36 protein-coding genes (2 of these 36 cut by a window edge) are annotated in these 57,671 nt (G+C 31.0%); 30 read left to right on the top strand and 6 right to left on the bottom strand.

What is annotated here, in order from left to right; genetic code table 11:
* A protein-coding gene (locus AC2D6T_RS05715) for a hypothetical protein (RefSeq protein WP_484680780.1) crosses the window boundary here: on the top strand, positions 1-168 show its 3' portion. Its footprint begins 60 nt before the window's first position; 168 of the gene's 228 nt are visible here — the last part of the coding sequence; its start codon lies off the left edge, out of view; it ends in the stop codon at positions 166-168.
* A 16-nt stretch (positions 169-184) separates the two neighbouring features.
* On the top strand, positions 185-2,092 hold the full coding sequence (acs, locus tag AC2D6T_RS05720; RefSeq protein WP_484680781.1) for an acetate--CoA ligase: 1,908 nt from the start codon (positions 185-187) through the stop codon (positions 2,090-2,092).
* Positions 2,093-2,143: 51 nt separating this feature from the next.
* Here acs and AC2D6T_RS05725 read toward each other — a convergent pair whose 3' ends face one another.
* The gene (locus AC2D6T_RS05725) at positions 2,144-2,689 is read right to left on the bottom strand and encodes an NUDIX hydrolase (RefSeq protein ID WP_484680782.1); all 546 of its coding nucleotides are present in this window, start codon (positions 2,687-2,689) and stop codon (positions 2,144-2,146) included.
* A 70-nt stretch (positions 2,690-2,759) separates the two neighbouring features.
* Positions 2,760-3,848, bottom strand: coding sequence for a M42 family metallopeptidase (locus AC2D6T_RS05730; protein WP_484680783.1), 1,089 nt, complete (start codon positions 3,846-3,848; stop codon positions 2,760-2,762).
* A 655-nt stretch (positions 3,849-4,503) separates the two neighbouring features.
* Here AC2D6T_RS05730 and AC2D6T_RS05735 point away from each other — a divergent pair.
* From AC2D6T_RS05735 to AC2D6T_RS05780, 10 genes are all read left to right on the top strand, one after another.
* Positions 4,504-5,595 carry an esterase-like activity of phytase family protein gene (locus AC2D6T_RS05735; protein ID WP_484680784.1) on the top strand — a complete coding sequence of 364 codons (1,092 nt, stop codon included), beginning with the start codon at positions 4,504-4,506 and terminating at the stop codon, positions 5,593-5,595.
* Positions 5,596-5,631: 36 nt separating this feature from the next.
* Complete coding sequence (locus tag AC2D6T_RS05740; protein ID WP_484680785.1) at positions 5,632-6,147, top strand: DUF6913 domain-containing protein; 516 nt, start codon at positions 5,632-5,634, stop codon at positions 6,145-6,147.
* 105 nt (positions 6,148-6,252) lie between these two features.
* Complete coding sequence (dapA, locus tag AC2D6T_RS05745) at positions 6,253-7,128, top strand: 4-hydroxy-tetrahydrodipicolinate synthase (RefSeq protein WP_484680786.1); 876 nt, start codon at positions 6,253-6,255, stop codon at positions 7,126-7,128.
* 209 nt (positions 7,129-7,337) lie between these two features.
* Positions 7,338-8,207, top strand: a complete 870-nt coding sequence (locus tag AC2D6T_RS05750) for an outer membrane protein assembly factor BamD (protein ID WP_484680787.1) — start codon at positions 7,338-7,340, stop codon at positions 8,205-8,207.
* Positions 8,208-8,211: 4 nt separating this feature from the next.
* Entirely contained in the window at positions 8,212-8,532 is a 321-nt protein-coding gene (locus tag AC2D6T_RS05755) for a DNA-directed RNA polymerase subunit omega (protein WP_298949223.1), read from the top strand.
* Complete coding sequence (gene coaBC, locus AC2D6T_RS05760; protein ID WP_484680788.1) at positions 8,532-9,743, top strand: bifunctional phosphopantothenoylcysteine decarboxylase/phosphopantothenate--cysteine ligase CoaBC; 1,212 nt, start codon at positions 8,532-8,534, stop codon at positions 9,741-9,743. The genes AC2D6T_RS05755 and coaBC overlap by 1 nt, the downstream gene beginning before the upstream one ends.
* Positions 9,744-9,821: 78 nt before the next feature.
* On the top strand, positions 9,822-10,712 hold the full coding sequence (gene porD / locus AC2D6T_RS05765) for a type IX secretion system protein PorD (protein WP_484680789.1): 891 nt from the start codon (positions 9,822-9,824) through the stop codon (positions 10,710-10,712).
* Positions 10,713-10,783: 71 nt separating this feature from the next.
* A complete protein-coding gene (recN, locus tag AC2D6T_RS05770; protein WP_484680790.1) occupies positions 10,784-12,436 on the top strand; it encodes a DNA repair protein RecN in 1,653 nt (550 codons plus the stop codon).
* Positions 12,437-12,546: 110 nt separating this feature from the next.
* Positions 12,547-13,353, top strand: coding sequence for an enoyl-ACP reductase FabI (locus AC2D6T_RS05775; protein WP_347186528.1), 807 nt, complete (start codon positions 12,547-12,549; stop codon positions 13,351-13,353).
* Positions 13,354-13,530: 177 nt separating this feature from the next.
* Positions 13,531-14,487, top strand: a complete 957-nt coding sequence (locus AC2D6T_RS05780) for a glycosyltransferase family 2 protein (protein WP_484680791.1) — start codon at positions 13,531-13,533, stop codon at positions 14,485-14,487.
* Between the two features lie 154 nt (positions 14,488-14,641).
* Here the strand turns inward: AC2D6T_RS05780 and AC2D6T_RS05785 are convergent, their stop codons facing one another.
* Genes AC2D6T_RS05785 through AC2D6T_RS05800 form a run of 4 tightly spaced genes read right to left on the bottom strand, consistent with a single transcriptional unit; the run spans position 14,642 to position 23,634 of the window.
* Entirely contained in the window at positions 14,642-17,422 is a 2,781-nt protein-coding gene (locus tag AC2D6T_RS05785; RefSeq protein ID WP_484680792.1) for an alpha-amylase family glycosyl hydrolase, read from the bottom strand.
* Positions 17,423-17,481: 59 nt separating this feature from the next.
* Complete coding sequence (locus tag AC2D6T_RS05790; protein ID WP_484680793.1) at positions 17,482-18,804, bottom strand: SusF/SusE family carbohydrate-binding protein; 1,323 nt, start codon at positions 18,802-18,804, stop codon at positions 17,482-17,484.
* A gap of 11 nt (positions 18,805-18,815) precedes the next feature.
* On the bottom strand, positions 18,816-20,705 hold the full coding sequence (locus tag AC2D6T_RS05795) for a RagB/SusD family nutrient uptake outer membrane protein (protein ID WP_484680794.1): 1,890 nt from the start codon (positions 20,703-20,705) through the stop codon (positions 18,816-18,818).
* Between the two features lie 16 nt (positions 20,706-20,721).
* On the bottom strand, positions 20,722-23,634 hold the full coding sequence (locus AC2D6T_RS05800; protein WP_484680795.1) for a SusC/RagA family TonB-linked outer membrane protein: 2,913 nt from the start codon (positions 23,632-23,634) through the stop codon (positions 20,722-20,724).
* A 197-nt stretch (positions 23,635-23,831) separates the two neighbouring features.
* Between AC2D6T_RS05800 and AC2D6T_RS05805 the strand changes: the two genes are divergently transcribed.
* The 18 genes from AC2D6T_RS05805 to AC2D6T_RS05890 form a co-directional block, all read left to right on the top strand.
* The gene (locus AC2D6T_RS05805; RefSeq protein ID WP_347186347.1) at positions 23,832-24,854 is read left to right on the top strand and encodes a LacI family DNA-binding transcriptional regulator; all 1,023 of its coding nucleotides are present in this window, start codon (positions 23,832-23,834) and stop codon (positions 24,852-24,854) included.
* A gap of 147 nt (positions 24,855-25,001) precedes the next feature.
* Complete coding sequence (locus tag AC2D6T_RS05810; protein WP_298949208.1) at positions 25,002-26,351, top strand: MFS transporter; 1,350 nt, start codon at positions 25,002-25,004, stop codon at positions 26,349-26,351.
* A 9-nt stretch (positions 26,352-26,360) separates the two neighbouring features.
* Positions 26,361-27,014, top strand: a complete 654-nt coding sequence (gene pgmB / locus AC2D6T_RS05815; RefSeq protein ID WP_484680796.1) for a beta-phosphoglucomutase — start codon at positions 26,361-26,363, stop codon at positions 27,012-27,014.
* 129 nt (positions 27,015-27,143) lie between these two features.
* Entirely contained in the window at positions 27,144-29,450 is a 2,307-nt protein-coding gene (locus AC2D6T_RS05820; RefSeq protein ID WP_438988240.1) for a glycoside hydrolase family 65 protein, read from the top strand.
* A gap of 10 nt (positions 29,451-29,460) precedes the next feature.
* The gene (locus AC2D6T_RS05825) at positions 29,461-31,419 is read left to right on the top strand and encodes a glycoside hydrolase family 13 protein (RefSeq protein WP_484680797.1); all 1,959 of its coding nucleotides are present in this window, start codon (positions 29,461-29,463) and stop codon (positions 31,417-31,419) included.
* A gap of 57 nt (positions 31,420-31,476) precedes the next feature.
* On the top strand, positions 31,477-32,442 hold the full coding sequence (locus tag AC2D6T_RS05830; protein WP_438988242.1) for an alpha/beta hydrolase: 966 nt from the start codon (positions 31,477-31,479) through the stop codon (positions 32,440-32,442).
* A gap of 84 nt (positions 32,443-32,526) precedes the next feature.
* Positions 32,527-34,950 (top strand): glycoside hydrolase family 31 protein, encoded by a 2,424-nt coding sequence (locus AC2D6T_RS05835; RefSeq protein WP_484680798.1) that lies wholly within the window; start codon positions 32,527-32,529, stop codon positions 34,948-34,950.
* A 10-nt stretch (positions 34,951-34,960) separates the two neighbouring features.
* Positions 34,961-36,829, top strand: a complete 1,869-nt coding sequence (locus AC2D6T_RS05840) for an alpha-amylase family glycosyl hydrolase (protein ID WP_484680799.1) — start codon at positions 34,961-34,963, stop codon at positions 36,827-36,829.
* Between the two features lie 9 nt (positions 36,830-36,838).
* A complete protein-coding gene (locus AC2D6T_RS05845; RefSeq protein ID WP_484680800.1) occupies positions 36,839-38,227 on the top strand; it encodes an alpha-amylase family glycosyl hydrolase in 1,389 nt (462 codons plus the stop codon).
* A gap of 8 nt (positions 38,228-38,235) precedes the next feature.
* Positions 38,236-39,891 (top strand): alpha-amylase family glycosyl hydrolase, encoded by a 1,656-nt coding sequence (locus AC2D6T_RS05850; protein WP_484680801.1) that lies wholly within the window; start codon positions 38,236-38,238, stop codon positions 39,889-39,891.
* A 2-nt stretch (positions 39,892-39,893) separates the two neighbouring features.
* Complete coding sequence (locus tag AC2D6T_RS05855) at positions 39,894-42,011, top strand: glycoside hydrolase family 97 protein (RefSeq protein WP_484680911.1); 2,118 nt, start codon at positions 39,894-39,896, stop codon at positions 42,009-42,011.
* Positions 42,012-42,487: 476 nt separating this feature from the next.
* Positions 42,488-45,295 (top strand): helix-turn-helix and ligand-binding sensor domain-containing protein, encoded by a 2,808-nt coding sequence (locus AC2D6T_RS05860; protein WP_484680802.1) that lies wholly within the window; start codon positions 42,488-42,490, stop codon positions 45,293-45,295.
* A 214-nt stretch (positions 45,296-45,509) separates the two neighbouring features.
* Entirely contained in the window at positions 45,510-48,551 is a 3,042-nt protein-coding gene (locus tag AC2D6T_RS05865) for a SusC/RagA family TonB-linked outer membrane protein (RefSeq protein WP_484680803.1), read from the top strand.
* 12 nt (positions 48,552-48,563) lie between these two features.
* Positions 48,564-50,042, top strand: coding sequence for a RagB/SusD family nutrient uptake outer membrane protein (locus tag AC2D6T_RS05870; protein ID WP_484680804.1), 1,479 nt, complete (start codon positions 48,564-48,566; stop codon positions 50,040-50,042).
* An 11-nt stretch (positions 50,043-50,053) separates the two neighbouring features.
* Positions 50,054-52,099 carry a hypothetical protein gene (locus AC2D6T_RS05875; protein ID WP_484680805.1) on the top strand — a complete coding sequence of 682 codons (2,046 nt, stop codon included), beginning with the start codon at positions 50,054-50,056 and terminating at the stop codon, positions 52,097-52,099.
* Between the two features lie 10 nt (positions 52,100-52,109).
* Positions 52,110-53,024, top strand: a complete 915-nt coding sequence (locus AC2D6T_RS05880; RefSeq protein ID WP_484680806.1) for a PKD domain-containing protein — start codon at positions 52,110-52,112, stop codon at positions 53,022-53,024.
* Between the two features lie 556 nt (positions 53,025-53,580).
* On the top strand, positions 53,581-56,748 hold the full coding sequence (locus tag AC2D6T_RS05885; RefSeq protein WP_484680807.1) for a glycoside hydrolase family 2 TIM barrel-domain containing protein: 3,168 nt from the start codon (positions 53,581-53,583) through the stop codon (positions 56,746-56,748).
* 11 nt (positions 56,749-56,759) lie between these two features.
* A protein-coding gene (locus tag AC2D6T_RS05890; protein WP_298949185.1) for an Ig-like domain-containing protein crosses the window boundary here: on the top strand, positions 56,760-57,671 show its 5' portion. Its footprint extends 507 nt past the window's final position; 912 of the gene's 1,419 nt are visible here — the first part of the coding sequence; it begins with the start codon at positions 56,760-56,762; the stop codon falls past the right edge of the window.

Below are 57,671 nucleotides of genomic sequence, written 5' to 3' on the forward strand. Positions count from 1 at the left end.
ACTTTATTTATTCGATTTAAGTTTGAACATAATAATTATGCTGTTAGTCCAGGATTATCTTTAATTTTTGGATTATGTTGTGTAGCCGTTTTATGGTCATTAATTAAATTGAAAATTTTAAATCCAAATTGGTTTGGATTATTTAAAACATCAAAAAAAAATCAATAACTAAAAATTAAATAATATGAGTAATTATCATATAAAAAACTTTCCAGAATATTATCACGTTTACAGAAACTCAGTTAGAGAACCAGAAACGTTTTGGGAAGAAATAGCAGAAGAACACTTTGTATGGAGAAAAAAGTGGGATAAAGTATTAGAATGGGATTTTAGCAAACCAGAAATAAAATGGTTTGAAGGTGCTCAATTAAATATTACAGAAAACTGTATAGATAGGCATTTAGCTACAAGAGGAGATAAAACAGCCATTCTTTTTGAACCTAACAATCCAGAGGAAGAGGCGCAGCATATTACCTATAATCAACTTTCAGAAAAAGTAAATCAGTTTGCAAACGTTTTAAAAGAAAATGGTATCAAAAAAGGAGATCGTGTTTGTATTTATGTACCTATGATACCCGAATTGGCCATTGCAACTCTAGCTTGTGCAAGAATTGGAGCCATACATTCTGTAGTTTTTGCAGGTTTTTCTGCAACAGCTTTATCTACAAGAATTAACGATGCAGACTGTAAAATGGTTATCACATCAGATGGTTCTTACAGAGGGTCTAAAACCATCGATTTAAAAGGTATTGTAGATGAGGCATTAGAATCTTGTGCTTCTGTAAAAACTGTTTTGGTGGCTAAAAGAATCAATTCAGATATCAACATGAAAGTAGGACGTGACAAATGGTTACAACCGTTATTAGACAAGGCTTCTACAGTTTGTAAAGCAGAGGTTATGGAAGCAGAAGATCCCTTGTTTATTTTATATACCTCAGGTTCAACTGGTTCTCCAAAAGGAATGGTGCACACTACAGCTGGCTATATGATATATACAGCTTATACCTTTAAAAATGCATTTCAATATAGAGAAAATGATGTTTATTGGTGTACAGCAGATATTGGTTGGATTACTGGGCATTCTTACATTGTGTATGGTCCTTTAGCAAATGGAGCAACTACAGTGCTATTTGAAGGAGTACCAAGTTATCCAGATTTTGGTCGTTTTTGGGAAATTGTACAAAAGCACAAGGTCAATCAATTTTATACGGCACCTACAGCTATTAGGGCCTTGGCCAAACACGGTACAGAGTTGGTAGATAAATATGATTTATCTTCTTTAAAAGTACTAGGTTCTGTTGGAGAGCCAATAAATGAAGAAGCTTGGCACTGGTATAATGATACCATTGGAAAAAAGAAAAGTCCAATTATAGATACTTGGTGGCAAACAGAAACAGGAGGAATGATGATTACGCCAATTCCGTTTGTAACCCCAACAAAACCAACCTATGCAACATTACCATTTATTGGAATTCAACCTTGTTTGATGGATGAAAATGGACAAGAACTAAAAGGAAATCAAGTAGAAGGTCGATTGTGTATTAAATATCCTTGGCCAAGTATGGCAAGAACCATTTGGGGAAACCATCAACGTTATAAAGAAACCTATTTTTCTGCTTATGAAAACACCTATTTTACGGGTGATGGTGCTTTACGTGATGAAGTTGGTTATTACAGAATTACGGGTAGAGTAGATGATGTAATTATTGTTTCTGGTCATAATTTAGGAACTGCACCTATTGAAGACGCCATTAATGAACATCCAGCTGTGGCTGAATCTGCAATTGTTGGTTTTCCTCATGATATAAAAGGAAGTGCTTTATATGGTTATATTACTTTAAAAGATTTAGGAGAAAGTAGAGATCATACTAATTTAAGTAAAGAAATCAATCAATTAATTTCAGATAAAATTGGACCTATTGCCAAATTGGATAAAATTCAATTTACAGAAGGGTTGCCAAAAACGCGTTCAGGTAAAATTATGAGACGTATTTTACGTAAAATAGCTTCCAGTGAAATGGATAATTTAGGTGATACAAGTACCTTATTAAATCCAGAAGTGGTTCAAAAAATTATTGATAATAGACTGTAAGATCTAGAATTAAATTACTCTCTTAAAAGGAAGTCGAAATTTTTTTTTGAGTTATTTTGTTAGTTGCGTAATAATTTTTTTATAAACAGTTACATAATACTCATGAAACCTTGGAAGCAATACGTTTTCAAGGTTTTTTGTATTTTTTAAAACAGCTAAATTAAAAAGTTGAATGCCATCAACTTCTTCTACTTGCATTTTTAAGTTGGCAATAGGTTCTTTTAATTCAGCAATAAATACATGATGATGCTCATTATCTTGAATTCCGTTTGCATGTGTTACTTGATGAATTCTTGTACCGATTTTAATCAACTCATTAGCATTTAAAACCAAACCAATTTCTTCAAAAACCTCTCTTTTAGCAGCAGATAAAATAGTTTCTCCAGCAGCAATATGGCCTGCAACAGAAATATCCCACAAACCAGGAAACACTTTTTTGGTTAAAGCTCTTTTTTGGAGTAGTATTTTTTCATCTTTAGTAAACAACCAAATATGCACAGTGGCATGAAACCAACCACTTTTATGAGCTTCAGATTTTAAAGCCCTTTTTCCTGTGGATTTTCCTTCTGGAGTTAAAATGTCTATAAGTTCATCCATAGTGATAAATTAAAAATTATGAATTACGAATTTTTAAATTCGTAATTCATAATTTCAAATTCGTAATTATTTATTTAAAATAAGAAAACGTTTCTCCGTCTTTAATATTTAGCAAAGTTTCGTAAATCATTTTAATTACATTTTCTACATCATCTCTATGTACCATTTCTACTGTGGTGTGCATGTATCTTAAAGGTAAAGAAATTAAAGCAGAAGCTACGCCACCATTGCTGTAAGCAAAAGCATCTGTATCTGTACCAGTTGCTCTAGATAATGCAGAACGTTGAAAAGGAATATTTTTGCTTTCTGCAGTTTCTGTAATTAAATCGCGTAATTTTTGCTGAACAGCTGGGGCGTAAGCTACAACAGGTCCTTTACCAATTTCTAAATGACCAGCTTTCTTTTTGTTAATCATTGGTGTTGTTGTGTCGTGAGTTACATCTGTAACAATAGCCACATTTGGTTTAATGGTTTGGGTAATCATTTCTGCACCTCTTAAACCAATTTCTTCTTGTACAGAGTTGGTTATGTACAAGCCAAAAGGCAATTTCTTTTTGTTTTCTTTTAACAAACGTGCTACTTCTGCAATCATAAAACCACCCATTCTGTTGTCTAAAGCTCTACAAACAAATTTGTCTCCATTTAAAATATGAAATTCATCGGGATAGGTAATTACGCAACCTACATAAACGCCTAAAGCTTCTACTTCTTCTTTTGTTGCACAACCACAATCTATAAAAATATTGTCTGGTTTTGGTGCTTCTTCATTAGATTTGTCTCTAGTATGTATTGCTGGCCAACCAAAAACACCTTTTACAATACCGTTTTTTGTATGAATATTTACTACTTTACTAGGTGCAATTTGATGATCTGAACCCCCATTTCTGGTTACGTAAATTAAGCCATTTTCTGAAATGTAATTTACATACCATGAAATTTCATCTGCATGCCCTTCTATAACTACTTTGTATTTTGCATCTGGATTGATAACTCCAACTGCAGATCCATAAGTGTCTGTAATAAAATTATCTACATAAGGTTTTAAATAGTTCATCCAAATTTTTTGGCCTTCCCATTCGTAACCAGTCGGTGCTGGATTGTTTAAGTATTTTTCTAAAAATGAAAGAGATTTTTTATTTAAAATCGTTTTTTTTGCCATTATATAAAATTTATAATTGTTTATTTTTCTTAGTTTTAGGTAAAAATAAAACGATTTTTTTACTAATCTTCATATTTGTTCTAAAATATTGTAACAAATCCCTAGGGATACTTATTTAATTAAAGTAATCTTTCAGTTTTTTAAAATTATCAGTAGCAACTTACATGATAAAAAAACAATGTTTTAATAAATAAAAAGGTTTAACTTTAGCTTTTGATATCAATAATACCTTACTATTACAGATAGTTTTTTAATGTGTATGCAAATAAAACCACTATTCTATAAAAAAGAACTAAAATAAACTCAAAGTATTTATTTGTAATAAATAATTTAACCAAAACATATAAAAATGGCGTAAAAGCAATTGATAATTTAAGTATAGAAATAGGTACAGGTATGTTTGGTTTATTAGGACCAAATGGTGCTGGTAATCCTTACAATAAATTAATAGACACAAAATCTGATGATAATAGAAGGAAGCTTTAAAAAAAAAACTATAAAGTATTAAAAAATTAAAGGTTACATGGTTTTTTATTTATTTTGCGTTTGTCTTTTTGGGATAAAAAAGCGAAAAAAAATATTTATTTTTTAGAGGTTTAAATCACATTTAAAACAAAATACTAATACTTTTCAACAGTAAAAAGATTGTTAAATAATGAAACAAATTAAAAAAATACTAATTTTTAGTATAAGTATATTTTTTTTACTCTCCTGTAAAAAAGATAAAAACCTTTCTTTACAATATTTAGACGAGTATATTTTAAAAGAGTCAGCTTTTTTTAATAATACTTTGATTGGCGGTCTATCAGGGGTAGATTACACAAATGGTTTTTATTATTTTATTGTTGATGATGGCAATGATCCAAGGTTTTTAAAAGCAAAAATTAATATAGAAAATAATAAAATTACAAATATTAAGTTTTACAATGTTCATCATTTAAAGGATACAATAAGTACTTTTTATAAAAACAATTACTTTGATTTAGAATCTATTTTTGTTGATGAAAATACAAATGAAATCCATTTTGTTAGCGAGGGTAATATCGCATACAACAATCCAACCTTCGTTTTTAAAACAGATAGTTCAGGTTATTTTATAAAAGAATTTCCATTACCAAAAACCTTGTCTCATATACAAAACATGAAACATAATGCTACTTTAGAAGCTTCTTCTAAAAGTGCTAATAGCAAAGGGTTTTGGGTGGCTATGGAAGGTGTCTTAAAATCAGATGGAGTAGATCCTACTTTTACCGAAACAAATTCGCCAATTAGACTAACTTATTTTGATAAACAAACAGGTAAAGCTACTAAGCAATTTGCATATCAACTAGAAAAAATTACAAAGCCTGCTAAAGGAGATGTAAATTTAAACGGAGTTACAGCTATTTTAGAATATGAAGAAAATAAGTTTTTTGTGGTAGAAAGAACCTATCAAAATGGATATGATGTTTACGGAAATATTATTCGTGTTTTTAAGGCAGAAGTTACAGAAAGTACGACCAATTGTATAGCAATAGATTCTTTAAAGAACACAAAATTTATCGCTTTAAAAAAAACATTAATATTTAATTTTGAAAGTATAAAAGATAAGTTAGCCCACGGATTTATAGATAATATAGAAGGAATTACATTTGGGCCAACATTAAAAAATGGGAATAATACCTTACTGTTTGTTTCTGATAATAATTTTCAAAAATATGGCAAACAATTAAACCAGTTTATTTTGCTAGAAATGACAGATAAATAAAATAATTACTACTTTTACGACACCAGAATTTTTTTAATGAAATTTACCAAACTCAAATACAATATTCTTCAGAAAAAATTTAATAAGTCTTTATTAAACTCTATAGAAACTAGAAAAATATCACAAAAAAAAATTGTTACTGTTGGTATTATTTCTACAGAAGACATTACATCTAAAATACCAATTTTAGATATTGTAGAAGATGCTTTAGAACTTAGAAACCTAAAAATATACTCTTACAGAAAGTTTAACAAGCATAACAAATACTCATACAAACATTTTTCTGAATCCGATTTAAATTGGAAAGGAGCTTATATTCAACAGAGTTTTAAAAGCTTTTTAGAACAACCGTTCGATTTGTTAATTGGCTACTTTAACCAACCTAATTTGTATGCAGAAAATGCTGTTTTACAATCTCAAGCAACTTTTAAAGTGGGCTTTTCTAAGGTAAATTCATCTCTTTTTGATATAGAAATTTCAGAAGATATAGCCAATGTGGATCAATTTATATCCGAACTAAAAAAATACCTGCAAATTTTAAAAAAGCTATAAATTTAAACTTTCTATAAAAAGTTGTTTATTCTTTCTATTCCGTTTAAAAACCTAGTTTAAAATCAATCTTAAAATTGTAATTTTGCATTTCTAAATAAGTATATAATGCAAAAATTTATAGGCACAGGTGTTGCTTTAATTACCCCTTTTAAAGATGATTTAAGTGTAGATTTTAATGCACTAGAAAAATTAGTGAATTATAACATAGAAAATGGCACCAACTATTTAGTAATAAATGGTACAACTGCAGAAAGTGCAACCATTTCTAAACAAGAAAGACAACAAATAATTAACGCTATTGTAAAAGTAAACGCTAATAGAGTTCCTTTAGTTTTAGGTATTGGCGGTAATAATACAATGGCTGTTGTAGAAGATATAAAAAATACAGACTTAAGCAAAATAGATGGTATTTTGTCTGTAGCGCCATATTACAGTAAACCAACACAAGAAGGTTTTTATCAGCATTTTAAAGCCATTGCACAAGCAACACAAAAGCCAATCATTCTATATAATGTACCTGGCAGAACCGCAAAAAATATGGATGCAAGTACAACCATACGTTTGGCAAAAGATTTTAAAAATATAGTTGGTGTAAAAGAAGCAGGTAACAATACACAAAAATATTTAGAGCTTTTAAGAGATAAACCAGCAGATTTTTTAATAATTTCTGGTGATGATGATTTGGCTTTAGGAGTTACTTTAGCAGGTGGTTCTGGTGTAATTTCTGTAATTGGGCAAGCGTATCCAAAAGCATTTTCTAATATGATTAACTGCGGATTAGAAGGCAAAAACAAAGAAGGGTATGCAACTCATTTTAAAATGATGGAAATTATCGATTTAATTTTTGCAGAAAACAATCCAGCAGGTATAAAAACCGTTTTACAAGAAATGGGTATTTGTAAAAACACAGTTCGTTTACCATTGGTACCAGCAAGTAAAGAATTAGAAAGTAAAATAGCGGCTTTTGTAGCCCAGTTTTAAATTTTACATCAAGTTTAAGATTAACAAACTTTTAATATCTAAATTTACTTTTAACCATATTTTTTATTGATAATTGTAGAGTACAATTTAATTACAGATAAATCGTTTTTAAATTATCATAAAATCAAAGAATTACAATTATAAGTTTAGTTTCTAGTTGCTCAAAATAAATTCTTTTATTATCCATAATTAATTACTAATTTTGCCCAATGCAAAAAATTAAAAATTTAGCGTATTTATTTGTACTTAGCTTGTTGTTATTCTCTTGTGGAGAGTATCAAAAAGTATTAAATAAAGGTACTGTAGAAGAGCAATATAAAATGGCTGTAAAATTATACGAAAGCCAAAAATATTCGAAAGCATTGCGTTTATTTGAGAAAATTACCCCATCTTACAGAGGTAAACCTCAAATGGAGCGTGTTTCTTTTATGGTAGCACAATCTAATTTAAACGAAAAAAACTATACAATTGCGGGTTACTATTTTGATCGTTTTGTAAAAAACTATTCGAAAAGTTCTAAAAAAGAAGAAGCAGCATTTTTGACTGCCTACAGTTATAAATTAGCATCACCCAGGTTTAGTATAGACCCTACAGATACCAATAAAGCTTTAGAAGCATTTCAAAGTTTTATAAATAATTATCCAGATTCTGATAAAATAGAAGAAGCTAATAAATATTACAAAGAGATAAGGCAAAAACTAGAAAAAAAGTATTTCGAAATTGCCAAAACATACTACAGAACTGCAGATTACGATTTAAGAAATTACAAAGCAGCAATACAAGCGTTTGACAATTTGTTAGAAGATTATTTAGGTACAAAATACAAAGAAGAAGCTTTATATTACAGACTTAAAGCCGCACATGATTTTGTGCTAAAAAGTACAGATAGAAGAAAGACAGAGCGAGCTAAAGAAGCTGTAGACGCATACGATAAGCTAAAAATTAATTTTCCCAATTCTAAATTTATGGAAGATGCTAACGAAATGTTAGCCACTTTAGAAAAAGAGAAAGAAAAAGGAGACGTTTTTTTAAAAAAGCTTGACGAATACAATAAAAAGAACAAAGAAAACATAAAATAGTATTATGGATTATAAAGATACAAATGCAGCATTAAGTACCATTACTTACAACAAAGAAGAAATAGAGGCGCCAACTCAAAATATTTACGAAGCGATTTCTATTATTGCAAAAAGAGCTGAACAAATTAATGGAGACTTAAAGAAAGAATTGGTAGAAAAACTAGACGAATTTGCTACCTATAACGATTCTTTAGAAGAAGTTTTTGAAAACAAAGAACAAATAGAGGTATCTAAATTTTACGAAAGATTACCCAAACCAGCAGCAATTGCAGTAGAAGAGTGGTTAAATGATAAAGTTTATCATAGAACTCCTGATGCAGAGTAATGTCTGTTTTAAAAAATAAAAAAATACTTTTAGGTATTACTGCAGGAATTGCAGCATACAAAACGGCTAGTTTAGTTCGTTTATTTATAAAATTAGGCGCAGATGTTAAAGTTATAATGACACCTGCGTCTAAAGATTTTATAACACCTCTTACACTATCTACACTTTCTAAAAATCCTGTAAACTCTTCATTTTACTCTAAAGAAGACGAAAATGAATTGTGGAACAATCATGTAGAATTAGGACTTTGGGCAGATTTTATGTTAATTGCACCAGCAACAGCAAACACACTATCTAAAATGACTCATGGAACTTGCGATAATTTATTATTGGCAACCTATTTGTCTGCAAAATGTCCTGTGTATTTTGCACCAGCTATGGATTTGGATATGTATATCCATCCATCAACAAAGAAAAATTTAGATACTTTACAAAGCTTTGGTCATATTTTAATACCTGCAACTTCTGGTGAATTGGCAAGTGGTTTGGTAGGTGAAGGTAGAATGGCAGAACCTGAAGATATTGTATCATTTATAGAAAAAGATATTGTTTCTAAATTGCCTTTAAAAGGAAAAAAAATATTGCTAACAGCAGGTCCAACATACGAAGCTATTGATCCTGTTCGTTTTATTGGCAATCATTCTTCGGGTAAAATGGGATTTGCAATTGCAGAAGCAGCTGCAAATTTAGGTGCAGAAGTTTTTTTAATTTCGGGCCCAAGCAACCAACAAACAAAACATTCTTTTGTACATAGAATTAATGTGGTTTCTGCTGAACAAATGTACATAGAAGCACATAAATATTTTGATCAAGTAGATATTGCTATTTTTTCTGCAGCTGTGGCAGATTATAAACCAAAAAATGTTGTCAATCAGAAAATAAAAAAGTCTTCAGCAACGTTAGAGATTCAGTTAACACCTACAAAAGATATTTTAGCATCTTTAGGAGCTGTTAAAAAAGAGCAATTTTTAGTAGGTTTTGCATTAGAAAGCAATAACGAACTAAAAAATGCAAAAACTAAATTAGAAAGAAAAAATTTAGATGCTATTGTACTAAATTCTTTACAAGATAAAGGTGCAGGTTTTGCAACTGATACCAATAAAATTACTATTATTGATAAAAATTTTAACGAGAAATCGTTTCCATTAAAATCTAAAGTAGAAGTTGCTAAAGATATAATGAATGAAATTGTAAATAAATTACAAAAATAAATTGTCTGTTAAAGTTGTTGTAGCTAGTTTTTAGATAGTTAATCAACACAATTAAATAAACAAAGCTAATTTTATAAAATGCGTAAACTCTTATTTTTTTTTATTTTTTTGTCCGCTAGTTTGTATGTAACCTCACAAGAGCTAAATGCTTTGGTTACTGTAAATTACAATCAGGTACAAGGGTCTAATACCCAAGTTTTTAAAACATTACAAACTTCGTTAACAGAATTTGTAAACCAAACAAAATGGACTAACAAAACGGTACAGCCAGAAGAGCGAATAGATTGCGCATTTACCATTATAATAACTTCTAGAAACAACAACAATTTTACAGCAACCTTACAGGTACAATCTACAAGACCCATTTTTAATTCAACATATGCGTCGCCTATTTTAAATATTAAAGACAACGAATTTAATTTTCGTTACAACGAGTTTGATCCTTTAATTTATAATAGAAATACTTTTGATAGCAACCTAATCTCTACCATTGTTTTTTATATTCACGTAATTTTAGGCTTAGATGCAGATACTTTTGCACTTTATGGAGGAGAAAACGAATTAAAAGAAGCGCAAAATGTAATGTTACAGGCGCAACAAAGTGGACTTACCTCTTGGCAAAATGTGGTTGGAAAACAAAATCGTTTTTTATTAATAGACAATTTAATGGCGCCAAAATTAAAAGTGTTTAGAAATACTTTATACAATTATCATAGAAAAGGTTTCGATAATTTGGTAAGATCCAAAGTATCGTCTCAACAAAGTATAGAAGACAGTGTAATTGCATTAGAAGGCATTTTTAATAAAACAGTGGGTAATTATCTAATTAGAGTGTTCTTTGATGCAAAAGTAGATGAAATTGTTAATCTATACTCAGAAGAAACTCAAACCAGAAAAAAACAACGTTTGATACAAACTGTTCGTAGAATTTCTCCCAATAATAATTCTAAGTGGAGAAAAATAGATTAGATAGATATAAAAAAACATTTCTTTAGAATTCACAATTTTTCACTAATTTTATCTTCTAAAAATTAGTCAATTTGCTATCACAACTTTCTATAAATAATTACGCTTTAATCAATCATTTAAGTATTGATTTTTCTAACGGTTTATCTATCATTACTGGAGAAACTGGTGCAGGAAAATCGATTTTACTAGGCGCTTTGGGCTTGGTTTTGGGTAACAGAGCAGATTTATCGTCTCTAAAAGACACTTCTCAAAAATGTATTGTAGAAGCTAAATTGGCAATTACTAATTACAACTTACAAGATTTTTTTGAAGAAGTAGATTTAGATTACGAAGCAGAAACCATTATTAGAAGAGAAATTTTACCTTCAGGAAAATCAAGAGCTTTTGTAAATGATACACCTGTAACCTTATCAGTTTTAAACGAGTTAAGAACAAAATTGATAGATGTGCATTCGCAACATCAAACCATGCAGTTATCAGATACCTCTTTTCAGTTTGCCATTATTGATGCACTTGCACAAAATCAAGGAAAAATAGCCTCTTACAACAGTGGTTTTACACAGCTGAATGTGCTTAAAAAGGAACTAGAAGTATTAGAAAATCAGCAAAAAGAAGCCAACCAACAATATGATTACAATTTGCATCTATTTACAGAATTAGAAAAAGCAAATATTAAAAAAGAAGAACAAGACGAGTTAGAGGAAAAATTAGAGAAATTAAATAATATAGAGCACATCAAGCTCAACTTGTCTGAAGCTTTAGAAATTTCCATAAATGAAGAAATTGGCATACAAAATTTACTACACAGTCTAGAAACTAAATTAACTAAAATTGCCCCTTTTTCTAAAGAATACCAAGAGGTATTAGCAAGAATAACCTCTGTAAAAATAGAGGTTGATGATATTGTTACAGAATTAGAAAATGCCAACGAAACTGTAGAGTTTCGTCCTAACGAAGCAGAAGAAATTAACGACAGACTGCAAGTGTTATACAATTTGCAAAAAAAACATTATGTAAACTCTAATGAAGAATTGTTAGCAGTATTAGAGCAATTATCAGAAAAAGTAAGACAAGTAGAATCTGCAGAGGAAGAGATAGAAAACAAGAAAAAAGAAATACATGCGGTTGCAGAAAAGTTAGATAATATTGCCCATTTAATCAGTAATGCTAGAAAAAAGGCAATTCCACATTTAACCAAAGAATTACAAAATTTACTAGCAGATTTAGGCATGCAAAATGCACGCTTTTCAATAAAAGTAAAACCCACTATTATTTATTTTTCAAACGGAAAAGACGAATTAGAATTTCTGTTTGCAGCCAACAAAGGTGGTAATTTTGGCGAACTAAAAAAAGTAGCTTCTGGTGGAGAGTTGTCTAGAATAATGCTATCTGTAAAAAAAGTATTATCAGAAAATACACAATTACCCACCATTATTTTTGATGAGATAGATACAGGTGTTTCTGGAGAAGTTTCTAACAAAATAGCAGCTATTATGCAAAATATGAGTAAAAATATGCAAGTAATTGCCATTACTCACTTACCACAAATTGCAGCCAAAGGAAACAGCCATTATAAAGTGTATAAAGAAGAAGTAAAAGGAGTAACTACTACCAATTTAAAGCAACTAACTACAGAAGAACGTGTTGTAGAAATTGCAGAAATGTTAAGTGGAAAAGATATTTCAGACTCAGCTTTAATCCACGCAAAAGAATTATTAAACTAGAAACAAGAAAAGTGTATTAAGAAAAAGGATAGTTGTCAGTTCGAGCGCAGACGAGAACTTAATTGAAAACGATCAAAAAAAACACTACCTACTAAAAACCAACAACCACAATGTACAATTTACTAAAAGGAAAAAAAGGAATTATTTTTGGTGCTTTAAACGAGCATTCAATTGCTTGGAAAGTAGCAGAAAGAGCCCATGAAGAAGGCGCCGAATTTGTATTAACAAATGCACCTATTGCTATGAGAATGGGCGAGTTAAATGCATTGGCAGAAAAAACAAACTCGCAAATTATTCCTGCAGACGCAACATCTGTAGAAGATTTAGAAAACCTGGTAGAAAAATCTATGAATATTCTTGGAGGTAAAATCGACTTTGTTTTACACTCGATAGGTATGTCTGTAAACGTAAGAAAAGGCAAACATTACACAGATCCAAAATACGATTTTACTACCAAAGGTTGGGATGTTTCAGCAGTCTCTTTTCATAAAACGATGAATGTTTTGTACAACAAAAAAGCCATGAACAAGTGGGGAAGCATTGTGGCTTTAACTTATATGGCCGCACAACGTGTTTTTCCAGATTATAATGATATGGCAGACAATAAAGCCTATTTAGAAAGCATTGCACGTAGTTTTGGTTATTTTTTTGGGCGCGATCACAAAGTGCGTGTCAACACCATTTCGCAATCGCCAACACCAACCACAGCTGGAACTGGTGTAAAAGGTTTTGATGGTTTTATTGCCTATGCAGAAAAAATGAGTCCTTTAGGCAATGCCACAGCAGCAGATTGTGCAGATTATACCATTTCGTTATTTTCAGATTTAACCAAAAAAGTAACTCTGCAAAACCTATTTCACGATGGAGGTTTTTCTAACATGGGCGTAAGCGATGCAGTTATGAAAAAGTTTGAGTAGAAGCCATTTCCTGCTTTCGCTACTCGCTTTTTTTATTCAAAAAAGAATAAAAAAGAGCTCAAACAAACCGCTCAATCAGGGCTAAACCTGTTTGCTAGCTAATAGCATATTTTAAAGTTGATTTTTTTTTTTTTAGTAATAAAAACTTTCAACTTTCAACTTTTAAACTTTAAAATTTTGAAACTTCTTTTCAGCATCATAATACCTGTTTATAATCGTCCTAAAGAAATAGACGAGTTGTTAGAAAGTCTTACCCAACAAGATTTTCTAGACAGTTTTCAGGTGCTTGTTATTGAAGATGGTTCATCAATAACATCTAAAGAAATTGTTAAAAAATATACTTCAAAACTTACTATAAAATATTTTTTTAAAGAAAACAGTGGAGCAGGAGCAAGCCGTAATTTTGGCATGCAAAAAGCCACAGGAAACTATTTTATCATTTTAGACTCAGATGTTATTGTGCCATCTCAATATTTATCTGAAGTAAAAAAAGTGTTAGAAACTAATTTTACAGATGCTTTTGGTGGTCCAGATGCAGCTCATAACAGTTTTACAGCACTACAAAAAGCCATTAATTATTCTATGACAGCTGTATTAACCACTGGCGGCATTAGGGGTAGAAAACAAGCCGTTGGTAAATTTCAACCTAGAAGTTTTAATTTAGGATTGTCTCAAAAAGCATTCGAAAAAACACAAGGTTTTTCTAAAATGAAAAACGGAGAAGATATCGATTTAACCTTTAGATTATGGCAAAATGGTTTCGAAACACAATTGATAGAAAAAGCATTTGTGTATCATAGACGTAGAAGCACCATACCAGAGTTTTTTAAGCAAACATTTGGTTTTGGAACTGCAAGACCTATCTTAAATAAAAAGTATCCTAAAACTGCTAAAATTACTTATTGGTTTCCAAGTGTGTTTATTTTAGGCTTGGTTTTTAGTGTGTTTTTAGCCTTTTTTGGAGAGCTTATTTTACTAGCTTGCTATTATCTGTATTTCTTAGTTTTATTAGTAGGTGCAACGCTTAAATACGGGCTTATAGTAGGTTTTTTAAGTATCTTAACTACTATAACTCAATTTTTTGGTTATGGTTTGGGGTTTTTGAAAAGCCGTTTTTTTTTAGGAACTCACTAACTTTTTTTTAAATAAATGATTTTTAAATCTTTTATATACTAAGTTGGTAAAGCTATTTTTTGAGTAACCCTTAATTATTTCTTAGAAATATTTTAAGTAAATGTAAAAAAAAAGAGTTGATAAAATCAACTCTCTTTTTTAGTATAAATAAAAATTATTTAATAATTAATTTTTTAGTTTTTATTTTATTGTTAGTTGTTTTGATTCTTGCAAAATAAATCCCTTTATTTAAACCAGTAACAGAGTAGTTTTTGTTAGTATTTGTTTTAGTAAACCTTTTTACGATTTTACCAGTCAAATCAAAAACAACCACTTCATTAACAGCTTTGTTTATTTTAAAACTATTAGAAGTAGGATTGGGGTATAATTTTAAAATGTTGTTTTCTACCTCTATATCTTCGTTAGAAAGAGTTGCCGGCATATTGCCATATATTCTAAACTCACCAGGAGCTAAAGCTATTTGAGAAGTGGTATTGGTTACGTTGTAGGTTGCGTTGTTCTCTAATAAATTATACCAAGTTCCTGTCTGCTGAAAAGAGGGTGTGATACTTTGTGTTGTAACTCCAAAATTCCCTAAAATTAAAACATATTGTAAGTCAACTGCGTTCGAGTTTGTTAATTGAATTTTCTTTAAACCATTTGTATTTGAAGCATCAATAGAAAAGTTTGAAGTTTTAAAAATTTCATATTTTAATTTTAAATGAATTAGTTTAGACCAAGTATTATATACATCTTTTCTGTCTTGATCATCAAAATAATTCCATAAAATTGGTTTATTACCTGTTCGTCCATTTTGATCGATAGAAATATCATAACCCAATTCCCCAAATTGCCAAATCATTTTTGGTCCTGGAACTGTAAAATAAAAAGCAGCAGCCAATTCTTCTCTATCTAAAGCTGTGCTTATATTTTTGATATTATAATTTCCACTAGAATTACCAAATTGTAAGTTTTTATACATTAAACGCTCTTCATCATGGCTTTCCATATAACTTACATTTGCAGGCACAGACCAACCTCTGTTTTTAAAAGAAATCCAAGAAAAATCTGAATCGCTACCAAAACCCATTGTTGCTTGGTTGTATTGATGATTGTGGTTGCCCCAAACTAGAATACCTTTACCTTCATTTAACCTATAATTTACCCATTCAGTTTCTTCTGTATTTGTACCTAAATGTTCAAATATGATGTAAAAATCAGGATCAATTTCCCATTGATAATCTGCATATTCTTTTAAAACATCTACTCTATCTTGCTGATATGCGTTAGTACAAACTTCACTTCCTGTACAATTTTGAGTAAATCCTTTGGTTAAATCCCATCTAAAACCATCAATTTTATATTCTTCAATCCAATATTGAGACACTCTTTTTACATAATCTCTAACATCTTGTTTAGAGTGATTAAAATCGTTAAAAACACTGTAAGAATGTCTTGCGATAGGATTAAAAAAAGGACTATTTGTACTTGCTTGTCCACCATAACCTCCATTGTCTGTATTCCACATTCTGTAATATGGGTTTTGACCAGAAGCATGGTTAAATGCAACATCAATAATTACAGCAATTCCACGTCTATGACATTCATCAATAAACTTTTTAAATGCGGTTGTGTTACCATAATATTTGTCTAATGCCATATGAAAAGAAGGGTTATATCCCCAAGATTCATTGCCATCAAACTCCATTACAGGTAAAAATTCGATAGCATTGATACCTAAGCCTTGAAGGTAATCTAAACGTGCTTTTACAGCATCAAAACTATGTAATACATCAAAATCACGAATTAACAGTTCATAGATTACCAAATCTGTTTTAGCAGGTTTTGTGAAATTTGTATGTTGCCATACATAATCTGAATCACCAGTTCTTAACAAAGTAACTGCATGATTGGTTTTTCCTGAAGGATAATTTGGTAAATTTGGATAAGTAATATCATTTATATATTGATCATTATATTCTGATAAAACCACAGTAGAGTAAGGGTCTGCAACTCTCAAATCTGCTTCTATAATATATTGATAAGTATAATCTGTTTGTGGACTTAGATTTGTAAGTTCTATCCAAAAACGATTTTTAGAGTTGTCTTTTTTTAGCAAGTAATTATTATCAATTTCCCAATTGTTAAAATTACCAATTATATGTACAAATTCTTTTCCTGGTGCGTAAAAAACTAAAGTAGCTTTTGTGTTGTCAGAAGTGTTTAAATTAATGCCATCTTTTAAATTTGCAGGTAGTGTAGCCTCTGTAACAGTTGGTTTTACAATAGCTTGAAACGTTACACTTTTAGTTTTACCATTATTAATAGCTTCTAGAATATAAGTTGTGTTTTCTGAAACTGTTGGTGAAAAACTATAAGATGTTAAGTTTGATTTTTGGTCTATAGTGGCTCCGTTTGCTTTTAAAGTAAAGTTAGCGTTTAGAGAAGAAGTTGCATTTATAGTTAATGTTTCACCAGCATTTAAAATTGTTGTTGAGGTTGATGGTGCGTCTAATGTTAATTGAAAAGAACCTACATTAAAAATAAAATCTGCACAACTATTATCTTTCAGTTCTTGGTTACCAGATTCATTTCTAAATACCATACCCATATTGGTAATGCTTGCTGCTTCTGTATCTGTTAACGAATAATAGGTTTTTGGTATAAAAGTAATTTCCCAACGATTGTTAGATGAATTATAAGTCATTTCTCCAATTCCATCATTTTGTCCCCAATTGCCCACAACACTTGTGCTCCAAGCATCGCTTGCATTCCCCACACCAGAGTGTAAATATACTTTAGATGGATTATTTAATCCATTACAATCTGTTGCAGAGCTAGTAGCATCTAAACTAATGGTAATAGATTGGTTAATGTCAAAAGGATTTGGCGAAATGGTTACTTGACCAAAGCTTAAAGAACTAACAAATAAAATTAGAATTGTAATTTTTTTCATATAGTGTTGATTTTAAAAGACAAAGACTACCATTTGGTAGTCTTTGTCTTTTAAAAAAATTAATTTATTGTGTAAATAGGATTGTCTGGATCTGTAAAGTCTAAAACAAAAGAGTACGTTCCTGCAACTGCAATAATATTATCTCCTCCTAAATCTAAAGTTCCATCTGCGCCAGTATCACCATAATCTAAAGCCCAAGCCTCATTAGCTCTAAATTTATATTCACCATCTAAAAGAGTTACGTTGTTTAAAACCCAAACATCATCATTAGGTTGAGACCAATCTCTACTAAAAATGGCATCTGATGTAGCTCCCCAATCGTTATAAGCAGAACCTACAAGTCCCCAAATATGTTCAATAGGTTCTAGAGAATATGATAAGTCATTTAAATTAACAGTAACAATATATCTACCAGCTGTGGTTGCAATATTATCTCCTCCTAAATCTAAAGTTCCATCTGCACCAGTATCACCATAATCAGTAACCCATTCATTGTTCATTCTAAATTTCATTTCACCTTCTTCTAACTTTACAATCCCTCTAAACTGATCTGAATAAGAGTCGTAAGTTAGAGCGAAATCTGGAGTTGCACCCCAATTGTTATAAGCAGAACCTACAATACCAATTGTAAAAGGTTCCATAGTGTAAGTAAGGTTGTTTAAATTCATAAGAATTTTATAAGAACCTGCAGTTACAGCTATATTATCTCCGCCTGCATCTAAAGTTCCATCTGCACCAGTATCACCATAATCATTAGTCCAAAGGTTATTTTCTCTGAATTTTATTTCACCATCTATTAAAGTTACATAAGCAACTAAAACACCAGTATCTGAAGTTGTAAAAAATGGTAAATCTGGAGTTGCACCCCAATCATTGGCGGCAGAACCTACTACACCCCAAGTTGTAGATAAATCTAAGATACTAGAATATGGGGTTACATTGATGGTTTTTGCTTCAGAATCAATTAATAATTGTCCACCAACAAAACCTTGTAATTTTATTGATAAATCTGAAGCCATATCTGCTTCTGCCCCTACACCTAGAGCAATTGCATTTAGTTCTATAGTGGTAAATGATTTTTCTAAATCATCGCTAACATCTATACTAGTTGCTCCACTAAAATCTCCTGAAGCTAAATCTACAAGTAATTTATAAGTTGGTGCTGCACTAAAACCATAATCTGGTTCTGCCCAATGTGTATTTAAAGCAATATTGTCTTGATTTGCTTCTAAAAGTATTATAGGTGTAGTTTCTGCAACAATTAATTCTGTTGTAGAGTTTACGTTTTCATTTACTATTATTCGATCACTAATATCTTCGCAACTGGTAAAACCAATTGATACAATAATTAGAGCGAATAATGAATTTAATATTTTTTTCATGTCGTTATTTATTAGTATCCTGGATTTTGTGTTAAATTAGGATTGGTTGTTATAATATTATTTGGTAATGGAAAAATATTTCTGTAATCTTCTACACTAACACCATCTTTAGAGTCTCCTTTAAAAGGCCATAAATAAGTGTCAGATGTAAAGTAGTTATATCTAATTAAATCGGTTCTTCTTTGTCCTTCCCAATATAATTCGCGAGATCTTTCGTCTAAAACAAAATCTAACGTCAATTCTCCGCTAGTAATATTTCCGCTAGTATTTCCAAAAGCTCTTTCTCTTAATTCATTAATTTTAGTAACAGCTAAATTTAAATCGCCACTACCACCTCTAAGTGTAGCCTCAGCATAGTTTAAGTAAATTTCTGCCATTCTAATTAAAGCTAAATCTGTATCTACAAAATCTCCTGCTGCATCTGAGCCTTGGTTTCCATTAGAATCTATATTTTTAAATTTAGTAACTGCATAACCGTTTTCAAACGAAGGTATTTCTTCTATTTCTAAAGTTTGCCCGTCTTTATAGAACATTCCTCTACTATCTCCTACAAAAGGATTTATTGTGTAGGTAAATGAATTTAAATCTAAAGTGATGTAATATGTACCAGCTGTTGCAATAGGGATATTAGCTCCACCAGCTTCTAGAGAACCATCCGTATTATCATCACCATAATTATTACCCCAATCTTCATCGAATCTAAATTTCATTTCACCTGTATTTAAATTAGCATATATAGCGTAAGTATTGTTAGCGGTCTCATACATTTCCATATCTGGGCCATCCCAACTATTGGTTGTAGCATCACCTACTAATCCCCAATCTGACACAGTACCTAAATTGTTGTTTAAAGCTGTAACATCTACATCAAACTTGTTTACCAAACTTTTTGTAGTTCTTAAGCCTCCCCAGCCACCATTTACACCAAATTCTGTAGCATCCATACTACCACCAATAGCAGCGTGAACTAAAAATGTAGAACCTCCATAAGTTTGAGATCTTAAACCATCAAAATTTAAAGTAAAAATAAATTCATTTTGAGCACCATTTACATCATTATCAGCTAAAAATAACTCGTCATAAGCTGTTCCGTTTCCATTTGCATCATTTGTATTAATTGAATAGCTTGACGACATTACATTGTTTGAAAATGTTACAGCATCTGCATATCTTGGAGTACCTGTATAAACTTCTGCGTTTAAATATAATTTAGATAATAAAGCCCAAGCAGCAACTTTATCTACTCTTCCGTATTCATTAGAACCACTTGGCTTTAATTTATCTTGTATGTCTAGTAATTCAGATTCAATAAAATTAAATATTTGTGTTCTTGTTGCTTGTTTTGGTAATTCTGTTGTTACTTCTGTAACTAAAGGTACATTACCATATAAATCCATTAAATTAAAGTATGCGAATGCTCTTAAAAAGCGAGCTTCTGCAATGTATGCTTCTACTTCTGTATCTGATAAAATAGCAGCATTGTCTATAAACGAATTACAAAAAGAAACTTCTTGTGCCAATCTGTAGTACATAGCTTCTGTGAAATCATTACTGCTAGACCAGTATAAACCATGTAAATCTGGTAAACCTGCATCTCCCCAACCCACTACTGCATGATCTGTTGTTAGTTCGTTTAAATTGAATAACATTCTAGAATATTGAGAAAAACCTTCATCAATATCTGCAATATCTGCTTGACCTGCAGGGCCTTGTTGTCCTGTTAGAGCTAAACTTGCATATAATTTTGCAAGTGCACCTTGTGCTTCTGTTGCGTTAGAAAACACATCTTCTTCTGTAAAACTATCTGGATCAATTGGAGATTGATCTAAGTCGTCATGACATGAAATTACTCCTAAAGAGAATAACATGATTACAATTAAATATCTAAATTTTTGTTGCATTTTATTGTATTTTTATTTAAAAGTTAATGTTTACACCTAAAACAAAAGATCTAGGTCTTGGGTAAAAGTTATTATCAATACCTAAATTAATTTCAGGGTCTAAACCATCATAATCTGTAACTATAAGTACATTTTGTAAAGAACCATAGAATCTAAATGTTGTACTTTCTAATTTTTTTAGAGTATAACCAACTGTAATATTATCAATTTTGAAAAAAGAAGCATCTTGTACAAAATGATCACTTAAAGCTGTTTTATCACTTATAACTGTAAAACCACTATTATAGTAGTCTGAGTGTAAGTTAGATAGTATGTTGTTGTTAGTTGCATTTATTTCTACCCCTCTATTAGCAGCAATATCATTATACATATAGTTTCCAAAACTAGCTCTTGTTTGTATTGATAAATCCCAGTTTTTATAACTAACATTAGAATTTAAACCCATTAAAATGTCTGCAAAAGGGTCTTCATTGATGTATTTGTCATCATCATTTATAATATTATCAGAATTTCTATCAACAAAAACTCCTTCTAAAGGCTTGCCATTAGTGTCATATACTTGTTGAAAAACATAAAAGCTATTTGCAGTTTCCCCTTCCCTATGAACTTGAACATTATTACCAACCCCTGTTGAAATACCACCTTGTGGTTGATCTACAGATAATTTAGTAATAGTATTATCATTTAAAGAAATATTATAGTTAACAGACCATTCTAAATTTTCTGTTTTAATAGGAGAGGCGTTAATGTTAAATTCTAAACCTCTATTTTCCATATCACCAATATTGGCATTAATTCTGTTTCCAAAATTTGTAAATGGATCTACAATAGAACTAGCAATTAAGTCATTTGTTTGTTTGATATATGCGTTAATAGAACCTGTAATTCTTCTATCTAAGAAAGCATAATCTATACCAACGTTAAAAGTTTTTCCAACTTCCCAACGTAAGTTTTTGTTAATTGGTTCTGGTCTAAACGTTTGGTAAAATGCATTACCAAATTGATAATTTGCAGTATCTGTACTACCATTGTATCTTGTTAAAAATTGATAATCACCTAAACCGTTAATATTTCCTATTTCACCATAACCAACTCTTAGTTTTAATTCATTAAAGAACGAGTTTTCCATAAAATTTTCTTTATGAATATTCCAAGCTGCAGCAAATGAAGGGAAAATTCCCCAACGATCATTTGGGTTTAATTTAGAAGAAGCATCTGCTCTTAAAGTAGCTGTTAAATAATATTTACCTTTATAATCGTAATTTGCTCTACTAAAATACGATAATAAGACGTTTTTAGATTTATCTACAAATTCAAAAGTATTACCATCTTCTTTAGCTTCACTATCAAAACTGTAGTTATCATATTCAAAAGATTGATATGCATGACCCGCTACAAGTGTTAAGTTATGAGCTTCATTAAATGTTTTGTTATAGGTTAAATAAGCGTCAAACACTTTATTGTCTGATTTTTGAACAAAAGAGGTTAAAGATCCATTAAATGTAGCATCTGAAGTTGGTATTAATTCAGAAGTTATTTTTCTTCCATGACTATTAGAAGTATCGTAACCAAAATTTACGGTTGCTGTTAAATCTTCTAAACCATGAATTTTATAGTCTAGTTTTGCATTTGTAACTAATCTTCTAATTTCAGCAGTGTCATTTATTAAGTTTAATAAAGCTAGTGGGTTTGTAGGAGCTAAATTATTTTGGTTTCCTGTACCATTATCTAACCAAGCAAAGTAACCACCATATTGCGAGTTTGCATCGTATACAGATTGTGTAGGGTCAAAAGTAGTTGCACTACCGATTGCTCCTCTATCTGCAAATGTATTTTCTGTATACATTCCTTTTACATTAAAATCTATTTTTAAATGTTTATCAAAAAAGGAAGGAGATACATTTACAGAGGCAGTTGTTCGCTTTAAGTTGTCTCCTTTTAAAATCCCTTCATGTTCAGAATACCCTAAAGAAGCTCTCATTGGCATTCCATAAAGATTACCTAAAGCACTAAAGTTATGATCTTGCCCAATGGCTGTAGTATAAATTTCTTCTTGCCAATCTGTGTTAGAGTTACCTAATAACCCTATTTGGGTAGGTGTACCAATTGTATTTATCAAAGTTTTAAATTGATCAGCAGATAAAACATCTACCTTATCTCTTAATGTATAAACGGTAGTTTGTGAACTAATATTAAATTTAAACTCTCTGTCTTTACCTTTTTTTGTTGTTATTAAAATAACTCCATTTGCTGCTCTAGAACCGTAAATAGCCGTAGAAGAAGCGTCTTTTAAAACTACAAAGGTTTCAATATCATTAGGGTTGATGAAGTTTAAAGGATTTCTAGATCCACCAACACCACCATTATCTAAAGGAATACCATCTATAACATATAAAGGTTCACTCGTTAAAGACAAAGAACCAGTTCCACGAATGTTAATAGTTTGTCCGTCCCCAGGGGCACCAGATCCAGCAATTACATTAACCCCTGCCACTTTACCACTAATAAGTGATTGTGCAGATACAATAGGCCCTTTGTTAAAGTCTTTACTTGTAAGTAAATCTGTTGTACCTGTTAAATCTTCTTTTTTAACAGTACCATAACCAACTACAACAATTTCATCTAATTGTTGAGAAGACTCTTCTAACTCTACAACCAAATTAAAATTTGATGTAATTGTAACTTCTTTATTAGCATACCCTAAATACCTAAAAAGAAGAACGTCTCCTTTTTTTACATTCGGTAAATTAAAGTTACCATTAAAATCTGTTTCAGCACCTTTTTGGGTACCTTTAACTATAATACTAACACCTGGTAGAGGATCTCCCGATGTTTTTTCTTTAACGATACCTTTTGCTGTTTGTTGAGCAAACATTGCAAAAGATGAACTTAAAAGAATACCAATTAAAAATAATTTAAGTTTTTTCATGTATAAATTGTTAAATAATAACTGTAAATTTGATTTGTTTTAACGATAAATTTACATTCCACAGAGTAAATATAGAATATAATCTAGTTAATTTGGTAAAGTTTAAGTAACGAAAACGGTTTCGTGTTGATAACTTTATTCTTTAAAATTCATTAATTTAGCAAAAAAGTAAGATTTAATTTGCCTATCCATAAAAAATGAAGCAAAAAATTACCATAAAAACAATAGCGAAAGAATTAGGTGTGTCAACTTCTACAGTATCTAAGGCCTTAAAAGATAGCCATGAGATTAGTACAGAAACAAAACAGAAAATTCAAGCTTATGCAGATCTCTACAATTACAAACCCAATAGTTTAGCATTACAATTAAGAAACCAAAAGACTAGGGTTATAGGTGTAATTTTACCTAAAATTGTACATCATTTTTTCTCTACAGTGATTATGGGAATTGAGGAAGGTGCTAACAAGAAGGGATACAATATTATGGTTTGTTTTTCTAATGAATCGTATAAAAAAGAAGTAGAAACATTAAAGGTTTTATCGAATGGTAGTGTAGACGGTTTAATTGTTTCTATAGCTAGTCAAACCCTTGAAAACAAAGATTTTAATCATTTTAAAGGACTGGTTGCTGAAGAAATTCCTTTGGTATTATTCGATAGAGTCGTAGATGAAATATTGTGTGATAAAGTAGTGGTGGATGATGTTGGTGCAGGGTACAAAGCCACCCAACACTTGTTAGATAATCATAGAACAAAAATAGCATTAATAACTACACCTAATCATGTGAATGTTGGTGCTTTAAGAAGGCAAGGTTATGAAAAAGCACTGATAGAATCTTATATCAAAACAAATAAAAAATTAGTTGTTGAAATTGATGAAAATGAAGATATAAAACCACAAATAGAAAAAGTTTTTGAACAAGATATTGATGCTGTTTTTGCGGTGAATGAAATTTATGCTGCAAATGCTATGAGAATAGCTAAAGAGAAAGGTTTAGAAGTACCAAAAGATATTTCTATTATTGGTTTTACAGACGGTTTAATCTCAGAATATTCATCGCCATCAATTACAACAATTGCACAACATGGTTTTACTATGGGGAAACAAGCTGTGGATTTATTAATTGAAAGAATTGAAAATGAATCGGAACTATTTAAACCAAAAAAAATAGTTATTTCTAGCGATCTAAAACTACGAGAATCTACGAAACCGTCGTCGTAAATATTTTAGTTGAATTTTATCAAAATCATAAAATTAATTTACCTTTGTTATAATATTAAGATTTATCAATAAATTTCATTCCACACTTTGTAATAACTGATAAGTCATAAAAACTTATCGTAATATTCATTTTATAATATTCGATAAATGGAAAAGCATAAATTAAATTTTTGGCAAATCTGGAACATGAGTTTTGGATTTCTGGGAATACAAATGGGTTTCGCCCTGCAAAATGCAAACGCTAGTAGAATTCTACAAATTTTTGGCGCAGACGTACATGAACTTTCTTGGTTTTGGATTATAGCACCTTTGATGGGGTTGATTGTTCAGCCAATTATAGGTTACTATAGTGATAAAACTTGGGGAAAGTTTGGTAGAAGAAAACCTTATTTTCTTGTCGGTGCAATTTTAGCTTCTATAGGTTTGGTTTTAATGCCACAAGCAGACATGTTTATTGCTTTTTTGCCTGCTCTTTGGGTGGGTGCTGGTTTTTTAATGATTATGGACGCATCTTTTAATATTGCAATGGAGCCTTTTAGGGCTCTTGTTGGCGATAATTTAAGAACAGATCAAAGAACTTTAGGATTTAGCGTACAAACCGCTTTAATTGGTTTTGGTGCAGTTATTGGGTCTTGGTTGCCGTATGCTTTAACTAATTGGTTTGGTGTTTCTAATGCAACTTCAGAAGGTGTTGTGCCACAAAATTTAATTTGGTCTTTTATTATTGGTGCAATTATTTTAATTGTTTCAATATTAATTACGGTTACAACAACTAAAGAATATTCTCCAGAAGAGTTAGCAAATTTCGATAATGAATCTTTGGCAACAAAGGAGGAGCAAGAAAAATCCAGTTTAATGGATATTTTTGAAGATTTTAAAAAAATGCCAACAACAATGCGTCAATTAAGTTGGGTGCAGTTTTTTTCTTGGTTTGGTCTTTTTGGTATGTGGGTTTTTGCAACACCAGCAATAGCGCAACATATTTATGGTTTACCACATACAGATAGTACCAGTACAACATACCAAGATGCTGGAGATTGGGTTGGAATTCTTTTCGGAATTTATAATTTAATATCAGCATTTTATGCCTTTGCATTGCCTTACATAGCAAAGAAAATTGGCAGAAAAAAAACACATGCATTTTCTTTAATTATTGGAGGTTTAGGACTTTTATCAATCTACTTTATGCCAGATGAAAACTGGTTGATACTTTCTATGATAGGAGTTGGTATTGCATGGGCAAGTATTTTAGCAATGCCTTATGCAATTTTAGCAGGTTCTATATCTGCAAAAAAAATGGGCGTTTATATGGGAATTTTTAATTTCTTCATTGTAATGCCTCAAATCATTAATGCATTAATTGGCGGTCCGTTAGTAAAATATGCGTATGGTAATCAAGCAATTTTTGCAATAGTAATTAGTGGAATTAGTTTTTTAACAGCTGCAGCCTTAGTTTACAAAGTAAAAGATGTAGACGATGTAGTTGAAACAGTTTAAAAATAGTAAATGAAAAAAGGGTTTATATTCGATTTAGATGGTGTTATTGTAGACACTGCAAAATACCATTATTTAGCTTGGAAAAAGCTAGCAAACACATTAGGTTTTGAGTTTACCAAAGAACAAAACGAACTTTTTAAAGGTGTAAGTAGAAAACGATGTTTAGAAATTTTATTAGAAATTGGTAACAGAGAAGCAACGCAAAAAGAATTTGATACTTGGATGATCGAAAAAAATATAGATTACCTAGAGTATATAGAAAATATGGATGCATCAGAAATTTTACCAGATGTACCTAAAGTATTACAATATTTAAAAGAAAATAAGATACCAATAGCCTTGGGTTCTGCAAGTAAAAATGCCCAACCTATTTTAGAAAAAGTAGGTTTGTTTCATTATTTTGATGCTATTGTAGATGGTAATAATGTTACCAAAGCAAAACCAGACCCAGAAGTATTTTTATTAGCGGCAAAACAATTAGGGGCAGATGCTAAGAATTGTATTGTTTTTGAAGATGCTGAAGCTGGTATAGAAGCTGCGAATGTAGCAAATATGATAAGTATTGGAATTGGAGATAAAAATGTACTTTCTAAAGCACAATTTAACTTTAAAGATTTTACAGAAATCAGTACAGAATTTATTCAAAAATTAATAGAAAAATAAGTAAAGAGAAACAAGAAAAAAGAACTAAGAATTTAGAATAATTTTAAAGGTAAAGTGAAGTTAAAATAGATTTTTATTACAGCTTCATATTTCTAATTTTCCACTTTTTTCTCTTAAAAAAGTATAAAAATGAATCAAGATTATATACAACCTAATGAATGGTCAATTCTAGAAGAAGGTTTTGATACTCAAAAGGTAAAATCTTCAGAAAGTTTATTTAGTATTGGTAATGGAGCTATGGGGCAGCGTGCCAACTTTGAAGAACAATATACAGGAGAAACGTTTCAAGGAAGCTATATAGCTGGTGTTTATTATCCAGACAAAACTAGAGTTGGCTGGTGGAAAAACGGGTATCCAGAATATTTTGCAAAAGTTTTAAATGCCCCAAATTGGATAGGTATAAACGTTCAAATTAATGATGAAAATTTAGATTTACACACCTGTAAAGAAGTGTCAAAATTTAAAAGAGAACTAAACATGAAAGAAGGTTGGTTGTCTAGAAGTTTTGAGGCTGTTTTACAAAACGGAATCAAAATTAAAGTTGATACAAAACGTTTTTTAAGTTTAGAATTAGATCAAATTGGTGCTATTAGTTACAATGTAACACCTTTAAATACAGATGCAAAAATTACCTACACACCGTATTTAGATGCAGGTATAACTAACGAAGATACCAATTGGGATGACCAATTTTGGGATGTTTTAGAAGTTTCTCAAAACAAAAAACAATCTTTTATACACGCAAGAACTATGAAAACACACTTTTATACGTGTACGTTTATGCAATCTCGTGTGTTTTTAGAAGGAAATGAAATTTTAACAGATTGTAATAGCTCTAAAACGGATAAAACAGCATCTAGTTCATATCAACAAGAAGTTAAAAAAAATCAAACGTATACAGTTCATAAATTTGGTGGTTATGTAGTAGATAGAATTCATAATAAAAACGAATTAGTAGCCCTTGCAAAAGATGTTTTAGACAAAGCTGTAAGTTTTGGTTTTGATGCATTATTAGAAACACAAAAACAATCTTGGGCACAAATTTGGCATATGTCAGACATTACCATTACTGGAGATGTAAAAGCACAACAAGGTATTCGTTTTAATATTTTTCAATTAAACCAAACTTATTTAGGTACAGATGCAACCCTAAACATTGGCCCAAAAGGTTTTACAGGTGAAAAATATGGTGGAAGTACGTATTGGGATACAGAAGCGTATTGTATTCCATTTTACATGGCAACCAAAGACCAATCTGTAGCTAGAAGTTTGTTGGAGTACCGATACAATCACTTAGAAAAAGCTATAGAAAATGCCGCAAAATTAGGTTTTACAAACGGTGCAGCTTTGTATCCAATGGTTACCATGAATGGTGAAGAATGTCATAATGAATGGGAAATTACCTTTGAGGAAATTCACAGAAATGGCGCCATTGCTTTTGCCATTTATAATTATCACAGATTTACAAACGATTATACTTACATTCCAGAAAAGGGATTAGAAGTTTTAATTGGTATTGCACGTTTTTGGCATCAAAGAGTTAATTTTTCTACCGCTAAAAATAAATATGTAATGTTGGGTGTTACAGGGCCAAATGAATACGAAAATAACATCAATAATAATTTTTATACCAATTACATTGCAAAATGGTGTATAGACTACGCACTAGAAAATATAGAAATTGTAAAAACAGACCATATATCTGATTATATCAGAATCAAAGAAAAAGTGGCTTTTACAGATGATGAGTTAATGGACTGGAAAAAAGTTGCAGACAATATGTATTTTCCGTTCTCTGAAAAACACAATATTTATTTGCAACAAGATGGTTTTTTAGACAAAGAATTAATTACGGTTGCAGATTTGGATAAAAGCCAAAGGCCCATCAACCAAAAATGGAGTTGGGATAGAATTCTACGCTCACCTTATATAAAGCAAGCAGATACTTTGCAGGGTTTTTATATGTTCGAAGATCATTTTTCAACAGAAGAATTAGAACGCCATTTCGATTTTTACGAACCATTTACAGTGCACGAAAGTTCGCTTTCTCCCTGTGTTCACAGTATACAAGCTGCAAAATTAGACAGAATGGAGCAGGCTTACGAATTCTATTTGCGTACTTCTCGTTTAGATTTAGACGATTATAATCACGAAGTAGAAGAAGGCTTACACATTACCTCTATGGCAGGAACTTGGATGAGTATTGTAGAAGGTTTTGGAGGTATGAGAATATTAAATAATACACTTTCTTTTGCGCCAAAAATTCCTAAAGGTTGGAAATCTTATTCGTTTAAAGTCAATTTTAGAGGGCAAATTATTACAGTAAACGTTGCTCAAAATGGAACCGTTTTCGAAATTGATGGAAATACAGAAATTAACATTTTAGTAAATGGAAATATTATAACAATATCTCCAAATAAGTTAGTAACAGTTTAATAGAATTATTATGAAACTTTTCAGAAACATTTTGTCGTTATTATTATTCATAGCTTTATTTTTTTCATGTAAAAATGAAGAATCATTAAAAAATGTTTCTGAAGTTTCTGTTTCTAACACCACTTTAGAAAGAGTTGAGCCTCCAAACTGGTGGATAGATTTTAAAAACACCACACTGCAGTTATTAGTTAAAGATGACACTATTGGTGCTTCTAAACCAAGTATAAATTATCGAGGTGTAACTATCGATAAATTTTACACAGCAAGAAGCAAAAATTATTTATTTATTGATATAACAATTGATGAAACTGTAAAAGCTGGAAAATTTGACATCACCTTTACTTTTGATGACAATTCTAAAAAAACACATACTTATGAATTAAAATCAAGAGAAAAATCAGCAGAAGATTATATAGGATTTGACAGTTCTGATGCCATTTATTTAATTACTCCAGATCGTTTTGCGAATGCAGACGTTACTAATGATAATGGTTCTGTAAATTCAAAAACCAAGGATACAGGTACATCTGTTTATTTTTTAAAAGAAACAACAATAAATAGAGCAGATGATTATGCAAGGCACGGAGGGGATATAAAAGGAATTACAAATCATATAGATTATATTTATGATATGGGGTTTACAGCTATTTGGTCAACACCACTTTTAACCAATAATATGCCAAGATCTTCTTATCATGGGTATGCAATTACAGACTTATATGAGATAGATCCTCGTTTTGGAAATTTAGCAGATTATAGAGCGCTAGCAGATAAGTTAAGAGAAAAAGGAATGAAATTGATCATGGATCAAGTTGCTAACCATTGTGGTAGCGAACATTGGTGGATGAAAGATTTACCTTTTGAAGATTGGGTAAATTATCAACAAAACTTCTTAAAAAAAGGAGATTTAATCACATCTAATCATAGAAGAACTTCAAATCAAGATTCTTACGCTTCTAAACAAGACAAAAAAGAAATGGCAGAAGGTTGGTTTGTACCCACAATGCCAGACTTGAACCAGAAAAATCCATTTATGGCAAAATACATCATTCAAAATAGTATTTGGTGGATAGAAACTATTGGTCTAGGGGGAATTAGACAAGACACGTATCCATATCCAGATAAAGATTTTATGTCAGATTGGGCAGGAGCAATCATGAATGAATATCCTAATTTTTCCATTGTTGGAGAAGAGTGGAGTTATAACCCATTATTGGTTGGTTATTGGCAAAATGGCGCCAAAAATAAAGATGGTTACGTATCTAATTTAAAATCTACGATGGATTTTCCCATGCAAAAAGCAATGATAGATGGGATTAATGAAGTTGAATCTTGGGACACTGGTTTGGTAAAATTATACGAAGGTTTAGCTAATGATTTTCATTATGCAACCCCAAAAGATATTATGGTGTTTTTAGACAATCACGACAAAAGTAGATTGTTTACAGAGTTTAAAGAAGATGTTACACAAGCTAAAATGGCATTAAGTTATATGTTAGTTTTACCTAGAATACCCCAAATTTATTACGGAACAGAGATTTTAATGAATGATACTGCAAAACCTGGAGATCATGGATTAATTAGAACCGATTTTCCTGGAGGTTGGAATTGTGACCAAGTAAATGCATTTACAGGCAAAGGTTTATCTAAAGCTGAAAAAGAAATGCAAAACTTTACAAAAAAAATGTTGAATTATAGAAAATCTTCTAAGGCAATTCACGAAGGAAAAACAGTGCATTTTGCCCCATTTATGGGTACCTACTTTTTGTTTAGAATAAAAGATGATGAAACAGTTGTACACATCATTAATAAAAATGATAAACCAATTCGTATTGATTTAAAACGTTATGCAGAAGTTGGTTTAGAGGGAAAGACATTAAAAAACATCATCACAGGAGAAGAATTTGTTTGGGGTGATGTTATCAATTTTAAAGAAAAAGGGAGTATTGTATTAACTACAAAAAATTAACTAATCTGCAAGACCTTTTCAGTTTTTTAAAACCTGAAAGGTCTAGAAATTTTAATCATGAAAAAAATACTAACCTTATTAGCAATTATAGTTTGTATTTCTTGTCATAAAACAGCAAAAGATAAAAAGCAAGAATCATCAAAACTAGCAATAAAAGCATATCAATTATCAACAACAAATTTAGTTGCTGGAAAATTAATTCGTGTAGATAGTTTTCCATCAAAATATATCACACCAAGACCTGTAGATGTTTGGTTACCAAAAAATTACTCATCAGAAAAACAATACGCGGTTTTGTATATGCATGACGGACAAATGTTGTTTGATGCAAACACCACTTGGAACAAACAAGAATGGATGATAGATGAGGTAGCTACCCAATTAATGCAAGAAAATAAAACAAGAGATTTTATTGTGGTTGGTACCCATAATATTCCTGCAATTCGTTGGCAAGATTTATTTCCAGAAAAAGCAATGAATTATCTATCTAAAGAAGATAAAGAGGCTGTTTACGAAGAAGCAAAAAAGAACAATTTTAGCACAAACTTAAAGGGCGATGAATATTTACAGTTTTTAGTGTCTGAACTTAAACCTTATATAGACAAAACCTATTCAGTCTATTCAAACAAAGAAAACACGTTTGTAATGGGATCTTCTATGGGAGGTTTAATGTCTATGTATGCAGTTGCAGAATATCCAATTGTTTTTGCAGGAGCAGCATGTGTTTCTACACATTGGGTTGGAGGTTCGCCTTCGGAACAAAACCCTTTACCAATAGCAATTTTTGCTTATTTAAAAGAAAATGTACCAGATTCAAAATCACATAAAATGTATTTTGATTATGGAAACAAAACTTTAGATCAATTGTATCCTCAATATGCACCAAAAGTAGATTCTATTTTTTTAAAAAACGGATATACCAAAGAAAATTATAAAAACTTATTTTTTGAAGGCACCAATCATTCAGAATTATCTTGGCAAAAAAGAGTAAACATTCCCTTAACTTTTTTGCTTAAAAAATAATACAAACTGTCAGTTCGATTGAATTTATGAGGAACGAATAAATTTGTATCGAGAACTTTTAAAATCATTTAGATATATCATAATATGAAAAAAAATATAATTCCTTTCTTACTTTTTTTTCTAGCCACTTTTTCATTTGCACAAAACAAATCAAGATATTTAGAAAATGTTGAAAAAAAAGAGAATAAGGTAACAATTATTGTAAACGATGGTGAGTATCATATTACTTACTTTACCCCAGAAATTGTACAAACTACTTTTATTCCTAAAGGTCAAGATTTTAAAGAGCAATCTCATGCTGTTGTTTTAAATCCAGAAAAAATAAAATTAATAGCACAATCATTAACAAATAGAACTACTATTATTTCTGATGGTATTGGTATAGATATTACACACAAACCTTTTCAAATTTCTTATTCAGATAAAAACAATAATTTTATAACCTCAGAAAAAAAAGGCTATTTCAAATCCAAACATATTCCTTTAGAAACAGTTAAAGGCAATATTGTTGCACAACAGACAGAAAAAATAGAATTCAATTTAACAAATGATGAGGTTTTATATGGTGCAGGAGCAAGAGCTTTAGGCATGAACAGACGTGGAAATCGCTTGGCGTTATTCAACAGAGCTCATTATGGGTATGAAACTCATGCAGAGTTAATGAATTTTACAATGCCCATTGTAATATCGTCTAAAAAATACATGTTGCATTTTGACAATGCACCTGTAGGATATTTAGATTTAGATAGTAAAAAAGACAATTCTTTAACTTACGAAACCATTTCTGGGCGCAAAACCTATCAAGTTATTATTGGTGATACTTGGCAAGAATTGATAGAAAATTACACCAATTTAACTGGTAAACAACCCTTGCCTCCAAGATGGGTTTTAGGAAACTTTTCTAGTAGATTTGGATACCATTCTCAAAAAGAAACCGAAGAAACAGTGGCAAAATTTAAAAAAGAAAATATACCTGTAGATGCTGTAATTCTAGATTTGTATTGGTTTGGAAAAGATATACAAGGAACTATGGGGAATTTAGAGGTTTACAAAGATTCTTTTCCCGATATGAAAGGCATGATTTCTCGTTTAAAGGACAAAGGTGTAAAAACAGTTTTAATAACAGAACCTTTTATTTTAACCAATTCAAAAAAATGGAAAGAAGCTATTGATAATGATGTTTTAGCAAAAGATTCTGTGGGCAAACCTGCAAAATATGATTTTTATTTTGGTAACACAGGTATTGTAGATATTTACAAAAAAAAAGGAAAAAAATGGTTTTGGAATATTTACAAAGATATTTTAAACTTAGGTGTAAAAGGTCTTTGGGGCGATTTAGGCGAACCAGAAGTGCATCCAACTTGGGTACAACATGCTAGAGGCTCAGCAAACCAAGTACACAATATTTACGGTCATGATTGGGCACGTTTAATTTTTGAGGGTTACCAAAAAGAATTTGCAAACGAAAGACCATTTATTTTAATGCGTGCAGGTTATTCTGGCTCACAACGTTTTGGAATGATTCCTTGGTCTGGAGATGTAAGCAGAACTTGGGGAGGTTTGCAATCGCAACCAGAAATTGCCTTACAAATGGGTATGCAAGGTTTGGGTTATATGCATTCTGATTTAGGTGGTTTTGCTGGCGCAAATTTAAATGATAATTTGTATGTAAGATGGTTGCAATATGGCGTTTTTCAGCCCATTTACAGACCACATGCACAAGAAGATGTAGCAAGCGAACCTGTTTTTAGAAGCCAATTTGCCAAAAAACATGCCAAAAAAGCTATTGAGTTACGTTATAAAATGTTGCCTTACAATTACAATTTGGCATTTCAAAACAACCAAAAAGGAACGCCTTTAATGCGTCCAATCTTCTTTGAAGAGGAGAATGATAAGTTGATGGAAAATTCAGAAACCTATTTATGGGGAAAAGATTTTTTAGTTACCCCAATTTTAAAAGATTCTGTAAAAAAAAAAGCTATTTATTTTCCAAAAACAGCCAATTGGTTTAATTTTTATGTTGATGAAAAAATAGTAGGAGGACAAACTAAAAACGTAACAGTAAAACAAAATGCTATACCAACTTATGTAAGAGGAGGTGCTCTTATTTTAATGGTAGATGTTGTTCAAACTACAGAGAATTATAATGCCAAAAAATTAGAATTACATTATTATTTTGATGCTTCTGTAAAAGAAAGTGAAAGAGAATTTTATAATGATGATGGCCTTACGGCAAATGCTTTCGAGAAAGAACAATATGAAATCTTAGAGTTTGAAGCAGAAACTTCTAGAAAATGGCTAGAAATTGATTTTGAAGCAAGATTTGGTTTAAATTGGAAACCATCAACAAAAGAAATTACTTTGGTGGTGCATAATGTAAATTGGAAACCCAAAAAGGTTCATGTAGATGGTAAAAAACTAAAAATAAAAGTAGAAAACAATAGGTTAAAAATTCCTATAAAATGGAATTCTAAAAAAGAATTAGAAATTAAAATTAAACGAAAATAAAACAGCAATTATGAAAAAAATATACAACATTTTATCGGTATTTATTTTAGCAATTGTAATTGCTTGTTCAACAGAAAAGGTTTCAGAAATGAAAATGACGCAAGAAAGGAATAAGAAAAAAGTAGTATATCAAGTTTTTACAAGACTTTTTGGTAACACAAATACCACCAATAAACCTTGGGGATCTATTGAAGAAAATGGAGTAGGGAAGTTTAATGATTTTACAGACAAAGCCCTATCAGAAATAAAAAAAATAGGAGTTACACATATTTGGTATACAGGTGTGCCTCACCATGATGTAATTCGAGATTATACAAAATATGGTATCTCAAACGACGATCCAGATGTGGTTAAAGGTAGAGCAGGTTCTCCTTACGCAGTAAAAGATTATTACAATGTAAATCCAGATTTGGCAGAAAACGTAGCCAGTAGATTACAAGAATTTGAAGCATTAATCAAACGTTCTCATGAGAATGATTTAAAAGTGATTATAGATATTGTTCCTAATCACGTTGCTAGAAATTATCAAAGTATTTCCAATCCAGAAGGTACCAAAGATTTTGGTGCAGATGATGATACCTCAAAAGAATATGATGTAAATAACAATTTTTACTATGTACCAAATACACCTTTTGAAGTACCCGATTTTTTAAATGGATACAAACCTTTAGGTGGTGAAAAACATCCTTTAAGTGATGGTAAATTTGAAGAAAATCCAGCAAAATGGACAGGAAATGGTTCAAGATCACCAAAACCTAGTTTTTATGATTGGTATGAAACTGTAAAAGTAAATTACGGTATTTCTCCAGAGGGTAAAAAAGATTTTGATGAATTGCCAGCAGGCTTTGAAAATGAAGGTTATCAAAAACATTTTGAGTTTTGGCAAGATAAAACAGTACCTAATTCTTGGATAAAATTTAGAGATATTACTCTCTATTGGCTAGAAAAAGGTGTTGATGGTTTTAGATATGATATGGCAGAAATGGTGCCTGTGGAATTTTGGAGTTATTTAAACTCAAATATCAAAATGAAAAACTCGGATGCTTTTTTATTGGCAGAAGTGTATAATCCAACACAATATAGAGCTTACATTAAAAAAGGAAAAATGGATTATTTGTATGATAAAGTGCAGTTGTATGATACGATAAAACACGTAATGCAAGGTCATGGTTTAACAGACAACATTCCTCCAATTCAAGAAGATTTAAAAGATATAGAGCATCACATGTTACATTTCTTAGAAAACCATGACGAACAACGAATTGCGAGTCCAGCATTTGCTGGAAATGCTTTAAAAGGTAAACCAGCAATGGTAGTTTCTGCAACCATTTCTACTGCACCTACTATGGTTTATTTTGGTCAAGAATTGGGTGAAGATGGTTCAGAAGACGCAGGATTTGGTAGTCCATCTAGAACTTCAATTTTTGATTATGTGGGTGTGCCAACTTTACAGAGGTGGGTAAATAATAAGCAATTTGATGGAGGGCAATCTACCAAAGAAGAAGAAGCATTAAGAGATTTTTATAAGCGTTTGTTAAATTTTACTATTGCTTCAGATGCTTTAATGGGTGAGTATGCAGATATACATCAATTCAACAGAGAAAAAACCTTAAATTACGGAGAGAAAATATTATCATTTGTACGTTGGTCAGAAAATGAAAAACTAATCGTCGTTTCTAATTTTGATGCCAAAGATCACCATAGATTTGTGTTAGAAGTTCCATCAGAAATCATAAAAAAATGGAATTTAGTTGATGGAAAATATCAAGTAACAGATCAATTGTATCAAAAAGAATCGTTCACCTTAAACGTTCAAGAAGGAAAAGGGTTGATTGCTCTAAAGTTAAGACCTTTAGAATCGTTTATTCTAAAATTATAAAATAATATTATGAAAAATATTTTTTTACTTTTTGCTTTTATATCAATTGTAAGTTGTCAAAAAAACTTAGAAAAAGATGATTCAAATTCTATAGATTTAGATCCTTATCAACCCAAAGAATATGTAAAAGTTACACATCCTGAATGGAGTAAAAATGCCACTATTTACCAGTTAAATACAAGACAATTTTCAGAAGAAGGCACATTTAAAGCAGCACAAACTCAATTACCAAGAATAAAGGAGTTAGGGGTTGATATTATATGGTTGATGCCCATAAATCCGATAGGTAAAAAAAATAGGAAAGGAACTTTAGGAAGTCCTTATTCTGTAAAGGATTATTATGGTGTAAACCCTGAATTTGGTACGTTTCAAGATTTAAAAAACTTTGTAAACGAAGCTCATAAGTTAGGAATGTATGTGATTTTAGATTGGGTTGCCAATCATACTGCTTGGGATAATGAGTTAGTTGAAAAACATCCAGAATGGTATGCAAAAGATTACAAAGGCGATTTTAGACCTACACCTTGGTGGGATTGGTCAGATATAATAGATTTAGATTATAACAAATCAGGAGTAAGAAAATACATGACAGAAGCCTTAAAATATTGGGTAAAAGAAGCAGATATTGATGGCTACAGATGTGATGTCGCAGGTTTTGTTCCTCTTGATTTTTGGAACAATGTTCGTAAAGAGTTAGATGCTATAAAGCCTGTTTTTATGTTAGGAGAATGGGAGTCTCGAGATTTACATGCTAAAGCTTTTGATATGACCTATGCTTGGGATTGGAATGAAAAACTCCATAATATTTGTATGGGAAAAGCGGACGTAAATCAATTATACATTTATTATTCTTGGAACGAAAGATTTTTCCCTAAAAACAGTATTCGTATGACTTTTGTAAGTAATCATGATAAAAATTCTTGGGAAGGAACCATGTACGAGCAATTTGGAGAAGGTTTAGAAGCGGCTATTGCATTATCTGTTGTTGGTGATGGAATGCCACTGATTTATAACGGTCAAGAAGCAGGAAACACAAAAAGATTGGAGTTTTTTGAAAAAGATCCTATTCATTGGAAAGAGCATGAAATAGGTAATTTGTACAAAAAACTTTTTGCTTTACTAAAATCGAATACAGCTTTGTGGCATGCAAAATGGGGTGCAACAATGATAAAAATTCCAAATAATCATGAAACTGAAGTATTGAGTTTTGTCCGTCAAAATGAAAAAGACAAAGTTTTCGCCGTTTTTAATTTTTCAAAAAACCAAAAAGAAATCACTTTTAAAGAATCTCTTTTTGAAGGGGATTATACTGACTTTAATTCATCAGAAAAAGTAAATTTAAATCAAAATACAAAGTTAACTTTAGCGCCTTGGAGCTATAAAGTCTTTGTTAAATAAATTAAATTATGAAAAAAATATTTTTATTAGCAAGTATTGCTCTTTTCTTCAGTTGTGCTCAACAAAATTCAGATAAAAGTGCAGAGAGTAAAAACCAAAACCAAGCTTTTGTTTGGGAAGGTGCAAACGTGTATTTTTTAATGACAGATCGTTTTAATAATGGTGATACCAATAATGATATTAACTTTAATAGAAAAGATGATGCTGCTGTTTTAAGAGGTTTTAAAGGAGGAGATATCAAAGGAATTACCCAAAAAATTAACGATGGTTATTTTACAGATTTAGGGATTAATGCTATTTGGATGACGCCAATTGTAGAGCAAATTCATGCAGGTACAGATGAAGGTACAGGAAAAAGCTATGGTTTTCATGGGTATTGGGCCAAAGATTGGACAGCAATTGACCCTAATTTTGGAACAAAAGCAGATGTAAAAGAAATGGTAGATGCTGCACATAAACAAGGAATTCGAATTTTATTAGATGCAGTAATTAATCACACAGGTCCTGTAACAGAAGAAGACCCTGTTTGGCCTTCTAGTTGGGTGAGAACAGCACCACAATGTAGCTATGATAATTATAAAAATACGGTAACTTGTACGTTGGTTAAAAATTTACCAGATATTAAAACAGAAAGTAATGAGGCTGTAGAATTGCCACCACTATTGGTTGCAAAGTGGAAAAAAGAAGGAAGATATGAGCAAGAGTTAAAAGAATTAGATGCTTTTTTTACAAAAACAGGATATCCAAGAGCGCCTCGTTTTTACATCATGAAATGGTTAACAGATTATATTACAGAATTTGGTATAGATGGTTATAGAGTAGACACAGTAAAGCATACAGAAGAATTTGTTTGGCAAGAATTTAGAGAAGCATGCGATTTCGCTTTTGCAGAATTCAAAAAAAATAATCCAGATAAGGTTTTAGATGATAACCATTTTTATTTGGTAGGCGAAGTCTATAATTATGGAATTTCAGCAGGTAAAGCTTTTGATTTTGGTGATAAAAAAGTCAACTATTTTGACAAAGCATTTAATAGTTTAATTAATTTTGAGTTAAAATGGAATGCCAAACAAATGGTCCAAAAAGATGTATTTCAACGTTATGATTCCATTTTACAAAATGGATTAAAAAATTATGGAATATTCAACTACATGTCTTCTCATGATGATGGGCAACCTTTTGATAGAGAAAGAAATATGCCTTTTAAAACAGCGACTATGTTGTTGTTAACTCCTGGAACTTCTCAGGTTTATTATGGAGATGAAACTGCTAGAGGTTTAACTATTGAAGGTGCAGTAGGTGATGCTAATTTACGTTCGTTAATGAATTGGGAAAAGTTAAAAACAGATCCTCAAACACAAGAAATTCATACCCATTGGCAAAAGTTAGGGCAGTTTAGAGCTAATCATCCAGCTATAGGTGCAGGTAAACATCAATTAATTTCTCAAGTTACAAACGAACTTGTATTTTCTAGAATCTATAGAGAAGATAAAGTTGTTGTTGGGCTTAATTTTAATAACAAAAATGTAATCATAGATGTTTCGTCTGTTTTTAAAAATGGCGATGAGCTCCATGATTTTTATTCGAAACAAAACGTAAAAGTCGTTGATGGAAAAGTAAAATTTAACTCAGAGTTTGACATAGTCTTATTAGAAAAGAAATAATGATGAAAAAAGTAGTTTTAATGATATTGTTTTTTGTGATAATATTTGCGTCTTGTAGCGTAAAATCATCACAAATAACCTCTCCAGGCGAAAATATTGCAGTAAGTTTTCAATTATCGCCAAAAGATGGAGCTTTTTCTTATTTAGTAAAATTCAAAGAAAAAACTATTATAGATACCTCTTATATTGGTTTTAATTTTAAAAACATGCCTTCTTTAAACAAAGGTTTTAAAGCGGTAGTAAAAAAGCCTGTAGAAGTAAATAATACATGGCAAATGCCTTGGGGAGAACAGTTAAATGTTGTTAATAATTATAATGAAGTAACTGTTCAGTTAGAGGAAATTACAGATTTAAAACGAAAAGTAAATGTAATTTTTAGAGTCTATAATGATGGTGTTGGTTTTCGATACGATTTTCCAGAACAAGAAAATGTAAGAGAAGTTTTTATAACAGATGAAAAAACAGAATTCAATTTAACAGAAGATTACAAAACCTTTTGGATTCCTGGAGATTGGGATATTTACGAGCATCTGTATAGTACTACAAAATTATCTGAAATAGACGCTTTAAACTATAAAGTAAATGAAGCATTAGCACAAACTAGTATTCCAGAAAATGCTGTAAATACACCAGTAACTTTGGTGGGCAAAGAGGGGGTTCATTTAAGTTTTCATGAAGCAGCTTTGGTCGATTATGCGGGTATGACTTTAAAAGTGGATACAGAAAAACTAAGTTTTACAAGCAATTTGGTTGGTTCTAAAAATACAGACTATAAAGTAAAAAGAACAGCACCATTTAAAACACCTTGGCGAACCATTCAAATAACAGACAATGCACCAGATTTAATTGCGTCTAACTTAATTGTCAATTTAAATGAGCCTAACAAATTAGGTGATATTTCTTGGTTTACACCAATGAAATATACAGGGGTTTGGTGGGAAATGCATTTAGGAAAATCTACTTGGGATTATGGAATGGAAATGGTTGATGGAAAATGGAAAGACACAGGTAAAGCTCATAGAAAACATGGAGCAACTACAGAAAATGTAAAACGATTTATAGATTTTTCTGCAAAAAACAATATTGGCGGTGTTTTGGTTGAAGGTTGGAATACAGGTTGGGAACGTTGGATTGGTTTTGAAGATAGAGAAGGAGTTTTTGACTTTGTAACTCCATATCCAGATTATGATTTAGATGAAGTAACTTCTTATGCAAAATCTAAGGGGGTTCAAATTATTATGCATCATGAAACTTCTGCAGCCACTAAAACCTATGAAAAACAACAAGATACAGCTTATGCTTTTATGCAGAAATATGGCATGCATACGGTTAAATCTGGTTATGTAGGTAAAATTTTACCAAAAGGCGAATTTCATCATGGGCAATTCATGGTAAATCAATATAATAATGCAGCTATAAAAGCAGCAAAATTTCAAGTGGCTGTAAACGCACATGAACCCATAAAAGCAACTGGTTTACGAAGAACATATCCAAATATCATATCTAGAGAAGGTTTACGTGGACAAGAATTTAATGCTTGGTCTTCAGATGGAGGAAATCCGCCAGAACATTTACCAATTGTAGCGTTTACAAGAATGTTAGCTGGTCCCATAGATTTTACACCAGGTATTTTTAATATCAAGTTTAATGAGTATAAAGACGGCAATCAGGTAAATACAACTTTAGCACAACAATTAGCTTTGTATGTGGTTGTTTATAGTCCTGTTCAAATGGCAGCAGATCTAGTTGAACATTATGAGGCAAATCCAAAACCATTACAATTCATAAAAGATGTAGGTGTAAATTGGTCTAAAACAAAGGTTTTAAATGGTTCAGTTGGAGATTTTGTTACAATTGCTAGAAAAGAGCGTGAAACGGATAATTGGTTTTTAGGAAGTATAACTGATGAAAATTCTAGGGAAATTGAAATAGATTTTAGTTTTTTAGAAAATAATATAAAATACGAGGCGATCATTTACAAAGATGGTAAAAACGCTCATTGGAATAACAATCCTTTAGATATTGCTATTGAAACGTTAACAGTTACTAAAGAAACTAAAATGAAGTTAAATTTAGCAGCAGGTGGTGGTTTGGCAATAAGTATAAAAAAGACGAATTAATTTTCATCTATATTATCAAAGGTTTTAATCATAAAAATTGCCCAAATAATTACGCAAATAACTACAAAAACTGAAAAGTAAAAAATAATATTATCTGCGTTCACGGTATACAAGTTTTAGGTAAATCATAACACCTAATAGGGTGGGTACCCAAAGACCTAAAAATATACCATGTAATTTATCGCCCGATAAAAAAAGATATTCTGCAGCAATAATAATAAGTGCACATAACACTAACATCAAGAGGTTAGAAATGCCTATTTTTTTAATAAAATTCATTCAAAATTTTTTATAAATGTAATTAAATTTAAAATATTTTTAGTTACAATTTAAAATAATAGTTACATTTAGTTTGTTTTTTTATGATATAAAAACTAATTTCACAAAAAAATAAACTATACATTTTTATACTTTATTTTTATAAATAATTGATTTTTATTTAGTTATATTGTTTTTTAACCAAACATTATCTAGTTATGGCGTTTCTAAAAAAAAGTATCTGTGTAGTATCTTTTCTTTTACTTGTTGTGTCTTTCAATTTTGCACAAGAGTTACCAATTATAAACTCATTTACAACAGATGTTTATGGAGCTGAAAATCAAAATTGGAATATCTCACAATCTGATAATAAATATATTTATGTTGCCAATAATAAAGGTCTACTAGAATATAATGGTGCTGATTGGAATTTATATCCAACACCTAATGAAACAATAATGAGATCTGTTAAGTGTTTCAATAATAAAGTGTTTACAGGGTTTTTTAGAGATTTTGGTTATTGGGAAAAAGATAGTTTTGGTGTTTTAAGTTTTACCTCTATAGTAAAAGAGCAAAACATAGAAATGTTAGAAGATGAACAAATCTGGACTATTATCGAGATTGATGGTTGGATGCTTTTTAAATCTCTACAAAGAATTTACTTATACAACTTAGAAACTCATTTTGTAAAAGTTATAAATTCTAGAAGTAAGATTAATTGCTTTGCTAAAGTAGATGATGTAATTTATTTTCAGGAAGATAAAAAAGGTCTTTTTAAAATAGAAAATGGTGCTTCTAAATTAGTTTCCAATCATCCTATTATAAAAGATAATTTTATCGTTAATATTTTTAATAACAAAAATGGTTTAGTTTTTATTACTCAAAAAAATGGTTTCTATTTATTGAATAATAAAATTCCAAAAAAATGGAAAATTACTTCTGATGATTTTTTAAAAGACAAAACAATTTATAGTACGTATCAATTAAAAGATAAAAGTTTTGCTTTAGGAACTATTTCTAATGGTTTAATACATTTGGATGAAGAAGGAAACGAAACTTATAAAATAAATCAAAGTACTGGTTTAAGTAATAATACAATACTATCTGTTTTTGAGGATATTGATAATAATATTTGGCTAGGTTTAGATAATGGGCTTAATTGTATCAATAACAACTCTCATTTTAAAAATTATACTAAAAAAAGTGATTTTTTAGGTACAATTTATACTTCTATCGTTTATAATAAAACATTATATTTAGGTACTAATCAAGGACTTTTTTACAGGGAATTAAATTCTAATAAACCTTTTCAATTTATAAAAAATACCCAGGGTCAAGTTTGGAATTTAAAAATTATAGACAACATACTATTTTGTGGTCACGATTCTGGAGCTTTCTTAATTAAAAATAATACAGCAGAAAACTTTTTTAGTAATCAAGGTACTTGGGATTTACTAAAAATAGATGATAATACCATTCTGTTAGGTGCCTATGATGGTTTGTATATTTTAAAAAAACAAGGAGTAAAGTGGGCTTTTAAAAATAGAATAGATGGTTTTAATAATTCTAGTAAATATATAGTTTTAGCTAATAAAAACACACTATTTGTAAATCACGAATATAAAGGTGTTTTCAGGTTAACTTTAAATAAAGATTACACTGAAGTTACAAAGGTTATTAAAGAAAAATCTTTAGAAAAAAGCGCACATTCTAGTATTATAAATTATAATAACAACATACTATATGCCAATAAAAAGGGAGTGTTTATATACAGTAAAAAGAAAGATACCTTTATTAAAGATAGTATTTTTAGCAAGCTTATTGCAAAGAAATCATTTGTATCTGCAAAATTAATTCATAATAATTCAAGTGAAAAAGTCTGGTGTTTTGCTAAAGATAATATTAGATACTTAACTCCTGGTAAACTAAGCAGTAAACCAGAAATTAATACATTTTTTATTTCAGAAAATATACCTAAGGCAGCACATGGTTACGAAAATATAATTCAACTAAACAATGATGTTTATTTGATAGGAACTTCTAATGGTTATTTAGAATTAGATTTAAATAGTTATGTTGAACCAAAAGATTTTAATGTTTATTTAAATTCAATAAAAAGTTTTCCTAGAGATGGAAATAAAACACCCTTACATTTATCTAAAAAGATAACATTAAATAACAATATTAATAATTTAGAGTTCTTTTTTAGTGTACCTAATTTCGAAAAAATACGAATTACAAAGTATCAATACCAATTAGAGGGGTTAAATAAAAGTTGGAGTGAACCTTCTACAGCAAATTCTATTTTATTTGAAAATATATCTTACGGTAGTTACAAACTTAAAGTTAGGGCAATTATAGGAGGTAAGCTTAGCAATAATATAGCAGAATTTAATTTTACAATTAAAAGACCTTGGTATTTATCTAACGCATTTATTGCTTTGTATATATTTTTAGCGCTATTAGCACTTTATACAGTTCATGTAGCATCTAAAAGGTATTACAAAAAACAAAGAGAAGATTTATTAGAAAAAGCAAAAAAAGAATCTGAATTAAAAGAATTAGAAAGTTCTCAGCAAATTATTAAATTAAATAACGATAAACTTAGAAACGATATAGAAAGTAAAAACAGAGAACTAGCTTCATCAACAATGAATATGATTAAGAAAAATGAATTCTTAAGTACCATAAAAACAGAATTGGTTGAAGGTGGTCAGAAAAATATTACTAAGGTTATTAAAATTATAGACAAAAACTTAAATAATTCTGATGATTGGAAAATGTTTCAAGAAGCGTTTAATAATGCAGATAAAAATTTCTTAAAAAAAGTTAAAGACAAACATTCAAATTTAACACCAAACGATTTAAGGTTATGTGCATATCTTAGATTAAATCTTTCCTCAAAAGAAATAGCTCCATTACTTAATATTTCACCAAGAAGTGTAGAAGTAAAAAGATATCGATTAAGAAAAAAAATGAACTTGCCGCACGATGCTAACCTAACAAGTTATATCTTAGAATTGTAACTCCAATACAAAGTTATTTATTACCACAACAATACCACAACAAGACTCTTTTTTTTTATTTTTTCAACAAAGTGCTTTGCTCTACTAATTATTAGTATTTTAAAGTTTTTTAACTGTTTTTTTTGCGATGTATGTTTTTTGTTGAGGTGTAAATTGTCATTATAATAAATTTTTGACTGTATCTTTATCATAACTAAAAAATAACTTTAATTTCATGAAAAAAACTATTACATTATTACTCTTTTTCCTTATGGGTTTCAGTGTGTATTCACAAACCATAAATGTAAAGGGAGTTGTTAAGGATGCTAAAACTGGAGATCCGCTTCCAGGTGTGAGTATATTAATAAAAGGAACAACAATTGGGACCCAAACAGATTTTGATGGCCTTTTTAGCTTACAAAAAGTTGAAAGTAATGCTATTCTAGTCTTTAATTATCTAGGTTTTTCATCTAAAGAAGTCGCCGTTACTAAAGAGAGTATGGATATTTCTCTAAAAGAAGCAGCAGAATCTTTAGATGAGATAGTGGTAATTGGGTATGGTACTCAAAGAAAAAAAGAAGTAACTGGTGCAGTTTCAATAGTTTCCAGTGCAACTATTGAAGACTTAAAACCTACTAGAATTGAACAAGCTTTACAAGGTCAAGTAGCTGGGGTAAACATTACTCAATCTTCTGGTTCACCTGGTGCTGCTTCAAACATTAGAATTCGTGGGGTATCAACAAATGGAGACAGTAGACCATTGATACTATTAGATGGTAGAAGAATAGAAGATTTAAGTGTAGTTAATCCATCAGATATTGAATCTATAAATATACTTAAAGATGCAACAGCAGGTATTTATGGTGTGCAAGCAGCAAATGGTGTTATTTTAGTAAAAACAAAGTCTGGTAGAAAAAATACACCAGCAAAGTCTACTTTGAACATGAAACTTGGCTTTCAGCAAACTACAAACGAAATACAATTGCTAAATGCAACCGAGTATGCACTTTTAGCTAATGAGGCTTTTGCGGCTAATGGAGAGGCTTTACCTTTTCCAAATATTTCTGGTTTAGGCCAAGGAACCAATTGGCAAAATGCTGTTTTTCAAACAGCCCCTCTGTTTAGTATTGACTATACATTAAACAAAGGAACAGAAAAATCAACCTATTCTTTAGGTTTGTCTACATTAAGTCAAGATGGTATTGTTGGTAAAAGTAAGGCAAATTTTAACAGAAGAAATGTTAGATTTAATTTTGATACAGATATCACAGATAAACTAAAATTTAGTTCTTCTACAATTTATACAAATACAAACAAAAAGAATTTAATAGAAAATGCATTAGGTTCTATTTTGTTTAATGCAATTAACATGCCAGCAACAACTCCAGTATATGCAAATGGCGAATTTTCAAGACCTCCAGGAGTAGGTACAGGTATAGAAGTAGCAAACCCATTAGCTCAAATAGACAATGCAGAAAATAGATCTTGGGTAAATAAAATCTCTGGAAATTATCGTTTAAACTACCAGTTTTTAGATTATTTTTCTGCAGAGGCAAGATTTCAAGCAAATTATTCTTTAGCTAGTTCAAATACATATAATAAAGAATATAATTACGGAAATGGGAGTGTATTTAATGTTGATCAACCAACATTTGTAGATTATCAACAAAGTTTTTATGATCATATTTTTGATGCTTTACTTAAATACGAAAGAGTTTACAATGATGTACATGACGTAAAAGCAATGCTTGGTATGTCAGCATCTAAAACAATGGGGCGTTTTAAAACCATTTTAACAAGCGAAGCTTCAGGTAATAACTTAAAAGATGTTCTAATAGGTGATCCAGTCTTAAATGGAGATGGATTAGAGATTTTTAAAAATAACAATGGAGGCTCTAACTTATCCTTTGATAGTCGTTTATTATCTTATTTTGGTAGATTTCAGTATGCTTATGATGGTAAATACCTAGTTTCTGCTGTTTTAAGAAGAGATGGATCATCAAACTTTGGACCCAAAAATAAATTTGGATTTTTTCCAACTGCATCTATTGGTTGGGTAGCTTCAGAAGAAGATTTTTTAGAAGAATCTGATTTTATTAGTTTCTTAAAATTAAGAGCAAGTTACGGTATTATTGGTAATGATAGAATACCTGGTTTTAGATTTGTATCTATATTAAATGGAGAAGCAGAGTATGTTTTTAATAACGAATTAGCAATAGGTATTGCTCCTGGTCCAATTGCAAATCCAGAAATTAAATGGGAACAGCAAAAACCTCTAGATATTGGTATCGATGCAGAATTCTTTAATAAAGTAAACATTACTGCAGATTACTTTAAAAAAACAACAGAAGATTTATTAGTATCTGCTCAAACATCTGGAATAATTGGTGTAGCAGCTCCAGGATCATCAGTACCCGTTATAAATGCAGGTACAGTTGTAAATGAAGGTTTCGAATTTTCTATCGGATACAAAGAAAGTATTTCTGAAGATTTTAACTTTAACATCAACTACAATTTTACAACTTTAAACAACGAAGTTACTTTTGTTGGAAACTCAACAGGAATTATAGAAGGAGGTAGCTTTGGTGTTGGTCAAGAGCCACCATCAAGAATGGAAGCTGGTTTCCCTATAGGTTATTTTTATGGGTATCAAACTAATGGGTTGTTTCAAACACAATCAGATGTAGATGCGCATGCAACTCAAACAAATGCGGCTCCTGGAGATTTACGTTTTGTAGACACAAATAACGATGGTGTTATTGATGAAGATGATAGAACATACATTGGAGATCCAATTGCAGATTTTACAATGGGTTTAAATTTATCATTTAACTATAAAAGATTAGATTTTAATGCTTATGCTTTTGCATCATTAGGCAATGAAATCGTTAGAAATTACGAAAGAAACTTACCATTAACAAACAGACCAGTATATTATTTAGATAGATGGACAGGCCCAAACACCAGTAACTCTTTTCCAAGAGTAACAACAGGTGCAACTGGTAATGCATTGTTTTCAGATTTTTATGTAGAAGATGGTTCTTTCTTAAGATTACAAAGTGTGCAATTAGGATACAGTGTTGGACAAAAAACATTAGAAAAATTACAGTTTGATAAAGTTAGATTTTATGTAACTGGTAGTAATTTGTTTACACTAACGAAATATAGAGGTTTCGATCCAACAACATCTAATGGAGCACCAATTGGTGGAGGTATAGATCAGGGTTTTTATCCAAGTCCAAAAACCTTTGAATTTGGAATAAATGTTAATTTTTAAAAAGTAAAAAAGATGAAAAAAATAAACATAAAAATACTTTTAGTTTTTATATTATTATTAACGATAAACTATGCTTGTAGTGATAATTTTGTTGATGTAAAACCTACCTCAGAAAATTCAGAAGATTTCTTTAATACACAAGAAGATTACGAAAATGCATTAATTGGTGCATACGATTTATTGCAATCTACCTATTTAAATGTTTTATTAGGAGAAATTGCTTCAGATAATACTTTAGCAGGTGGTGAAAGTGCAACAGATGTACCTGGAATACAACAAGTAGATGATATGATACATACTCCTTTAAATGCTCAATTAAGAGATATTTGGAATTGGATGTATGCAGGAGTAAATAGAGCAAACTATATTTTAGAGTTTAAAGATAAAACAGACTTTGAAGGAAAAGATCAAATTATTGCAGAAGCAACTTTCTTAAGAGCTTATTACTATTTCGAATTGGTAAAATGGTTTGGAGATGTGCCTTTATCAGTAGATAAAAGAATTCAGTTTGGTGAACAATTTACAATAGATAGAACACCAGCAGCAAATGTTTATACGCAAATTGAATTAGATTTAATATTTGCTGCCGATAATTTACCCTTAGTGCAAAACACTCCTGGAAGAGTTACAAAAGGAGCCGCTCAAGCATTGCTAGGTAAAGCATATTTATACCAACAAAAATATGATGAAGCTTCAGGGGTATTAGAATCTGTAATTACAAGTAATACATACGACTTAGTATCAGATTATAACACCATTTTTGAAGAAGTTGGAGAAAACAATGAAGAATCTGTTTTTGAGGTGCAATATTTTGAAGGGCAGGGCGCTGGCTTTGAATGCTTACAATGTAGCGAAGGTAATGTGGCAGTTGGTTTTAGTGGTGTTCGTAATTATACAGGTCCAGATTTTTCATCGGGTTTTAGTTTTAATGTACCCGTTCAAGAAGTTGTAGATGCTTTTGAAGCAGGAGATTCAAGAAAAGAGGTTGCAATTTTAGATATAGAAGCTTGGGCAACAGCAACAGGCGCAACTTTTGGAACAGGTTATGAACATACAGGTTATTTTAATAGAAAATATATTCCAAGAACAAGAAGCACAGATGCTCAGGGAGATAGAAACTTAACCAATCCAAATAATTACAGAGCAATTCGTTTTGCAGATGTTTTATTAATGGCTGCAGAAGCTTTTAATAGAAGTACAACTCCAGATGATGCAAAAGCACAAACTTATTTAAATAGAGTTAGAGAAAGAGCTTTTGGCACTACAGCTAATAATATTACTGCAACAGGAGATGTTTTATATGAAAACATCTTACAAGAAAGAAGAGTAGAGTTAGTTGGAGAAGGACATCGCTTTTTCGACCTCGTAAGAACTGGAAAAGCTGAACAAGAAATTGATAATTTTGTTTCTGGTAAACACGAACTATTTCCAATACCAGCAATAGAAATACAATTAGCAGGAAATCGTTGGTCTCAAAACCCAAACTACTAAACATAAAAAAAATGAAAAAAATAAAAATTATATTCAAAACATTATTTGTACTTTTTGTTATTGCGGCATGTACAGATAATTTAAGAGATATATCATTTATAGATGCAATTGCACCACCAACAAACGTGTCAGCAACTTTTGATATAACTCAAGACAATACAGGATTGGTAACAATATCTCCGACAGCAGATGGAGCTACAAGTTTTATGATTTATTTTGGAGACAACACAGCAGATCCAGTGGAAGTTGTACAAGGTAATAATGTAGAACATACTTACGCAGAAGGTTCTTATGATGTAAAAATAGTTGCAGTAAATTTAAAAGGAGAAGAAGCAGAAGCAACCCAACAATTAGTGGTTTCTTTTAAAGCTCCAGAAAATTTAGAGGTAGTTATAGAAAATGATGCTGCTATTTCGAAACAAGTAAATATTATAGCTAATGCAGATTTTGCAACAATGTTTGAGTTTGACTCTGGTGAAACAGGAGTTACACAACCAGTAGTTACAGGTAACATTGGAGAAACGATCTCTTACCAATATCAAACACCAGGCGTTTATTCAGTTAAAATAACAGCAAAAGGTGGTGCTATTGCAACTACAGAATATACAGAAGATTTTGAAGTAACAGAAATTTTAGCACCTATAGAAGCTGCACCAACACCTCCTTCAAGAAATGCAGAAGATGTAGTATCTATTTTTAGTGATGCTTATACTGATGTTACTTTAGATGAATTACCAACAACTTGGTCTGCAGGAGGATTTGAAGCAGTTAATTTAAATAACGATAATGTTTGGAAATTAACAAATGTAGACTTTATAGGAATGGTTACTAACTATGGGGCAGGAGTGGATCTTTCTTCTATGGAAATGATGCACATTGACTATTGGGTGCCAGAAGGAGTAGATAACGAGTTGTCAGTTAAGATTGTAAATACTGTTGATACTGGAGAAGATATCGAATCTTTAGGAACCACAGTTACAGGTATTTGGCAAAGTATAGATATTGATATGACTGGTTTTGATGGTGACCTCGTTAACAAAGAAAAAATCACGCAATTATTAATAGATTCTGAGGGTATAGCTGGTGTGGTTTATATAGATAACTTTTACTTTTATAAATCGCCAAGTGTACCTTTTAATGGTGTTACACCAATTACTTTTGAAGATAATTTTCAATTAAGTTCTTTTGATGGTGGAGATATATCAGCAATAGCTAACCCAGATGCTTCTGGTATAAACACTTCTTCAAGGGTATTAAAAATGGTAAAAAATGCTGGACAAATTTGGGCAGGGTCTAAAATCACTATTACAGAACCTTTTGATTTTTCAAATACTACAGTTAAATTAAAAGTATGGTCTCCGAGAGCAGGTTTAAATTTATTATTAAAATTTGAAGATGATCAAGGTTGGCCTAACACTGTTGCATCAGCAGAAATAACAGCCACAACTACAGTATCTAATGCATGGGAAGAACTTACGTTTGATTTTTCTGGAATAGATACTTCAATAGCTTTTTATAATTTAGTTCTAATTATGGATAATGGAACCCAAGGAGATGGCACAACTGATTATACTATTTATGTTGATGATATTTCTACTTCACCAGAATTTAACTTAGAACCAAAAGTTGGGCTATCAGGTTTTGATGGTGGAGATATTTCAATTACTAATAATCCAGATACAGTAGGTAATATGTCAGGAAGAGTTGCTAAAATGGTTAAAAATGCTGGACAAGTCTGGGCAGGTTCAAAAATTACCGTAAACTCTCCTTTTTCTTTTGTTGGAGGCACAGGTGTAAAAGTAAAAGTTTGGTCTCCAAGAGCTGGCTTAAATCTTCTTTTAAAATTTGAAGATGCTACTCCGTGGCCAAATACAACTGCATCAGCCGAGGTAACAGCAACAACAACTTCTAGTGGTTGGCAAGAATTAACTTTCAATTTCCCTGGGATTAATACTGGTATAGAATTTACTAATTTGGTATTAATTATGGATAATGGAACTCAAGGTGATGGTACAGATAATTTTACCATATATATAGATGATATTACACAATTTTAATTTAGATAGTATGAAAACAATAAAATATATAAAATCGTTATTTATATTAATGGCCTTAGTTTTTATGGGCTGTCAAGAAAATGACTATTCTTTTGGAGATATAATAACACCATCAAACATTCAAATAACAGCAGAAATTGTTGGTGCAGACACAAGTAACCCAAATGGAGACGGAAGTGGTGTAGTTAATTTTACTGCAACTGCAGATAACGCAGTTTCTTACAAATACGTATTTAATGGAGTAGAAACAGTTTCATTATCAGGAAAAAACACAATTAGTTTTAGTACAATAGGTTTAAATACCTACACAGTAACTGTTGTAGCTTCTGGTACTGCTGGTGTTAGTTCAAGCAAAACCATTCAGGTAGAGGTGTTATCTACATATTCTCCACCAGAAGAATTAATTTCAAAACTATATGGTTTTGATCCTGCAAATCCAAATGCAGTAAGCTCAAGAACATGGAAAATTCAGTCTGCTAAACCAGGTCATTTCGGTTTAGGCCCTGTTGCTGGTTCTGTTCCTACAGAGTGGTATGGAGCAGGTCCAGGTGAAAAAGCAGACGTAGGTATGTATGATGATCGTTTTATTTTTAGTTCAGACGGTACTTATCAGCATGTAACCAATGGAGATGTTTTTGGTAGAGATCCACATATTGTAAATGATTTAGGAGCAAACACTTCTGGTGTTGTTGATGGAGCAGATATTTTAAACTTTGCTTATGCAGATTATACAGGAAGCTTTACATTAACAGCTCCTGGAGGAGTAGAAACTATAAGTTTGTCCGATAAAGGTTTTATTGGCTATTATACAGGAGGCAATCATTCTTATGAAATATTTGATAGAGGCACACCAAATGAAATGATCTTAAGAACTACTGATGCAGCTAGTGATTTTGATTGGTGGTTTATTTTAGTTTTAGAATAAACTTTACAACAATTTAATTTAAAAAGGGCTTTATAACTTTGTTATAAAGCCCTTTTTTTTAGTTTAGTTCTAAATTTATTATTCATATTTTAAGCTTATGAAAACCAACTTTCTTAATAATACAATTTTATATATTTTCTAATCGAATTGTTGTGTTTAATAGGTTTTGTTGTATAGTTGTAATCATTCTCAATTAATTCATTTTAATGCAGTTGTAATAATCGTTTTATAGGTTTTTTTTTAATATTTAATATGTTAAACTAGTACTTAAGAAGTTGAAAAAACCATTCATGATAAATAATTACCCATACAACACCTCAACAAACTCATAGATTTTATTTTTTTTATTTTAAAAAAAAGCCAATCTATATCTAATCATTACCAACTAACAAGGTGTTTTTTTAAAATGTATGCTTTTTGTAGCGGTGTATTTTGTTGTTTTATCATTATTTAAGTATTAATTTTATAACATTCAAATTTTATTAAACTAATTCTTGCCTATTGCTATTATAACTATACTAAGAATTAAATTTAGTACCAATAAACAACACATATTATGAAAAAAAATTTATTGAGGTTAGCTCTATTATTGTTTACAACCTCTTTTTGCGCTCAAACAAATAAAATTGAAGTAGCAAAAGATGTTAAAGGTTTTAAACTAGTGGTAGATGGCAAAGACTTTATTGTAAATGGAATTAATTGGGATTATGTTCCAATAGGCTATAACGTATTAGACGCCAAATTTTGGGAAAAACCTGATGACATTATCAAAGCTGGTTTAGATGGCGAAATGCCCCTATGGCAAAATATGGGTGTCAATGCTATTAGAACTTATATTGGTATACCTCCCAAATGGATAACCTACATCTATCAGAATTTTGGTATCTACACAATGATAAATCATCAATTTGGCGCATACGGTCTTACACTAGATGGCGTTTGGTATCCAAATACAAAATATGGCGATCCTAAAGTTCGTAAACATCTTTTACAAGAGTCTGTTAAAATGGCCAATACATATAAGAACACACCTGGTCTTTTGCTATTTATGTTGGGTAATGAAAATAATTATCACCTTACATGGCAAGGTGCTGAAACAGATGAAGGTATCGTAATAAACGATCAAGATGAGGCCAAACGATCAGAAGCTAAAGCCATGTATAAATTGTTTAACGATGCTGCAAAAGCGATAAAAGAGGTTGATAAAAATCACCCAATAGGAATCTGTAATGGAGATTTATTGTATTTAGATATAGTCGCATCTGAATGTAAAGACTTAGATATTTACGGAACAAACATGTATCGTGGAGAGTCTTTTGTTGATGCTTTTGATAGGGTAGCAAAAGAGTTTGGTAAGCCAATTCTATTTACAGAATTTGGTTCAGACGCATTTAATGCCAGAGATAATAAAGAAGACCAATTAATGCAAGCGCATTATATGGTTAGTAACTGGAAAGAAATTTATGAAAATGCTTACGGCCTTGGAAAAGCACAAAACTCATTAGGTGGTTTTACTTTCCAATCAAGTGATGGATGGTTTAAAGCAGGATTTGATGAGAGAAAGAATGCAACAATTCATGACACAGAAGCTTCTTGGCCTAGTAATGGTTACAGTAGAGACCAAGCTAAAGAAGGCGATAAAAATATGAATGAAGAGTGGTTTGGTATTGCTGCTAAAGGGCCAACAGATATTAGAGGCTTATACACCTTATATCCAAGAGCATCCTATTACGCTCTTAAAGAAGCGCATAACTTCAATCCCTTTATTAGCAATGCTACTGAATTTAAAAATCATTTTAAGAACATCAATTTGATGGCTGCAGTACTAAAAGCAAGAGGAGATAAAGCAGCCGTTGGCGGAACAGAAAAATTATCTCTATCAAATCTAAGAGCAGAATTTACAACATTTAATACTGGAGGATCTTTAATAACTACTCCAGAAATTTCAAATGGTAAAGGGTTAGCATACCCAGATAGACAAGGTTTTGATCATATGCAATCTTATTATATCGGTGTTAAAGGGCAGCCTACTAACAATATGAAAGCTGAGGTTAATTTCAATATTTTAGGAAATGTAGCAGGTAATCCAATAGATGATATTTTCTACGAAAATGTGGGGAGACCAATTCAAGTAGATTCTCCAAACGGTCCTCTAACACTTTCAGACAATAATAGATTAAGAGTATATAATGCTTCTTTTGAGTGGAATGCAAAAGATTTTGATATGAGAGGTTTTTACAGAACAGGTCATTATCACTGGGGGTATGAAGGAGATTTTTTTGGACTATATCCAGAAGCAAATTACGGGCCAAATTTAGATATTTATAATGGAGAAGTTTTAGGTGTAGAAGTAGATGGTAAAGGAGTTTTAAATGGTTTAAAAGCGGCCTTTGGACCACAACTTTGGTGGGGTGCAAACCCAGCAGTTTTGTTAAAGTACCAAAGAAAAATGTTAGGGTTAGATTTCTCTGCAGTATACCATAAAGATATTGTAAATGGTAATGGTATTGATGAAAACGGAAATCGTATTTTTGATCCAGAACAAGCAAGATCAGGTGTAATACCAGCTTTACCAACAGAAAGAGCAACCATCGCTTTTGAGAAGAAAGGAGCACATTTTGGTTGGACTTTAGGAGCCATTTGGGCAGGTAAACCTTTAAATGGTAGGATGTATCAAGATATTAATGCTAATGGTCAAGTTGTTAATGATAAAATACAATCGAAAGACAATTGGGGTGGTAAAGCAAAAGTAACTTACACCAATGGCGGATTTAATTGGTATGCACAAGGTTCTATGATGGGCTTAGTAGCTAATGGAGGTGTAGATCCAACCTTAACTTTTACTGGATGGAAATTAAAAGATTCTGGTAGTAGAAACATGAGTAATTTTTTAACTGGTATAGCTTATAATTTTGGAGGTAAATTTCAAATAGCACCTAACTTTTTATATCAAAAACCATTGGTAGACCCTATGCCTAATGATGTTGACGCTCCAGGTCGTTTAAGAAACTGGGTAGATGATCCTTTTTCGGTAAGAGGTGGTAATAGAGAAACAACAGCTGGAGAACTCCTTTTTACATACGATCCAACACCTGGCACTTACATGTATCAATGGGATAATGATAGAGCAGAAGATGCAAAGTTTGCCTTTAATTTAGGCTTTGTGTATCGTCATTTACCAACTACACAAGATGCTGCAATTGGTTTCTTAGCAAACAGATCTTATTTTGCTTTTTCTAAATCAGCGCCTGCACAAGATTTATGGGAAATACATTCTAGAGTAGTCTCTAAAGTTCATACAGATTTAGGTTTGGTTGCAAACTTATACTATGGTACAGCACAAGCAAATGGTGATAGTGATAGAACCATTTATAGAGGTGGAGCAGATTTAAGAATGATATTTAATAAAATGAAAGTTACAGGAATGGTAAAGGTTAACGACTGGGGACCTTTTGATTATCATAGAGATTTCAACTTAACTTTTCCATTACAAATGGTATTAGACGTATCAACTTCATTAGGAAAACCAGATTGGTTTATTCTACCAGATACAAAAGTAGGTATTATGGGTACTTGGCGTTCATTAAATGAATTTTCACCAAGATATTCACCAAATAATACATCTACTACATTTTCTACTGTGCCAACCATAAGTCCTGTTGGTTTTCCAAACGGTTCAGAGTGGGAGATTAGAACATATATTCATATTAATATTGGAAAATAAAAATTAAAAAAATGAAAACAATACATAAAATATTTTCAAAAATAACCCTATTAATTTTTTTAGTAGCTTTTATCTTTTTAGGATGCGAAAGAGAAATTTCTGGTGAAGCGGTTGTTGCTAGTTTTTCTTCAACTGCAGACGTATTTATAGATTCACCAGTTGGTATGGGTAGCGATTTTTACTTTCCATATGCGGGGTCTAAACTAACAGCTTGGTCTGTAGATGAAAATGAAGCATATCAAGGCACAGCATCTATGCGTTTTGATGTGCCAAATGAAGATGATTCTAATGGTAATTACGCAGGAGCCATATTCAGAATTGAAGGTGCAGGTAGAGATTTAAGTCAGTACGACGCATTAACTTTTTGGGTTAAAGCATCACAAGGTGTTACTATTGGCGAATTTGGTTTTGGTGAAGATTTTTTAGAAAATAAATTCAGAGCTACAATTCAAAATACATCTGTAGGTACTTCATGGCAAAAAGTGATTATTCCACTTCCAGATGCCTCTAGATTAACTGAAGAAAGGGGCATGTTTAGATATGCTGCTGGTACACAAGCCACAAATGGTTTTGGGTATACTTTTTGGATAGACGAATTAAAATTTGAAAAACTAGGAACTATTGCACAACCAAGACCATCAATATCTAATGGTGAAGATGTTACTGTAAATACCTTTATTGGAGTAAAAATCAATATAGACAATTTAAATCAAACTTTTAACTTAGGTAATGGTCAAGATATCACAATTACAACTGCTCCAAGTTATTTTACTTTTACTTCTACAGATCCTAGTGTAGCAAGTGTAAATTCATCTGGAGTTATAGAAATAAATGCTGCCGGTACGGCGGTTGTTACAGCAAGTTTAAATGGAGTAGAAGCAAAAGGATCCTTAATAATTAATTCTCTAGGTTCTTTTAGCTTT

This window comes from Polaribacter sp. YIW18, from assembly GCF_057219325.1.

Excerpts from the sequence above, each read along its gene's own strand:
- acs (WP_484680781.1), top strand. The coding sequence starts at position 185 with ATGAGTAATTATCATATAAAAAACTTTCCAGAATATTATCACGTTTAC.
- AC2D6T_RS05725 (WP_484680782.1), bottom strand. The coding sequence starts at position 2,689 with ATGGATGAACTTATAGACATTTTAACTCCAGAAGGAAAATCCACAGGA.
- AC2D6T_RS05730 (WP_484680783.1), bottom strand. The coding sequence starts at position 3,848 with ATGGCAAAAAAAACGATTTTAAATAAAAAATCTCTTTCATTTTTAGAA.
- AC2D6T_RS05735 (WP_484680784.1), top strand. The coding sequence starts at position 4,504 with ATGAAACAAATTAAAAAAATACTAATTTTTAGTATAAGTATATTTTTT.
- AC2D6T_RS05740 (WP_484680785.1), top strand. The coding sequence starts at position 5,632 with ATGAAATTTACCAAACTCAAATACAATATTCTTCAGAAAAAATTTAAT.
- dapA (WP_484680786.1), top strand. The coding sequence starts at position 6,253 with ATGCAAAAATTTATAGGCACAGGTGTTGCTTTAATTACCCCTTTTAAA.
- AC2D6T_RS05750 (WP_484680787.1), top strand. The coding sequence starts at position 7,338 with ATGCAAAAAATTAAAAATTTAGCGTATTTATTTGTACTTAGCTTGTTG.
- AC2D6T_RS05755 (WP_298949223.1), top strand. The coding sequence starts at position 8,212 with ATGGATTATAAAGATACAAATGCAGCATTAAGTACCATTACTTACAAC.
- coaBC (WP_484680788.1), top strand. The coding sequence starts at position 8,532 with ATGTCTGTTTTAAAAAATAAAAAAATACTTTTAGGTATTACTGCAGGA.
- porD (WP_484680789.1), top strand. The coding sequence starts at position 9,822 with ATGCGTAAACTCTTATTTTTTTTTATTTTTTTGTCCGCTAGTTTGTAT.
- AC2D6T_RS05775 (WP_347186528.1), top strand. The coding sequence starts at position 12,547 with ATGTACAATTTACTAAAAGGAAAAAAAGGAATTATTTTTGGTGCTTTA.
- AC2D6T_RS05785 (WP_484680792.1), bottom strand. The coding sequence starts at position 17,422 with ATGAAAAAAATTACAATTCTAATTTTATTTGTTAGTTCTTTAAGCTTT.
- AC2D6T_RS05790 (WP_484680793.1), bottom strand. The coding sequence starts at position 18,804 with ATGAAAAAAATATTAAATTCATTATTCGCTCTAATTATTGTATCAATT.
- AC2D6T_RS05795 (WP_484680794.1), bottom strand. The coding sequence starts at position 20,705 with ATGCAACAAAAATTTAGATATTTAATTGTAATCATGTTATTCTCTTTA.
- AC2D6T_RS05800 (WP_484680795.1), bottom strand. The coding sequence starts at position 23,634 with ATGAAAAAACTTAAATTATTTTTAATTGGTATTCTTTTAAGTTCATCT.
- AC2D6T_RS05805 (WP_347186347.1), top strand. The coding sequence starts at position 23,832 with ATGAAGCAAAAAATTACCATAAAAACAATAGCGAAAGAATTAGGTGTG.
- AC2D6T_RS05810 (WP_298949208.1), top strand. The coding sequence starts at position 25,002 with ATGGAAAAGCATAAATTAAATTTTTGGCAAATCTGGAACATGAGTTTT.
- pgmB (WP_484680796.1), top strand. The coding sequence starts at position 26,361 with ATGAAAAAAGGGTTTATATTCGATTTAGATGGTGTTATTGTAGACACT.
- AC2D6T_RS05820 (WP_438988240.1), top strand. The coding sequence starts at position 27,144 with ATGAATCAAGATTATATACAACCTAATGAATGGTCAATTCTAGAAGAA.
- AC2D6T_RS05825 (WP_484680797.1), top strand. The coding sequence starts at position 29,461 with ATGAAACTTTTCAGAAACATTTTGTCGTTATTATTATTCATAGCTTTA.
- AC2D6T_RS05830 (WP_438988242.1), top strand. The coding sequence starts at position 31,477 with ATGAAAAAAATACTAACCTTATTAGCAATTATAGTTTGTATTTCTTGT.
- AC2D6T_RS05835 (WP_484680798.1), top strand. The coding sequence starts at position 32,527 with ATGAAAAAAAATATAATTCCTTTCTTACTTTTTTTTCTAGCCACTTTT.
- AC2D6T_RS05840 (WP_484680799.1), top strand. The coding sequence starts at position 34,961 with ATGAAAAAAATATACAACATTTTATCGGTATTTATTTTAGCAATTGTA.
- AC2D6T_RS05845 (WP_484680800.1), top strand. The coding sequence starts at position 36,839 with ATGAAAAATATTTTTTTACTTTTTGCTTTTATATCAATTGTAAGTTGT.
- AC2D6T_RS05850 (WP_484680801.1), top strand. The coding sequence starts at position 38,236 with ATGAAAAAAATATTTTTATTAGCAAGTATTGCTCTTTTCTTCAGTTGT.
- AC2D6T_RS05855 (WP_484680911.1), top strand. The coding sequence starts at position 39,894 with ATGAAAAAAGTAGTTTTAATGATATTGTTTTTTGTGATAATATTTGCG.
- AC2D6T_RS05860 (WP_484680802.1), top strand. The coding sequence starts at position 42,488 with ATGGCGTTTCTAAAAAAAAGTATCTGTGTAGTATCTTTTCTTTTACTT.
- AC2D6T_RS05865 (WP_484680803.1), top strand. The coding sequence starts at position 45,510 with ATGAAAAAAACTATTACATTATTACTCTTTTTCCTTATGGGTTTCAGT.
- AC2D6T_RS05870 (WP_484680804.1), top strand. The coding sequence starts at position 48,564 with ATGAAAAAAATAAACATAAAAATACTTTTAGTTTTTATATTATTATTA.
- AC2D6T_RS05875 (WP_484680805.1), top strand. The coding sequence starts at position 50,054 with ATGAAAAAAATAAAAATTATATTCAAAACATTATTTGTACTTTTTGTT.
- AC2D6T_RS05880 (WP_484680806.1), top strand. The coding sequence starts at position 52,110 with ATGAAAACAATAAAATATATAAAATCGTTATTTATATTAATGGCCTTA.
- AC2D6T_RS05885 (WP_484680807.1), top strand. The coding sequence starts at position 53,581 with ATGAAAAAAAATTTATTGAGGTTAGCTCTATTATTGTTTACAACCTCT.